Raw genomic sequence first — 57,671 nt, 5'->3', positions numbered from 1 at the left:
TGAGCACCATCAGTCATGCGACTTTGATCCGGGTTGGCTGAGGCGGTGGCGGGCATTCAACCCAGATTTAGCGCAGATGCAGCGGATTAATCCGGTGTATATTGCCCGGAATCATCTGGTGGAAAACGCCTTGTCGGATATGGCGGAGTTTCACAAGCTGTGGCAGGTATTGCGTAATCCCACTGTCCGGCGCCCCGGCTGTGAGCGGTTTGAACAGCCCACCCCGGAGGGGTTTGGGGATTACGTGACGTATTGCGGCACTTAGGCCTTAAGTTGCGCAGGCGGCGACAAAGCGTTGTATTGCGTCCGGGTGGGCCGCCGGGTGAGTGTGCAGGTAGGAGGCGTGAATCGTGCCGCCGACGAATCCTTCGGTGGTTGGGGTGCCGTCCCAGGTCCGCCAGCCCCAGGCGGGCAGGAAGCCGTCGGCTTCGGTGTTGGTAAGGGCTGTGTGGTGGAATTCGTGTCCAGTAATCCGTTGGCCAGCGGCATAGAGGACGGAGTCGGTTAGTGCGACTGCTTCGCGGTATCCCAGGGTCAGCCGTCGCCCCATGGCAGCGTGGGTGGGAATGATCCCGAGCATGGGGTGGGCATCAAGGCTAGAGAGAAGCCACAGTAGTCCGGCGCATTCGGCGTGGATGGGTTTGGCTTCGGCCACGTGTTGTTGGATTGCGCGGCGCAGATCAGTGCGGCTGGCTAAGGCTTCGACGTGTTCTTCTGGGAAACCGCCTGGGATGATAAGTCCATCGCAGTCCGGGAAGGGGTCGGTCAGCGGATCGAAGTGAACGACGGTGGCTCCGGCTGCACTCAGAAGTTCTTGGTGTTCTGCATATGCGAAGGTAAAGGCTTTGCCACCGGCGATGGCGATCGTGGGATGGTGGGTTGGTGTCACGTAGTTTTCTGGCTGCCATACAGGCCCGGTGTATGTGGTGCGCGCCAGGGATACGATGTGGTCGATGTCGCAGTGGGTTTCGACCAGTGCCGCCATCTGGTCAATGGCTTGGCTGGCTGCCCCGCCGTGTTCTTTGGCGGTAACCAGGCCAAGGTGCCTCGACGGTACGGCCACGTTGTCTTGACGCGGGATCGCCCCAACAACGGGGATTCCCTCGGCTTCGATGGCGTCGCGGCAGACGGCTGCGTGCCGCTCAGTGCCGATTTTATTGAGGATCACTCCGGCGATTCTCACCCCGGGACGTGCGGTGGCGAAGCCGCGCACTAACGGGCCTGCGGATTGACTCATTCCGCGCACATCGACAACAAGAAGCACTGGTAGACCCAGGATCTGGGCGATATCGGCGGTTGAGCCGTTGCCGTCGGGTATCCGGCCGTCGAAAAGCCCCATGACGCCTTCGACAACACCAATGTCGCAGCCGCGTGTCCCGTGGGCGTATAGCGGCCCGATCAGCTGCTCGCCGCACATGACAGCATCGAGGTTGCGTCCGGTTCTGCCTGCCGCAAGGCCATGGTAGCCGGGGTCGATGTAGTCGGGCCCTACTTTGAATGGTGCAACCGTCATGCGCCGCGCCAGTGCCGCGATCAGACCCGTGGTAATCGTTGTTTTTCCGGTGCCGGAAGCGGTGGCGGCGATCACAATTCCGGGGGATGCGGTTGGAGTGCGGGTGCTCATCGAATCTGTCATAGTGGTTTAAGCATAATCTTTTTGCCGAAGGGAACAGACATGGGTGTACGTGAGTTATCAGAGATTGTGGGCGATACGTCCATGCACAGGTGGCGCGGCCCGAACGTCTCCCGCGCGGTGCGGCAATCGCTTTTCGACGCCCTAGGCGCGGCGGCCGCTTCGGCGTTGTGTGATTTAGACGGTCTGGAATTAAGCGGTGATGCCCGCATTGACATTCCTGCCTGGGATCAATGGGATATTTACTGCTTTTCGGAGGAGATTGGTTCTCCAGCGCCGTTTCGGATTTTTGCCCACGCTGGCGGCGGCGACAGCTGGGCTTTCCATATCGACACGCAAACAGTGTTTTTTCTCGATCACGATGGCGCTGAAACCACAGTGGACATGGGTGTTGATGTTATAACCTTCATCCGGATTGCCGATCTTTGGGAGCGCTTAATAGAACGAGCAGATTGCGATGGCACCGAATTTGATGCCTTGGAATTTCACCGTGGCATTGAGCAACTCACTTACAGATCGGCCGAAGATTTTCCATGGCCCTATGGGTGATGATCACTCTGCGGGATTACGAATCTGTGTATGGTTCGGGGCGTGCCAGTCAACGTTGACGTTGTCTTTGGTTTCAATCCCCTGATCCGTTGGCATATGTGGAACCTTTGCGAAAATATTACGGCGCGCACGACCGGCGCGTAATTGTTGCTCAACCCGGTGCGCAATTAGCCCCAGCGCGTAATTAATCGCGATCATGATCGCCGCAACCACAATCAGCGACGCCAAATAGTTCCGATTGGTGGCAGACGACTGGATGCCTTGCCGCACAATTTCCACGAAACCAATCTGGTAACCCAACGCGGAATCCTTCAACGCGATGACGGCCTGGGCAATCAATGCAGGCAGCATCGCCGCAACCGCCTGCGGCAGCAGCACTTTCCACATCGTTTGATTATGGCTGAGCCCTAACGCCATAGCGGCTTCATTCTGGCCCTTCGGTAAATTCTTAATCCCGGACCGTACCACCTCAGCTATCACCGAGCCGTTATACAACGTAAGTGAAACGACCACCGCAGCAAAAGCCAGCTGTCTCGGCGGCACCACAGCGTAAACGGCAAACAGTTGGTAGCAGAAAATAATCAACAGCAATACCGGAATAGCCCGGAAAAACTCCACCACTACCCCACATCCCCAGCGAATAGCGCGGGTCTTGGCTAATCTGCCTAATCCAAGAGCGACACCGACGATAACAGCCAAAACGATGGACACGAACGCCGACTTTAACGTTCCTACTAGGCCAGGTATGAGGTAGGTTTTCCAAGTGTTTGCGGAAATAAACGGCTGCCATTTATCTGGTGCCAATTGCCCAGCCTCGTATAGCGTTCGCGCCACCCAGGCTACCAGCAGGATTCCGCACATAATGACGGTGATCGACAGTATCGCGTTTCGACGCCTCCCTTTCGGCCCGGGCGTGTCATATAAAACCGTGGCTCGAGTCTGACTCATTAGTGTTTCACCGCCAACCGTTCGGAAATCCGACCCAAGCCGAGCCCCATCGGCAGAGTCAGAACCATGAAGCCGACCGCAAAACAGCCGAAAATAATCCACAATTGCGCCGCATGGTTCTCGATGACTTCTTTCATCAACAACGACGCCTCCGCGACCCCGATCACTGAGGCCACCGTCGTATTCTTCGTCAACGCAATCAACGTATTACCTAACGGCACAATCGCAGCACGCAGCGCCTGTGGAAAAACAATGGTGCGAAACGACTGGAAAAACGTCAAGCCCAACGACCGGGCCGCCTCCGCCTGCCCAAAACTGACGGTATTAATCCCCGACCGCAACGACTCCGCGACGAACGCTGAGGTGTATAACACGAACCCCAGCGCAGCGAGACGGAAATTATTATCAGCCAAAAACGTCGGCGACTGTCGATCCGCCAATTGCAAACCTAAACTTTGGTACAGCCCAAAGGAACAAAACAAGATGACCAAAGTCAACGGGGTATTGCGAACCGTCGTGATATAACCAGACGCAACCCGGCGTAACACCCCAATTGGAGACACCCGCATCGCAACCAGCACCGTGCCCAGCACTAACGATCCCACTGCAGCGATAACCGTCAGTTTCACCGTAACTAGAAATGCTGGACCAATCGCAGGCCCAAGCTGCGACCACATAGCCTCCATTGCCTGCTCCTTTTATTTGATAAACGACAAATCACCAGGTGTTGCTTGAGTAACCCCGGCAGCTGAGTCGCCCAGATTTTTCGCCACAATCGCATCAAATTCCCCGGAGTCATACATCTCGGTCAGCGCCGCATTAATTGCAGTCGTAGCCTCCGCATCCCCCTTGGCCACTCCGATACCATAATGCTCATTGGTAAACGGTTGCCCGTCCTTTTCCATCTCTACAACTTTAAACGCGCCAGGGTCCTGTTGCGAATACCCGTTGAGGATCGTGGCGTCAGTGGTCAAAGCATCCACGTTCTTTTGCCGCAATGCTTCCACACAGGAAGAATATGTATCGTATTCCTGGAGCTGAACGTCCGGCAACGCCTCTTTAACCTTTTGCGCTGGGGTGGAACCCGAAACCGAACACAAGATCTTACCGCCAGAAAGGTCCTCTAATTTCGTGATATTAGAGTCATCGGACCGCACCAAAAGCGCTTGATGTGTCAGAAGATACGGCCCACCGAAATCCACCGACTCGGCCCGCGACTTGTTAATGGAATAGGTGGCCACGATCATGTCCACCTCGCCGTTATTAATCAGCGTTTCGCGCTGCGCTGATGGGGTTTCCCGCCAAGTAATGGCAGGTTCTGCCCACCCCTTTTCCTTCGCAATATGATTAACCACATAGGTTGCTACGTCGACGTCAAGACCCGACATTGACCCGTCCGCCTCTTTCAAACCCAAACCTGGCTGATCATATTTAGTACCCAAGGTCACCGTGCCGGATTCAATCCCGGCCAAGAGCCCCTGCCCAGCGCCGCCGCCACCGCAAGCAACCATCGCTGCAGAACACGCCACGACGCTGAAACCTAAGGCGATAACTTTTCCAAGACCTGTTTTCATTTCCTACTCCGTTATCTTCATAGCTAATGTGCAAGAATTTTCGATAAAAAGTCGCGGGCACGGTCGGTGCGCGGCTGCCGAAAAAACTCTTGCGGCAGGCTGTCCTCGACAATTGCCCCCTCGTCCATAAACAACACCCGGTCGGCCGCGCGCCGGGCGAAACCCATTTCGTGGGTGACGCACACCATCGTCATTCCAGCACCTGCGAGATCGGACATGACGTCGAGGACTTCATTGACCATTTCCGGGTCGAGTGCAGAGGTGGGCTCGTCGAAAAGCATCACCTTTGGTTGCATCGCCAATGCCCGCGCGATCGCCACGCGCTGTTGCTGACCGCCGGAAAGCTGCGCCGGGTATTTTTCTGCCTGATCGGCAATCCCCACCCGTTCTAGCAGCTCCATGGCGAGCGACACCGCGGCGGATTTTTCCAGCTTCCGTACCTTTATCGGCCCCAGGGTGACGTTGTCCCGGATGCTCATGTGCGGAAACAAATTGAATTGTTGAAACACCATTCCCACATCGGACCGCAAGCTCGCCAACGCTTTTCCTTCTTCGGGCAGCGCTTCGCCGTCGATGAATATCGTGCCGCTATCTATCGTTTCCAGCCGGTTGATGGTGCGGCACAGGGTGGATTTGCCGGAACCGGACGGACCTAGAATTACTACAACCTGACCGCGCGGAATGGAAAGGTTGATGTTTTTCAACGCGTGAAAGTCACCGAAGTACTTGTCTACTTCGGTGAAAACGATCATCGGCTGCCCCGCACCAGATTGTGGTACAGCACCCACCATGCCATTAAATGTGTCCTGCGTCATATTTTCGACTATACCGAAAAACACGCAACCCCAACAGGACTTATTTATGGATATAGATTTAAAAATAGGTGGCGTGCAGAAGAAAAATACACGCCACCTATCGATTTAGGGTGAATTAGCCCCTACCATTCAATCCCTTTTTGCCCCTTGCGTCCCACATCCATCGGGTGCTTAATCTTGGTCATCTCGGTGACCAAGTCAGCAACCTCAATGAGTTTTGGATCCGCGTCTCGACCAGTCATCACGACGTGTTGAACACCCGGACGATTTCGAAGCGTTTCCACAACATCGTCGACATCAATCCACCCCCACTTGATCGGGTACGTGAATTCATCAAGAACGTAGAAATCATGCGCTTGATCCGCTAGCCGACGCTTGATCTCCTGCCATCCCTCGTGGGCATCGCGGGCGTGGTCTTCCTCCGAACCCGCTTTCTTTGACCAAGACCACCCCTCGCCCATCTTGTGCCATTCGACGGCGCCGCCCTCGCCGGTTTCGTCATGCACCTGCCCCAGGCGCTTGAACACGGTTTCCTCCCCCACTTTCCACTTCGCGGATTTCACGAATTGGAACACGCCAATATTCATCCCCTGGTTCCATGCGCGCAGCGCCATACCAAATGCTGCGGTTGATTTCCCCTTCCCCGGGCCCGTGTGCACAGCGGTAATCGGCAATAACCGACGCTGCCGGGTGGTTAGCCCATCATCTGGGATATTTGCTGGATCTACTTTTCCCTTAGGCAACTTGTTCTCCTTTTAATTACATTTATAAGCTAAAACGCATCGATGACGCCGGTGACTGACTCGGCATCAAGCTCGGCTAGCTGCAAACACACCGCGCCCATATTATTCGCTAATTCACGCGCCAACCCCAATCTAACCCGCCCGGCAGTCTCGCAATCGATCACGATGCAACCCGCCAACCCGCGTTGGGCGATCACACCCGCAACAGAATGCAGTCTCGCGAGACCGCCTGCCCCGGTTGCCCGACCATCAGATAACACGACCAAAAGCGCGCGTCTACCTGGTTCACGGCGGTGCTCCCGCTCGATCACGTCTTGCGCCAGCTGAAGCCCTTCCGCCAGTGGCGTGCGACCACCAGTGTGTACCGTGGCCAACCGCCGGTGGGCGACGTCAATGCTGCCGGTCGGCGGTAGGATAAGTTCCGGCTGCGCACCTCTGACACTGATCACCGCAACCCGATCGCGGCGCTGGTAGGCGTCGCCAAGCAGCGAATGGACCGCTCCGGTAACCGCCGCCAGCCGGTCTTTTCCCGCCATGGAGCCGGAAGCATCGACCACGAAAACAATGAGATTGGATTCTTTTCCACGTAGCACCGCGCCCCGTAAGTCCGCAGGCTGAAACTGAATGATGCCGTCTTCCACCCGGGCACCGCGTTCAGCAGCCGCCCGAACCGTGCCAACCACATGAACGCCACGCCCGTCAGACACCGCCCGGACCGGAGTCCCGGTTCTCGTCACCGCTGGTGCCCTGCGCCCCGGCGCGGCTTCGCCTGCGGAGTTCCTCCCGCTACGGCGCAGTTGCCGGACGGCGAAAGGGTGCGCCTTGTTCGGCGTTACCTACCTCTCCATCGGTTGTAGGTTGGGTTTCTGTTGGGTCGTCGTTCTCGGATGGTGGCGTAGTGGAAGTTTCTTCGACTTCAGCCTCGTTGTCGGGGTGTTCGTTTCGGGCTTGGTCGAGTGCATCGTCGAGCTCTTGCTGATCAATCCCTGGCTCATCGAATGGGTTGCGTCGCTTTCGGTGCGGCAATGCCAATTCGGCTGCTACTTTGATGTCTTCGTCGGTGACCTCAGTGCGGTGTTGCCATGCCGCGTGTGCGCAGGCGGTGCGGGCAATGACGAGGTCCGCCCGCATGCCGTCGACGTCGAAGCTAGCGCACACATGGGCAATCCGACCGAGGTTCACATCAGATAATTCGACCTGCGGTAGTAGTTCTTTCGCCTGCCTAATGCGTTCTGCTACTTCGTTGTCTTTGTCTGCCCACTGCGCGACGAATGCTGCGGGATCGTGTTCGAATGCCAGCCGCCGCCGGATAATGTCGGCGCGAATGTCAACATCGCGGGAACCACTGACTTCGACGGATAGCCCGAAGCGATCCAGAAGCTGAGGCCGCAGTTCCCCTTCTTCCGGGTTCATTGTTCCCACCAAGACGAAACTTGCTTCGGCAGAGTGTGAGATGCCGTCTCGTTCGATGGTGACAACGCCGGTTGCCGCCGCATCCAATAGTGCGTCGATGAGGTGGTCGGCCAGGAGGTTGACTTCGTCAACGTAAAGCACTCCGTTATTGGCCTGGGCGAGCAATCCAGGTTTGTAGGTGGCACGCCCTGTGGTGAGTACGGTTTCTAGATCTAATGCCCCTACTACCCGGTCTTCGGTTGCGCCGATTGGCAGATTGACCAGCGGGGCGCCGTCGAGAAGCTTTGCGAAAGCCCGTACGGTTGTTGTTTTCGCGGTGCCTTTTTCGCCGCGGATAACGACACCGCCAATCCGAGGCGAGACGGCCGTTAAGATTAAAGCAAGGCGTAATTGGTCTTGTCCCACCACTGCTGAAAATGGAAATGATTGTGGCACTATCGACGTCATGACTTTCACTCTTTTCTCATAACTGCGGCTTAACAGGCCAAAGGCCAATCCAGCTGAGGTCTGGCGCGTAATGCACCAGGATCAACCTTAGCGGATTGGCCGTGCCTTATTGAAAACGTTGGTGACACCTGTTGTCAATAGGGGTGTTACTTATCAAGCTGCAGGGTGCTTTGGGTGTAGTCCCACATCTCGTTGAACAATGCCTTATTGGTTGCCAGCTTCACACCGTAGGATGGCATCATTTCTTTGATCTTGTCGCCCCATTCGATCATCCGATCACCGAAGCACCGCTCTAGTACTTCCAACATGGCGGCAGGTGCGATCGATGCGCCGGGCGACGCACCCAGAAGACCCGCGATGGAGCCGTCGAGATGGCTGATCAAGGTGGTACCGAATTCCAGGGAACCGAAGGACGGGCCGACGACTGGCTTAATAACCTGCACGCGCTGACCTGCGGTAACCAACTCCCAATCTTCATCTTTGGCATTTGGCATGTATTCCCGCAGAGATTCCATCTTCGCGTTCTTGTCTTTCATCAATTCGGTAATCAGGTACTTGGTCAGACCTAATTCCTTCACGCCGACGCTGAGCATGGATGCCAGGTTGGTCACCTTCAGCGACTTCGGCAGGTCGAACCAGGAACCCTGCTTCAAGAACTTCGGAGTCCAACCTGCGTATGGGCCGAACAACAGGCCTTTTTCGCCCTCGATGACGCGTGTGTCCAAGTGCGGCACGGACATCGGCGGCGCGCCGACGCTTGCTTTGCCGTACACCTTAGCGGCGTGACGCTCAACGATTTCTGGGTTTGTACAACGCAACCATTCACCGGAGACCGGGAAGCCGCCGAAACCACGGATTTCTGGGATACGTGCTTTTTGCAGCAGCGGCAATGCCATGCCACCTGCGCCGACGAACACGAAATTGGCGCGGAATACCGATACATCACCGGTGTGGCGGTTCTTGACGGTCAGTTTCCATTTCGAACCATCCCGGTGGAGTTTGGTTACTTCATGTCCGTATCGGATCTCGGTGCCTTTATTCTGGGCATCGGCCAGGAATTGCTTGGTCAAAGCACCATAGTTGATATCGGTGCCGCCTTCCGTCCAAGAAATGGCGACCTTATCCGTCTTGGGCCGACCATCGGCCATCAGCGGAAGCAGCTCGTCGAATTTGGCACGATCCTCGGTGTATTCCATGTTGGGGAAAAGCGGGTGATTGACCAGACGGTCGTAGCGCTTACGCAGATAAGCAATTTGAGCGTCGCCTTGACCGAAAGAAACGTGTGGGACTGGGTTGATCCATTCCCGCGGGGTCGGCAGCACTCCTTCGTTCACTTGGTAAGCCCAGAACTGCCGGGACAGTTGGAATTTTTCGTTGACCCCGATGGCCTTGGAGATTTCGATCTTGCCATTGACTTCCGGGGTGTAATTGAGTTCGCATAACGCCGAGTGGCCGGTACCCGCGTTATTCCATGGGGAGGAAGATTCCTCGGCTGGCGCATCGAGGCGCTCAAAAACCACCTGGGACCAACCTGGTTCGAGTGTCCTGAGCATCGCGCCCAGGGTGGCACTCATGACGCCGCCGCCGATGAGCGCGACATCTACTTCGTCCGAAATGGTAGTTGCGTTGTTCGTGGAATCTGACATTTCAATTTCCCTTAGTATTTCCGCTTCTTCATGGTCGGCCACAATGTCTGTTAAGCCAATGAAGCACCGCACCGATGACTACCATTGTGGTCGTGTACCGGATTGGCCCTCCTAATGACAGTGCGAGGTGAAATTCGCGCCTATCGGCTTTACAGTCTACGCCCGAATCATTCGGGGGTACTGAAATTGTCATGTTCTCTTAATATTCTCACATTGGATTCGACGTCGCCGCAGGTAACACAACCCACACGATCACCCCCATCAGGGAAAACCCCGGCATATTTTGACGCTTTTCTTAGCAAAACCAAGCATTTCCCGCCCCCACGTAATACCCCCGCACACGAAACTGAACCCATCGGGTGCGTGGTCACGGGTTTCCCATTTCCCACGCATCAGCAAAACGCTACTGATCGCCGAGTTGGCCGAAGTCGGCCTGAACTCCCACCCACCAGAAGTTATTTCCCCTCCAAAACCACCAGTGGAGTGCGTCGGAGCCGGTTTTAGCGAACGGATATTTCGGAATAAAGTGGGTGGCATGAATCAATCCGTCGAGTCGCCTCGCTTCGCAACCGCCCACTGGGAACCTGATATTTTAGGAGAAAACTTCAAGAATATTGAGTTCAATCTCGGAGCCGATCCGGATGGGGAATCCGATATCGTCACGACACTCGTACGGTTCCACCCAACTGTCAACGATTCGGATGCGTCTCGCCCAGCCATCGTCTATGTCCATGGCATGACCGACTATTTCTTCCAAACCCACGTTGCCGAATTTTTCCACGAGCATGGTTTCGACTTTTACGGCGTCGATCTTCGCAAATGCGGCCGTTCGCATCGTGACGGCCACACCTGGCATTATTCGACGGACCTGTCGCAGTACCACGAAGACCTCTCTACGGTGTGTTCCTTCCTCGCGCAGCACTACTCGTCGATCATTGTTATTGGCCATTCCACCGGCGGACTTATTGCGCCGGTGTGGTTGGATGAGCTTCGGCGAACAAATCCTGCCCTGCATGATCGGATTAAGGCCTTGGTTTTAAACAGCCCGTGGCTGGACATGATGGCACCCAAGGTGCTGGTAAAAACGTTAACCCCGTGGGTGAAGTTGAATGGCAAACGCAATCCGAAGCGTCCGGTTCGCGGCGGAAATTTGGGGACCTACGGGGAGGCGCTGCATGTGTCGCGGCACGGCGAGTGGGATTTTGATACCACATTCAAACCCATCGGTGGACATACGAAATACATGGGCTGGCTGCGTGCTGTTTTATTTGCGCAACGTGCCATTCATACCGGGTCGGTGGATGCGGGTGTACCGACGCTTTCGATGTGTTCCCACCAATCCCGACTGGGTCGACCATATTCGCAACAATCGCATACGGCCGATACCGTCTTGGACGTGAAACAGATCAAGCAATGGTCACCGTTTGTTGCACGCAATGTAACGACGGTGCAGATCTCCAATGGCATGCACGATCTGTTCCTCTCCGAACCTACCGCCCGCGCTCAAGCCCTCGAACAATGTGTCTCCTGGCTCAAGAACACCTGCGGCTTACCCAAAGAAAACTAACCCAGGAATACCCCGACGTAGAGTGTCGTTACTACTATTAGTTGCATGCCACTGATGAAGCTATTCGGGTGTCATCATGGCTATTGCTACATTAGTGATATTTCGTTAGTAGATAAGGGTTACGTAAAACATGTCTGAACTCAAGGCAGAAAAGCACTACGATCTGATCGTCATCGGCGCTGGCTCTGGAAATTCCATTCCGGGGCCAGAATTCCACGATAAATCCGTCGCAATTATCGAAAAGGGTGCCTTCGGCGGAACCTGCTTGAACGTGGGTTGTATTCCCACAAAAATGTTCGTTTACGCCGCCGAAGTCGCGCAGACAGTAAAGGAAGCAGGACGTTACGGAGTCGACGCTTCCTTCAACGGAGTCCAGTGGCCCAGCATCGTCGAGCGGGTGTTTAAAAACCGAATCGACCCGATTGCCGAAAGCGGCGAAGCTTATCGACGCGGGCCGAAAACCCCAAACATCGATGTGTACGATCAGCCAGCCCAGTTCGTCGGCGAAAAACTAATCAGCACTGGTCAAGGCGATCAAGCTACGGTTATCTCTGGCGACACCATTGTCATTGCCGCAGGTGCCCGCCCACAGATCCCGGAACAGGTAGCCGAATCCGGAGTGGACTACCACACCAACGAAACGATCATGCGGCTCGAAAAGCTGCCACAATCCATGATCGTCATGGGTGGCGGGTTCATCGCCTTAGAATTCGCCCACATCTTCAAGTCTTTCGGAGTTGACGTCACCTTAGTCAATCGTTCGCCAAAAGTCCTTCGGCATCTTGATGCCGATGTTTCGGCCCGAATCACCGAATTGACCGAAAAAGCAATGACCACCAAACTCGGCGTAACTTTTGAGTCCTTCACGCAGGATGACTCGGGAATCACCGCAACGCTTTCCGACGGCTCGACGATCCACGGTGAAATCCTGCTAGTCGCCACCGGCCGTATCCCCAACGGCGACCAGCTCAACCTCCCCGCTACCGGGGTGGAGATGGAAGGTGCATCAATCAAGGTCGATGAATTTGGCCGTACCACCGCGCCGGGGATCTGGGCGCTTGGCGACGTCTCCTCGCCGTACCAGCTCAAGCACGTCGCGAACGCGGAAACCCGCGCGGTGCGCCACAATATTTTGCACCCGGACGACATGATTCCTATGCCCCATAAGAACGTTCCAGCCGGGGTTTTCACACAACCGCAAATCGCAACGGTTGGCTTAACCGAGCAGCAAGCCCGCGATGCTGGCCACAACATCACGGTAAAAATCCAAAACTATGGCGATGTTGCCTACGGTTGGGCGATGGAAGACACCGAACACTTTGCCAAGCTCATTGCAGATAAGGACACCGGCCGGTTACTGGGCGCCCATATCATTGGCCCCCAGGCCCCAACCCTTATCCAACAATTAATCACGGTCATGGCCTTCGATCTGGATGTTCGCGAGGTCGCCCGCGACCAATACTGGATTCACCCTGCTCTGCCGGAGCTCATCGAAAACGCTCTGCTCGGCCTGGAGTTCTAAGCTCTAAAGCCGACATCGTCAAGAAGCTTGTCAAGATCCCAACAGCTTTCAATGGTGTCGGCTATCAGGTCAATTTGCCGCAGCCGCTCTGCGGCAAAACTCATGGTCTCGTCGACACGGAACCCAGTCTTCCCAATCGCGGCGGCGATCGTTATCAGTAGTTCTTTTCGGAATGCGTCGTTTTCCAATTGTCCGTGCCGATGAGTACCCAACAGATGGCCCTTTTGGCAGCCTTCGTCACCAATCCACGGTTGCTCTTGGCTGCGCACCACCTGACCATGGTGTACCTCGTAGGCACCATCAGAATGACTGATGAGGGTTTTTTCCGGGGAGAAGGCGATGTCGGCGTCGAAAAGCTGCAACCCGGGCACGGGTTCCGGATTCCCGGACTCCACCGGGTCGGTTATCTGCGAACACATCATTTGGAACCCACCACAGATCCCAATAACGAACTTTCCGGCGGCCGCGCGTTGCTCGATCGCCGCCGCGATTCCGGTGTCCCGCAACCACGCGAGATCGCTCACCGTCGATTTGGAGCCAGGCACCACCACGACGTCAGCCTCGGCGATGTAATCCGGGTCCACCGACCAGCTCACCGTAACCCCTGGTTCGCACGCGAGGGCTTCGATGTCTGTCGCGTTGGAGACCCGCGGCAATCGAACGGCTGCCACCCGCAGCCGCTGGCTGCCCACGGCCGGGGTGTGCGGCCCGATTGTGGTGCCGACCGTCGATTGCAGCGAATCCTCCGCATCCACCCAGAGCCCCGGAATAAACGGCAATACCGCGCACGTCGGCACCCCCGTCATCTCCTCCAGTCTTGTTAACCCTGGGTGCAGAATCGACTCATCCCCGCGAAATTTGTTTACGACAAATCCGCGGATCAGCTCCCGATCCGACTCGTCAACGATGTGATAGGTGCCGTAGAAATGCGCGAGCACCCCACCCCGATCAATATCACCCACCAGGTACACCGGTAACTGTGCCGCTTGCGCCAGACCGAAATTCGCAACGTCGGTTTCCCGCAAATTTATCTCCGCTGGCGAACCCGCGCCCTCGCAGACCACTAGGTCGAATTCGTCTTCCAATTCCGCAAGCGTGTGGCGGGCGATCTCGCGGAGATACCCCCGATGTTCGATGTAGCTTTTCGCGCTGACGTTCCCGGTGGCCTGGCCGTTAACCACCAATTGGGAAGTTCGATCAGAACCCGGTTTTAACAGGATCGGATTGAATCGGGTGTCTGGTTTCAGACCACAGGCGACTGCTTGCAGCGCTTGCGCACGCCCAATTTCGCCACCGGAAGGGGTCACTGCCGAATTATTGGACATATTTTGCGCCTTGAACGGCGCAACACGTATCCCCCGGCGCGCGAAGGCCCGGCATAACCCCGCAACCACCACTGACTTTCCGGCATCGGACGTGCAGCCAGCTACCATGAACGCGACCATTTCTCTTACCGCTTTCGTTCTTAAGAATCTGGCAATGTAAGGATCTCGTTGCCGGTTTCCGTAATCACGATGGTGTGCTCGAACTGTGCGGTGAATTTGTAGTCGTCGTTTTGCACGGTCCAACCGTTGTCCCAAATCGTGTAATCCAATTCGCCGAGGTTAATCATCGGCTCGATGGTCAAGGTCATGCCGGGTTCAAGGACATCTGTGTACATGTCGGAATCGTAGTGCAGCACCACCAAGCCGTTGTGGAAGGTGGGACCAACGCCGTGCCCAGTGAAGTCGCGCACAACGTTGTATCCGAAGCGTTTGGCGTACGCTTCGATTACTCGACCGATGACGTTGATTTGTCGCCCTGGTTTCGCGGCTTTGATTCCCCGCATTAATGCTTCTTCGGTGCGGGTGACAAGAAGTTTGTGTTCTTCGCTGACGTTGCCTGCCAGGAAGGTTGCATTGGTATCGCCGTGTACCCCATTTTTGAATGCGGTGACGTCGATATTGACGATATCGCCGTCTTCAATGACGGTGGTGTCCGGAATTCCGTGGCAAATAATTTCGTTCAAGGACACGCAACAGGACTTCGGGAAACCCAAGTATCCCAGCGTGGAGGGATAAGCGCCGTGGTCAAGCATGTATTCGTGGGCGATCCGGTCCAATTCGTCGGTCGTTACTCCGGGGGCTACTGCCTTACCGGCTTCTTGAAGGGCGTTTGCCGCGATCTTCGAGGCTTCCCGCATCGCCTCAATGACTTCTGGGGTTTGAATCCACGGCTCGCCGCAGTTTTCGCGCACCTTCTTTTTCCATACGTATTCTGGCCGTTCGATATGGGCGGGAACGTCCCGAATGGGTGTGGGTTTTTCTGGAACTAACGGTTTGCGAATTGTCATGGGTGTAATCGTAGTCCAGCTGGTGCGTAACTCCCTATTGGCTTAACCAGCAGGGGCATTTAGTTCGTCGTACCGCTGGAAGAACTTATCGGTGATGGCTACCGCTGATTCCGAACCACCGCCCAGCACGATCAACGTCGCAAATGCGATATCGTCGCGGTATCCGGTGAACCATGCGTGGGAACCGCCGTTAATTTCGGCTTCACCGGTCTTGCCGAAGATTTTTCCACCCGCGTTGATTCCGGCGGCGGTACCACCCGGTTCCGTCACCGCCCCCATGAGGAGGCGTAACTGTTCGATGGTTTCCGGCGACGGCGGCGGGACGGTTTCTTTTTGGGTTGTGCTAAACCCACTGACGAGTTGCGGCGTCGGGGTGGACCCATGCGCGGCGGTGGCGGATACCAATGCCATGCCAAACGGGCTGACCAATGTCAAACCCTGACCGTACCCGGCTTCGGTTTTGTCTAATGGGGTATCACCATTGGGAATTGAACCGGTGATCGTCGATAGCCCCGGGATATCGTAATCGATACCGATGCCAAATTCCTTACCTACTCGCTTGAGTTCCCCTGCTTCAAGGCGGGTGGATATATCGGCGAAGGTGGTGTTACAGGACCTGGCGAATGCGGTTTGCAGCGGCACGTTTCCTAACGCAAAGCCGTTGTAGTTAGTTACCGTGCGGCCGTAAATATTCATTGTGCCGGGGCACGGAACGACGGAATCGGAACGTAGGCCGGACTGCCCGATGCCTGCCGATGCGGTGATGATCTTGAAGGTCGAACCTGGTGGGAATTGCCCGGTTAACGCGAGATCGCCTTCTTCGTCGGCTTTATCAGTCTGCGCGACGGCCAGGATCTCGCCGTTGCTTGGCCGGATCGCCACGATCATTGCCTTCATTTCCGAGCGTAGATTCACCGCGTCTTCGGCCGCTACCTGCACCTTATGATCCAGGCTTACCCGCACGGCGGGTGCTAGCTTTGGTTCGTGGTACTCGATGTCGTCGATAAGTGCACCGTCGTGGGTGACCACCGCCACCCGCCACCCATTAGCACCTTCTAATTCTTCGTTGACGAGCTTCGTCACCCGGGAGACGATATCTGGGGCAAATCCGGGGGTTTTGCTCACCATGGCGGCTTCGTCGTTGAATATGATCCCCGGTTTTTCAGCCAATAGTTCCCTGATCCGGGCACCGGCTTGTTGGTTCACCGTTGTTACCGAATAGGTACCGGTTGCTGCTTGCAGCGATTCCGCCAATTCGGCGGCTTCTATCTGCGGAACCGATTCGTCCTCCGCATGGGCTACGTCGAGGGCGTGGGCGATCGCATTGGCGGTGGCTTTACGATCGGAGATTTTGCCGGTATCAACCAGGATCCGATCGACCGTTCCGGGCGCTAGGATTTCCGTGCCATCGGAAGACACGATGCTGGCCCGTTGGGCATTGACCGCACGCAATTCGAGGTGTTGATTTGCCCCCAATTTCGGATGCAATGCTGTCGGCTGCCACCGGATTTTCCACTCGTTATTTATCTTGTTTAAGGTCATGGTGGCGTCGTAGCGTAGCTCCCGATCTTTCGGGAGATCCCACGTAAGAGTGTATGTCGCGGTTGCCAGGGAATCGCGGATATCAATATCGGTGATGTCGGTGTGCAGCCCTTCCGCCTGCAGCCCAGTCCAGGTCGCGTCCCAAACGTCGGCAACGTTGTGGGCTTTGTCGGTAAGCTCAGCCGCTGCCGGAATCTGTCGCGCCGCCATCTGGCTGAGAAATTCCTCAACAACTGGCTCTGCGGATAATGGCTTTGGGGTGCATCCGCAAAGCACCGCACCCGCGATACATGCAGCCACGGCAAATCGGAACGCTGGTACGGCGGAGTGTTTCATGCTGGCCAGATTAGCACCAAATCTACAGACGTCCTGCTCACCACACCGGAATTTCGGGCCAAAAGACCAACAGGTGTTGCCAGGAACTGTTTTCTGCAGGGCGCAGCAACACACCCTCTCTACGGCGGCGCGCACGGTAGACCGCCGCCGAAAAACTTAAGAGAATCTAAGCCTACTTAGTGATGGACACCTTGGCCTGGCCGCCTTCTTTGATCTCAATCCCCTGCTCTTCGGCAAGCTTCAACGCTTCTTCGATGAGGGTTTCAACGATCTGCGATTCCGGAACCGTCTTAATCACTTCGCCCTTGACGAAGATCTGGCCTTTGCCGTTTCCGGAAGCCACGCCTAGGTCGGCGTCACGGGCCTCGCCGGGGCCGTTAACAACACAGCCCATAACGGCAACGCGGAATGGAATGTCCATGCCGTCCAAAGCGGCGGTTACTTCCTCGGCAAGGGTGTAAACGTCAACCTGCGCCCGACCACAGGAAGGACAGGACACAATCTCCAACCCGCGTTCGCGCAGGTTCAAGGATTGCAGGATTTGATCGCCGACCTTTACTTCCTCTTTCGGGTCCGCAGAGAGGGAAACGCGAATGGTGTCACCAATGCCTTCGGATAGCAATGCGCCGAAAGCCACCGATGATTTGATGGTGCCTTGGAAAGCCGGACCCGCTTCGGTTACACCCAGGTGAAGTGGGTAATCGCACTGCGCGGCCAGCTGCCGGTAAGCCTCCACCATGATGACTGGATCGTTGTGTTTGACGGAGATTTTGATATCGCCAAATCCGTGTTCTTCGAAAAGCGACGCCTCCCACAGGGCCGATTCCACCAACGCCTCGGGGGTTGCCTTCCCGTACTTTTCCAACAGGCGTTTATCCAACGAACCAGCATTAACACCGATGCGGATCGGGATACCAGCGGCTCCTGCGGCTTTCGCTACTTCCTTGACCCGCCCGTCGAATTCTTTAATGTTTCCGGGGTTGACCCGCACCGCGGCGCAACCAGCATCGATGGCGGCGAAGATATATTTCGGCTGGAAATGAATATCCGCGATAACCGGAATGGGTGACTTCTTCGCGATAATCGGCAACGCCTCGGCATCAACCGTTTTCGGGCAGGCCACCCGCACGATATCGCAGCCGGAGGCTGTCAGCTGGGCGATTTGCTGCAACGTAGCATTGACGTCGTGGGTTTTGGTGGTGGTCATCGACTGCACCGAGACCGGGTAATCGGAACCAACCCCAACATTGCCTACCATCAATTGCCGGGTTTTCCGACGCGGCGCCAGCACCGGGGGTTGCTCAGAAGTGCTGGGGAAACCGAGGTTGAGTGGGGTAGACACGTGGGCTGCTCCTAAAGGATAAAAAGTCAGTGTAAAACTTCCCAAATTCTATCACTGCTTATCCCACCAACCGTTATTAGCACTGGCACTGCACAATGCTCATAAGCTCCCGTCGTTTCAGACAATGCACTGCTTGCCCACCTCCAAACGCTCGTCGGTGGGTGTCTGCGTTACAGCATGCCCGCTTTCGCTTTTCGACGCGACCCGGGACGCGTCGAAAAGCAACCGTCATATTCCTCCGGAAAATCCTCCGCTGAGATAAGCCCCCACGCGGCATATCTGCCTAGACGTGCCGGCGCACCTTGGCATAGATTTCTGGATAGTGGTTGTGCAAGCGTTTTATAGCCACCCGCAGCATCACTACGTAAAACACGAGCCCTAGGCCAATTCCTAGTATCACACCGGACAATTGTGCCCACAGAAGATTCTGGACGAAGCCATAAATCGCCAGTCCAATTCCCGGAAGTAGCGGAATCCAGGACAGGAAAATCCCCGCAAAAGAAGAAATAAACGCACCTGCGGAAAACCCGGAACGGTCTTGCCACGGGTTGGTACCCGGCCGCGCCGTTGGGAACGGATTGTAGACGGCTAAAAACACGGCGATCCCCAAGCTGGTCGCCTGTAGACCCAACGCTAATCCGATGATCAGAAAGGTCTCCGGCATTGGCTTTACAATCGCGACGAGCAAGAAAAAACACCAGCTCGCTACCACCGATGGCAGAACCGCACCCCAGTGCCGCCCCAAGAGCAAATCCTTGGCGCTGATAGTAGAAGTCAAATGCAGCCAGTTCGCGGGGCCGTCGAAACCAAAATCGTTAGCGGCGTTAATCGAACTTAAAATAGCCATGAGCACTATGCCTAGCAGTACGGTGCTGCCGCCGAATTGCCAGTCCATGAAAAGGAAATACACCGACATCATCGGCACCATCGCCAAAGCAATAATCTGGCGGGTGTCGCGTTTGATGTATCGGACAACCCGCGACAGCACCATGTTACGAGGGGTAAAAGCCAACCCAGGCAGCAGTAAGCTGCGCCCCACACCGTTATCCGGTTTGGTGGTGAAGCCCCGGCGCGGTGAACTTGCAGAGGTTTGGCCGCCGAGTGGGTTTGCCAACCGATGCTCGGTGCTGCGCCACCAAATAGTTAACGACACCGCCAACGTAAGAAGCGTGATCGCGAAACAAGCCGCAGCATTGCCCCACTTTCCCTCCGCCGCGAACCTGGCTATGCCCGCACTAGAGGCGAGCGGGGACCACTGGAGATACTCCCCGTAGGTGTTGAGCGAACCTTGGTTCTGTGCGTTATTCATCACCGCCATGTATGCGATCCACATGACGAAAAACGCACCGAAGCCCAAAATTGCTTTACGGTCCTTTCGCTTCGCGCTACTTGCGTTTGATAGCAATACTGCGATCGATTCGGCTAGCGCAAATACGATGGCGAGGCTCATCAGCATCGACACAACGACAATCGTCATTTGCAGCACGCCGAACCCCAACGCGCCCCATACGATACACGTAGCAATCGTCGTAATGATGGTGCAGAACACTGCCAAAAAGCCACGGGTTTGCAGCACCTGAATAATGATCAGGCTTGGCATTATCTGTTTAGCAGACACTGGAAAGGTGGCGAATGATTCCGGCATTATCTGCCCCTCGCCTGCTGGCATCATCACTGCGAGAAACACATAACAGGTAATGCCTAGCCCCACGGACCCAGCCAGTGCGCCCAGCTTCCCATCGAGCATTTCAAACGACATCATCGCGGTGATGGCTAGCAATCCGAATACCCCATAAATGAGGATCAAGATATTCATCATGATGGAGCTCGCGTTCGATTTAAATGAGCGCCACCACAACGTTCGATTTAGCCGGATAAGCGTGCGGGTGAAACCCGGTACCGCAGCACCTGCACCGGATCCCATGGGGTCGGGGTGTGCGGTGATAGCTGGTGAATACGTGCTTTCAGCGGGGTGGAAATCACCAGCTGGTTGGGAAACGTTATTGGGCATAGCCGTTGCCTTTCTGTTCCGGGGCATCAGCTGTCTGCCGCAGCCACGCCAGCTGCCCTTCGGCCAGTTCGCCGCCGCCAACGATGGCTACGAACAAGTCAGTCAGGGATTGCTCGGCCGCGAGCTTTTCGACGGTTCCTGCCACGCGCACGTTTCCTTGGTGGATGACTGCCACATGGTCGCACAGTCCCTCCACCAATTCCATAACGTGGGAACTCATGACCACTGTTCCCCCAGCAGCGGCGTATGCTTTGAGGATTTGTTGAATGATTCGGCCCGATACCGGATCCACCGCTTCCAGAGGTTCGTCAAGCACTAAAACCCGGGGGTTATGAAGCAGCGCCCCCGCCAGCAGGATTTTCTTAGTCATACCAGCCGAATAGTCGACGATTTGTTGATCGCGGGCTTCTGTTAACCCCAGGGCAGACAGCAATTCAACGCTGCGGGTTGAAATGTCGGTCGGATCCATGCCGCGCAGCGCCCCGAGATACTCTAAGTATTCGCAACCGGTCAACCGATCAAAAACTGGCACTCCGTCCGCCAATAGCCCCATGGCGGCCTTTGCAGCGATTGGATCCGTCCACATGTCGTGACCGCAGATTACGGCGCGGCCGGAATCGGGCCGTAGTAACCCGGTTGCCATGTTGAGCATCGTTGTTTTACCAGCACCATTAGGGCCGACCACACCGAAAATACTGCCGCGCGGCACTGCAAGGGACAGGTTATTCACCGCGATTTTGGTGCCAAATCGCTTGCAAAGATTCACCACTTCGAAGGCAATTGGTGCCGGATGAGGCGGTGCCGGATAACCGCTTTCGGTGGAGTTGTGTTCTGCTCCTGACATCTTCTCGAAGTCATTTGGTATCGCATTGTCCATAGAATGCCCCTTGCTATTAATCGCGGTTACGGTACAAAACTGCGCTGTTGGTAGACGGGAAACAAGCTTGATTCCGTAACAACACAGTTAGCAGAAGTTTGTCGTGCCTCTGTCCACTCTAGTGACAGTACCTCCTGCCAACCAGGGTTCTGCTGTCCTACGCCACCGAGAGTGTTGAGCAAAATTGGAATTACTCTCGGCTTTCCCGTCGTGGCTGGTGCGAAATAAACCCATTGTTTGAGATTGGGCACACTTATTGAAAATAGATGCTGTTACTATTACCATTATTGAACATCGCAGTCAGTTTCCGCCTAACCATCACCCCGGTTATCAACCGAAGCGGTATGTCCTGAAACCACGATGATGTGGTCTATAAGTTGAGGAGAACAACCATTTCTAAGGCCACAGCAGCCCGGTGCCAGGCGGAGCTGGAATTATGCGTTATGGAAGACGTGACCTTAAGCTACGGCACATTACCTGCGGTTTACGTCCCACACCTTAAAATCCTGCCGGGCACATTAACTGCGGTAGTCGGCGCGTCCGGTTCCGGCAAAACCACCCTCGCCAAGGCCATCGGCGGGTTCGATACTCACCAGTTACAGATTTCCGGTTCGATTCGGCGAGCGGGAACCATTGGATTTGTCGCACAAGATAGCTTCGGGGCGTTAAACCCACTGCAGCGCGTCGACAAGCAAATTGCACTGACGGCAGGTAGCGTCGCTTACGCCCACGAACTGCTTTCCGCAGTCAAGCTTGACCCACAGCTTCATTCCCGTTACCCGCTTCAGCTTTCCGGTGGTCAACGGCAACGCGCAGCGATCGCCTTTGCGTTAGGGGTAAGCCCCAATCTTTTGCTCGCGGACGAAATTACCTCCGCGCTCGACCCGATCGCCACTTCCGAGATCGTTTATACCCTGCGCGATGTGGTGGCGGCTTCGCAGAAAACAACTAACCCCATGTCGGTGCTGTTTATCACCCATGACTTGGCGGCCGCCCGCGCCCTCTGCCCGTCCGTGATCACCATGCATCCTGCCGAATCTGGAACCGGCTACGTGGCGCAGTTTGAAAGCGAGTGGCAATGATCGATATACAAAACGCCGCCATTTTCCCCTATCTGCAACCAACCTCGTTGCACATCTCCCAGGGGGAAAAGGTTGCTCTGTTAGGGGCGTCGGGTGCTGGAAAAACCACCCTGCTTCGTCTGTTATGCGGGTGGCTGCGACCGGATTCCGGCGATGTCATCGCTCCCAATATCGGCGACTTTTCCTATATCCCCCAAGACCTTGATGGCAGCCTCAATCCCAAACTTCGGATCATCGACGTGGTAACTGAACCGATCGCTATAGCCGGTGGCGACGTTTCCGCCGCGCAGCGTGAAGTCCCGGAATTACTGCAATCCTTAGCGCTCAACCCGGACATCGCCGACAGATACCCGCATGAGATTTCTGGCGGCCAGCGGCAACGCGTCGGAATCGCACGTGCTCTCATCGGCAATCCCAAGGTTATCTACGCCGACGAGGCGCTCAGCGCACTGGATAGCACCGCTAAGAATTTAGTGATCGGCCTGCTCAAATCGCCGGATCTCACCACAGTGTTGGTCTCCCATGATCTCGTGGCCGCAACGACGTTATGCACTCGCTGCGTCATCGTCTCCGACGGCAGAATCGTCGAGGACATAGCTGCCGCAGAGTTTTGGGATACATCCTCGGCAAGCCCCATTCGGCGCATGCTTATCGACGCCCACAACTTGCTTAATTCCGAGACAGCCATTTACCAACAATAAGGATCAGAACCATTACTACATCACCGAGTCGCGCCGTCGAAGCCAGACGTTCTCGCTGGGCAGTATTCGCGCGATTACCGCTTGCGGTTCAGCTGCTACTGGTCACCCAGATGCTGTTTAACGTAGGCTTTTACCTGGTAGTTCCGTTTTTGGCGACGTACATGAGCCAATCTTTAGCCGCGAGTGGCACGATGATCGGTTTGGTGCTGGGGTTAAGAACGTTCAGTCAGCAAGGCTTATTTTTTGTCGGCGGAGCGTTAACGGATCGGTTTGGAGTCAAACCTATTTTGTTGATCGGCATTACCATCCGGATCACTGGGTTTATCGCGGCGGGGCTTTCCACCACCACCCCGCAGCTTTTGATCGCGGTTGTCCTGATCGGTTTCGCCGCCGCCCTTTTTTCACCCGCCGCGGAGGCGTCGTTTTCCGTGGCTGGACGCAGCACAGAGGATTCGGGAATCATCACACGCGCCGAGCTTTTCGCCCTCGATACGGTATTTTCGCGGGTTGGTGCGCTCATCGGGCCAATCCTAGGGGCGGTTCTCCTGCCGATCGGTTTCCCGTTGATGTGCTTCATCGCTGCGGCGATCTTCGGTGTTCTCCTGATAAGCCACGCATTGATCGTCCCCGCTGTCTCCACCCCACCAAGCGCATCGGTGTGGAACAGCCTGACCACGGTGCTACGCAACAAACTCTTTATCGCGTTTGCCGTGGCCTATAGCACCGGTTTGGTGGCCTATAACCAACAGTATCTTTCTCTACCCGTGGAATTGGAACGCGCAACGGGCAGCCAGGACGCGATTGGCTGGATGTTCGTCTTCGCCAGCGTCTTCGTTTTGCTATTGCAAATGCCGCTGGCGCGCTGGGCACAACGCCGCACGGCAACCGTCGCATTGGCAGTGGGATTTATCAGCACGGCTGCATCATTCGCACTCATAGCGATCCTCGCACCATTCGCCCCCGCCGCTGGGTGGCTAGGGATAGCGCCCATCCTTGTCATGTTGATGCTCCTGCATATCGGCCAGATGGTTGCCGTCCCGATCGCGCGTGATCTAGTAGGCATCATCGCCCACGAAGAGCACGTCGGCACCTATTTCGGATTCCTCAATTCCTTCGGCGGCTTGGCGGTTTTGATCAGTTCCCTGGTTCTTGGCCGCCTCCTCGATTTCGCCCACACCCCGCAACCTGCAGCTACACTTCCGTGGCTGGTACTCACGGCCATCATGGCGGCCTCGGCGATTGCCTTGCCAAAGATCGCCACCATAGCTCGGTCCAGAAAGGCACAGGTGTAATACATGCAGACACTGTCGTTTCTTCTTCTCGGTGCCACCGGGCCGCCCGAGGCGTACGCACAGCACTACCTGCAGCTCTACTACTGAGCTGGTTTCTGCGGTTCCACGGGAATCCGCAGTATAGCCGGATGGAAAATACTCCTTCCGCAACTACCCACATGAACGAAAAACACCTCTATTGTAAGGAGAATCCCACATGTCATTTCCACGACGACGCGGCACCATGATGCGTATCGCCGCAGCCGCAACCTGTTCGTTATTCGTCCTTAGTGCCTGCACCGTTGAAGACGCCGCCACCGGCGATAATGCAGTTAAGATTGCGCTTCCGTTCCAACCGGTAGCCTCACTATCGCCTTATTCCGACGACGCGCTTCTCAACACCCGAATGGGCATCGGTGAGGCACTACTCCAGCTCGATGCCAATGGCGAACCTCAGCCGGAGCTGGCCAAATCTTGGGAGGTGATCGACGACAAAACCGTCGAATTCACTCTTCGTGACAACGTGAAATTCCACGACGGAACCGATCTCACCCCAGAAGCGGTTGTAGGGGCTCTTGAACATGCTGTTAAGGCCGATTCCCGGCCCAAAGGTCTTGGCAAATCGGAGTTGACCTTCACCGCGGAAGGTGACAACAAAGTAAAGGTGGTATCGGCTGATCCAGATCCGATTTTGGCCCAGCGTTTCGCCGACTCGGGTGCGATTATCCTCGCCGAAAAGGCCTACGAAGGTGCTACTCCTCCCCTGGTGGGCACCGGTACTGGTCCGTTTAAGTTGGTGGAACTGACCGATAGCGAAGCAAAGACCGAAGGTTTTGCTGACTATTGGGACGGCAAACCAGCATTGGACGCAGTGACAACGGTGTTCATTGAGGACGGCGCTGGTCGCGCAAACGCTGTCCGTGCGGGCGAGGTGTCACTGGCGCAGGCGGTGCCAATCGCGCAGCTGGCGGAGTTGGGCGATTTGACGGTGGAATCTACCCCTATTCCGCGGGCGGTATTGCTGCACTTGAATACGAAGACCGGCGCTTTTGCTGATGCTGGGCTTCGTGCAAAAGCCGCCGAGGCGGTAAAGCCTGAATCGGTAGTCGATAACATTTATGAGGGCCACGCCTCCCTGGCTGGCGGCAGCTTGTTCAGCGAATCCGCCGATTGGGCTAAATCCGTAGAGTCGAAGAATTCCTTAGCTGGAACGAAGGACGCCGCTGGCACCAAGATTCGATTGGCTACCTGGACAGAACGTCCGGAGCTACCGGAAGCAGCGTCTGTATTGGCTGAGCAGCTGCGTGGCGTTGGTTTCGACGTCGAAGTCGTGGCCCAGGATTACGATTCCCTCGAACCTGCATTGCTTAATGGCGAGTTCGATGCAGTATTGGCATCCCGAAACTACCAGACCGGTGCTGCCGACCCGGTTTCTTACCTCAGCTCCGACTTCAGCTGCGAGGGTTCCTACAACTTGTCGCTGTACTGCAATCCGGAGATTGACGCAGCAATCGAGGAAACCAGCAAGATTTCCGAGACGACCAAGCGCTACACCTCTGCTGCCGAAATCGGTGCCAAGGTCGTTGCCGACAATGCGGTCATTCCAGTAGCCCACGAGTATTCGCTCATTACCTACAACAAATTAGACGGTGTTAGCTTCGACCCATTTGAGCGCAAGCTGATTACCAAAGACACCAAGATCAGCAAGTAATCAGGTGAGCCTTGAGTAAGGCACTGCTTTGACATGATCTCATTCAGCGCGGCCACTGAGGTAACCACTGTGGCCGCGGCACAACCACCACCGCAGTCCGATTACCGTTTAAAAGGAACCCCATGTCCGCTACCACTAGCCCACCGTCACACCCGACAAAGGTGAAACCGTCGGCTCTTCGCCGCTGCTTTTCGACGGTCGCTTTCCCCCTCGGCTTATTGGTTTCCGGAATCATCGTCACCGCAATCTTGCCGTTCATTGGGCAGCGGGATCTTGCATTTGCCGTTTTCCGCGCTCGCGAAAAAGAACGGGAACCTGATCCGGAGGTACTGGCAGCGATCCGTGAGGAATTGAATCTCCCGGATACTCCACTCGCTGGGGTGATCCAGTGGCTTTCGGGGGCAATCCGCGGGGATTTCGGTGTGAGCTGGGTCAACCCGGCCCGCTCAGCCACCTCTGTGGCGCTGAGTGGGTTTGGGGTTTCAGCAACCATCGCGTTTTTATCGACCACTGTTGCGGTGTTGTTTGCTGTAGCCCTCGTTTTCCCCCGCATCACCAGCGTCGTTCGCGGCAAACCCGCGCGGACTTCTCATATCTTGGGAATGGCCATGCTGGGTTCCATCCCGGAATTCGTGCTCGCCGTGGTGTTATTGGTTGTCTTTGGCTTGCAATGGGGTTGGTTCCCGGTCAGCGGCTTTTCCTCAGCCAAGCACATGGTCCTTCCCGTGTTGTCGCTGGCATTACCGGCGGCTGGCATGTTGGGGCGTATTTTGCTCATCACTATTGATGGTATTTCCCACGAAGAGTGGGTTCGATCGTGGCGGCTAAACGGTGTTAAAAAGAGCATAATCATATCTGCGTTGTTGCAACGCAGCATGGCGGTGTTGCTGCCGCAAATTGTCCTGTTCTTCGCCGGTAATTTGGCGGCGACTGTCCTGATTGAAACAACATTCAGCATTCCCGGAATGGGGAACACTGCGGTGAAAGCCGCGATTAGCAGGGATATCCCTGTTTTACAGGTGATTGTGATTACTGCATTGGTGGTGGGATTGGCCTCTGGTGGTCTTGCCCAGTTGTTACGGCACCGATTGCTTGCGCCGCTTGTGCAAGCCGAAACTGCCTATTCGTCGCAATCGGCCGATGCCCGGCTTAAGCCTCGGGGTGGTTGGGCGCTTATGATCGTTTCGCTGCCGTTTCTGGCGTTGTTGGTGTTGTGGGTTATTCTGCCTGCCCCGACGGTTATGCCGGAGCAACGGCTTCGCCCGCCCTCTGCGCTCCATTCGCTGGGAACGGATCATCTTGGCCGGGATTTAGCAGCCCGGATTGCCCACGGCGCGGTTTTCAGCTTAGGTGCCGCCGTTGCGGTCACCGCCGCTTGTGCCGTTTTGGGATTAATTCTTGGTTTGGCCGGGCCGTGGGTATCCAAGCTGGGCAATGCACTTAATGCCCTTCCTGCGGTGTTTATCGGCGTGATCTTCGCCGGTGTTTTCGGCGCTTCGCAATTAACTGCGTGTATTGCGGTTTTAAGTGTCGGCTGGATTCCGCTTGCCGCACACGCCGCTAGCGTCGTCGATGAAGCCCGCACCACCGGGTATTACCGCTGGGCGCAGGTGCAAGGCGCATCCCGGTTTCGGCTGTTGCGGGTTCACACGCTACCCACGTTAATTCCAGCTATCGTGCGCCACGCTGCCAGCCGAATCGCCCATAACGCATTGGCGCTGGTTAGCTTGGGGTTCCTCGGGCTGGGTGCGCCGCTTGAGTCGCCCAACTGGGGCATTATTTTATCCGAATCGATCCGCTATATTGAGCGGGCTCCGTGGATAATGTTGGCTCCGACAGTGTTGTTAATCCTGCTGGGGATCGCTTCGGCGTTGGCAACGGATACCGACGTCTCGTTGCGCAAGTCCCGGTAGTGGCAGTTAGCTTTTCGACGAACGCAGGTGGCGGTTTGCTAGCCGAATATATCCACCGGGTTCACGACGTCGGCAATAATAACGATGGCACCAACCCCGATCAAAACCGCCGCGACCGCCATTGTCACCGGAACCAGTTTCTCGTAATCTGCTGGCCCCATTGGGTCTAAACCGCGTAGTCTCCGCAGCAGATCCCGCAGTTTTTCGTAAATCACCACAGCAATGTGTCCGCCGTCTAACGGTGGCAATGGAATCAGGTTGAAAAACGCCAGGAAGAAATTGAGGCTGGCTAGCATTAAGAGGAACATCGGCCAGGCTGAACGTTCCGCCAACACGCCACCGACGTGGGACGCACCGACAACGCTGATCGGACCATCTACTTCGCGTTCGGCGCCAAAGATCGAGGCCGCAACACCTGGGATTTTTTGGGGGAAGGAGGCCAAGCCACTCAGGGTGGCCGACGTCAAGGAACCAGCAAACCCGAAGGTAGCCCCGATGGCGTCAACAGGCCCGTAGGAGACGAATAGCTCAAGGGGCGCGCTCGCCACGCCTATGGCACCGACCGTTATTTCTTCACCGGCGGGGTTGAGCCGACTCGCGGATTCCACGTGAATAGGCACGTCGAGTTTCTTTCCGGCCCGTTCAACGTGAAGCACGACTTCTTCATTCGGCTTGGTCATCACATAATCGCGTAGCTCCACAAAGCTTGCGACTTTTACGTCGTCGACAGCCACAACCCGGTCACCGACCTGCAACCCAGCCTTGGCGGCCGGTCCGGTTCCGGAGCACGGCGCTAGCGTTTGCGCGTCGAGCTGTTTAGGAGCAACACAATTGATTTCCCCGATGGTTGCCGTCGTATCGACGTTGTTGTTTGGCAATCCGGACGTAACGGCTAGTCCATACAAAATAACCAACGCCACGATGATATTGACGATAATGCCGCCTAGCAACACGATGATTCGTTGCCACCAAGGTTTAAAAATCATCGCGTGCGGCCGTTCCGTGGACGATAATTCGTCTTGATTGGTCATTCCCGCGATGTCGCAGAACCCGCCCAGCGGAATCGCTTTGAACCCGTAGACGGTTTCTCCTCGTTTCACCGACCACACGGTAGGGCCAAAACCGACGAAGAATCGCCGGACTTTCATGCCAAACAACCGAGCCGTGGCAAAATGCCCCCATTCATGAAGCGCAATGGTTGCGGCGATACCGATGGCAAAGATAAAAACACCAAGTAAATACGACATAGTTTGTTGTGTCAGTTTCCTTAACCGCTATCGTTCAATGCGTTCGATAGCCTCATCGGCATAAGCCCGGGCAATCTGCTCGCATTCTATAACGTCCGCGATTGTATTCGCCGTTCCGGCGAACTGCGAACTTGCAGACACAATGTCACTCACGACATCAACGATGGAGGGGAATTGTATCCGCCCAGCAAGGAACGCTGCCGCCGCTTGCTCATTCGCTGCGTTATACACTGCCGGGAACGTCCCGCCGCGCAGCGCAACGTCGCGAGCTAATTGAACCGCCGGGAAAGCCTCGTCATCCACAGGGAAGAACTCCCAGGTGGCTGCGGCGCTGAAATCCAGCGCAGGTTGTGCGTCTGGCACCCGGTGCGGCCAATGCAATGCTAAGGAAATGGGAAGCTTCATCGACGGTGGCGATGCTTGCGCGATAGTGGCGCCATCGCTAAAGGTGACCATGGAGTGCACGATGGATTGGGGGTGCACCGTGACATCGATTCGGTCAGCAGGAATATCAAAAAGCAGCGAAGCTTCGATCAATTCCAATCCCTTGTTGATTAAAGTCGCGGAATTTAGGGTATTCATTTGCCCCATCGACCATGTAGGGTGCGCTGCCGCCTGCTGCGGCGTGACCTCCCGCATCATCTCCCTAGTCCAACCACGAAACGGTCCGCCGGAAGCAGTAAGAACAAACCGATCAACCTCGTGGCGTTCCCCGGAACGCAAGCACTGCGCCATGGCCGAGTGCTCCGAGTCCACCGGGACGATCTGGCCTGGTGCAAGTGCCTTCATTACCAGTTCTCCGCCCGCCACTAGCGATTCCTTATTCGCTAGCGCCAACGTGCTTCCCGTTTCGATGACCGCCATTGTCGCAGCAAGCCCCTGGGAACCAACCAAAGCGTTCAGTACTGTATCAGCCGGGGTTTCTCGGACCAAATTTTCAGCGGCGTTCTGTCCGGAGCGTACTTGAGAGCCCAGCGCTTCTGACACCTGCTGTGCCGCCTGGGCGTCGGCTACTGCCACTTGGTTGGCCGACAATTTAAGGTTGATCGCCTGATCGATAATGAGCTGCGGATTGCGCCCACCTGCCGCAATCCCCACGACCTGAAACTTATCGGGATTTTCCGCGATGACCTCAAGAGCTTGCGTGCCTATAGAACCGGTACTGCCAAGAATTACTACCGCTGTCTTCATAAGTTCCATTGTTTCATTATCTACTGGTATTTCCCGCACCGCAGATGTGATTGATCGAAGACCGGAAGTCGGCACACTGCTTGATCACGATCGAAGTCGAAGGTTTTCACCTCGTTTTCACCCCCTAACGTGTACCAACTTAAGATTGAGAATGCGACACAGTCGCCCAAATTTTTACGTTTCCGCAGGTTAAAGCAAATGTGTCATATGCCACACTAAGGGCTTTCCGTTGGTTAATGTCGCCTGAAACGTGCAGTTATGCCAAAATGGTTGGGAAATCTATTTCTGTTTCAAACTCCCCTACTAACGCATGGTTATGTGCAACTACCAACCACAAGCCTGGCGTGACATCAAGTTTTAAGGAGAAGAGCGTGGCCGGTTCTCACGAGATCGCCCCTGAGGTACACAATGGTGTATCCACCCTGGATGAACCATCAGCAGCATGGGGTTGGCACCACATCGGACGCAATGCAACCCAGATTTCGGGATGGATCTGCGTTTTCATCCTGTTGGGCTACAACTTCGGTAACCACAAGGGTCATGTCGAAACCATCTTCCTTTTTGTCTTCGCAGCATTGATCGCGGTCGGCCTGCTCTGGCAGCTGTTTGAACCACAAGGCAAGCAAGCTCGGACTTTGACCGCTCACAATAAGCCAGTAGGACATAAAGAGCTTGACTGGAATTACCTCCAGGCAACCTGCACTGGCCCATACGCTGAATTGACCGACTCCCAATTACGCGCTCTGAATATCGAGCCGTCTCGGGTTTCCCACCTTCGCAAGTTGGAAAACTAAGAATATTCCTTAAAATTCCGCCTACTTGATAGTAGGCGGAATTTTTTATTGCCATAACCGAACCGGCCACCTTTTCGCACTACAATCCGGAAAATTTTCTACCCCAGATCCACCCCCGAACCCCGCCAGATATATACGTTTATCATTTTTTATTTAATTCAATCTTTTGACTTTTCTATCTATTTATCATTTTAAACAGTTGACAGTTAAACTAAATTTCAGTTCTGATTCTTTCATCTTCATCTGCCAAGGAGATACCGTCTCATGCCTCGTAACTGGCGTCGAAAAGCGCTGGCGTGTGCACTTGTCGCATCGCTTAGCTTCAGCAACCTACATTCCGCACAAACACCAGCCACCGCGCAGGTCCCCAACCCGCATCACGCTTTCAGCCTTCCCGCTGGCTCTTCGGAGTTCAATACCGATTTCTTCTATAAAATCCTTGGCGGCGCTTTGCCACTATTCGCAGCCATTCTTGGCATCGTCGCTTTTGTCACCAAGACAACCGCACAAAATTCTGCAGACACAAAGCAGACTCACCCAGCCAAGCCTGAAGGCGAATTGACGCCTCATGTAACCACCGCGCCGCCAACCACGGAATCCTCGACCTTCTGGTTCCCGGATGCACCGAATAACCCAACCCAACCCGCACCGGAAACCATTCCACCTGCTTCCGGGAATCCTTCGGCGGAACCTACCGATTCCGCACAGCCAGGTATCAATAACACGGCAGGCAAGCAAACTGACCTGTCGAGCCTGTCCAGCTCGTCAAGTTCTACCCCGCCGCGGAAGCAAAATCCGTCGACGCCTGATACCGGCTCCGACTCTTCGGTTGCCCGCCAAGTTCAACGTGTCCTGGACGAGATCAATAGCCAGCGTCGTAGCCAAGGCTTGAACCCGGTTACGCTCGATGCGGAATTGAGCAAGGCGGAGCAAAAGGATGCTGAAGACTTCATTAAGTCCGGCAGTTTCCAGACCGATTATTCTATGCGGGTAGTCCCAATCTCTGGTGAAGACCCAGTGGTCGGTTACCGCGAATCGATCGCCAAATATGATTTCCTGGCGCAATTGGTTCGCCGCCCTGATCTTAAGAAGGTCGCTATTGGTCTTGCCACAAACGGTTTTTGGTGGGGCGGTTCCGCACGATTCGTCACCGAGGGCGATGCGCTGACATCCGACGACGACCGCGTGAGCAAGCTGGTTGACCGGATAAACGAGGCACGCAAGAAAAACGGGGTGAATCCGTTTCAGCTTGCGCCTTCGTTTAACGCCGAAGAGGTGGCGTGGGCCAAGCACATGAAGGATATCAACCGACTCTATTTCTCCGGAATTAAGCGTGCCGTGTGGCGTGCTCACGATCCGCTAGAAGCTGTTGCAGTTTGGGCACAGCAATCTGGTTTTAATTTCATCCTCACTGACGCTCGGTACAGCCACGTCGCCGTCGGATTGTACCAAGACGGCGACGAATTCTGGATCTCCGTTCGTCCCATCACCCAAGGAGTCGCGCTGCAAGAACGCGCGAAGCAGATCGAATCCGTCATCGCCGCAATCAACGAAAAACGTACCGCAGCAGGTCTGGGCGTACTCACCGTCGATGATCAGCACCAATCCCATCTGCAAAAGCAAGCTGAGCTTTTCGTCAACGGCAAAGTCGTGCAACAACAGCTTCCGTTGACGGAAGTGTATGCGCTTGCCGACGACCCACTCGCAGCCACCGACAAACTATTCAGCCAGAAGAAGAACAGCGACGTTCTGCTGCGCTCCAATGCATCAAAAATCACCGTTGCCATCGCCGAAAAGGACGGATTCTATGCCGTCGCGGTGAAGGTACCGCATAAGCGTTAAGGCGACAAAAGCCTTCAATAAAAATCGCCGCAACGAGCCTCATGTTTTTCCAAAAAACATGAGGCTTAAAATCTGGGACCGCTAGGTATTAACCTAACGGTTTATCGTTCTTCGGCGGCAAGCTGACCGCAGGCGGCCGCGATTTCCTGGCCCTTGGTATCTCGAACCGTACACGTAACCCCCTGCGCGATGACCCGCCGAACAAATTCATCCTGCTGGGTTTTATCAGATGCATCCCACTTGGAACCTGGCGTTGGATTGAGTGGAATCACATTGACATGTGCTTTGGAGCCTAAGGCGCGATGGAGCTTCTTGCCTAACATGTCGGCCCGCCACCCGTGGTCATTGATGTCCCGAATCAGGGCGTATTCGATGGACACCCGCCGCCCCGACCGATCAGCATAATATGCAGCCGCATCCAGTACCTCCTCAACCGACCAGCGGTTATTCACCGGCACTAACGTGTCCCGCAGTTCATCGTCTGGGGTATGCAACGAAACGGCGAGTGTGACGGAGAGATCCTCGTCGGCAAGCTTGCGGATCGCAGGAGCCAAACCAACCGTGGACACCGTGACGTTGCGCTGCGAGATGCCGAAACCGTTCGGCACCGGCTCCGTGATTTGGCGCACCGCATGAACCACGCGTTTGTAATTGGCGAGTGGCTCCCCCATGCCCATAAAAACGATGTTGGATAACCGGCCGCCTTCAGCTTCCATTGTCGCTGCAGCCGCACGCACCTGGTCAACAATTTCCGCGGTGGAGAGATTACGATCCAACCCGCCCTGTCCAGTAGCGCAGAACGGACAGGCCATGCCACAACCCGCCTGGGAGGAAATGCAAAGGGTCGCGCGATTGGGATACCGCATCAACACGGATTCCAAAAGCGTACCGTCGTGAAGTTTCCACAACGTCTTTTGGGTTTCACCGTCATCAGCTGAGACTTCCCGTACCGGGGTCATCAACGTGGGAAACAACGCTTCGGCTACTTTTTCCCGCGCGGCTGCTGGCAGGTCCGTCATGGTGCGCGGGTCGGCCTGCATTCGGCCGTAGTAGTGTTTAGCCAGTTGGTTTGCCCGGAATTTGGGCAGCCCAAGTTCAGCTAAAGCGGCAATGCGTTCGTCGTTGGTTAAATCCGCGAAATGTTTCGGGGGCATTGCCCGTCGTGGCGTAGCAAAGTTAAGGGGGATGGGTGTAGCCATAATCAAACTATTTTCGCACGAACCAGGGCAAAAGGTCGATTCGGCGGCGGTGCACCAGCGTGGAACTGCTATTTTTCATAACAATCTCGCACTTTTTAGCTGTCACGATTGTATTGAGCTACTAAACACAGTTGAATAGTAACCATGTCTAAAAATAACGACGATTTTCATTCTGACGCATTAGCCAAAGATATGGTTGAACAACCAGATTCGTTTTCGGACACCTCAGTTCATGAATACGAACCTGCCGTTGACAATCTTCCTGCCGAGGTTCCCGCAACCACTCCGGCCCCCGCTTCGAAGCCTGCGGTTAAGAGCTCGTTCGCGGGCGGAACCTGGGTGGCACTCATCGCGGGCGCGCTTTTGCTCATTGTGCTTTTGGTATTTATTCTGCAGAATCAACAGCCGGTGGATCTCACGCTATTCGCCTGGAAATTCACGTTCCCGGCCGGTGTTGGTTTCTTACTTGCCGCCATCGCTGGCGCATTGATTATGGCCCTCGTCGGTGGGGTTCGCATGTTACAGCTACGCCGCCAGATCAAAAAGAATTAAAGCCGCTAGCTCCAACGCTAAAACCCTGCGCTAGTCCAAGGCGGACAGCACAGGGTTTTTCGTTATGCGCAACCTACCACGTTGATTGGGAAACCCTGGTGGCGTCGAAAAGCTAAAGGGAGATTACCGACAGCACTAACCAGGTCACCATAGCGGCGGGCAGCATGCCATCGAGTCGGTCCATAACCCCGCCGTGCCCCGGTATCATCTGCGACATGTCTTTAATCCCCAATTCCCGTTTGAACTGGGATTCCACTAGATCACCCAGTGTCGCACAGATGACCAATAAGATTCCCAGCAAGACACCCCACCACCAGTCGGAATGAAGCAGGTAATGCATGCTCAATGCGCCGACCAAGGCACCCGACAGAATGGAGCCAGCGAAACCTTCCCAAGACTTCTTCGGGCTCACCGCAGGCGCCATCGGGTGGCAACCGAACATCACCCCGGCGATATAACCACCGGTATCGGATGCGATCACGCACATCATAAACGTGATAATGAACATGGAACCAGCAACTTCATGCCCCCTAAGCAGCGACATCATCGCCGCGAAGCTGCCGAAAAGCGGAATCCAGGTGAGCACAAAAATCCCCACGGCGGTATCCCGCAGGTAGTTCTTGGGCGCGGAGTTTTTGCCGTGATGAAAAAGCCGGGAATACATCACCAGCAAAACAGCGGCGACAAATCCCGATACCAGCCCCTTCGGGCCAAACGGCCACGATAACCACAGCATCAGCTGCCCGCCGAATAACAGCCACCAGCGCTGCACGATATAGCCTTTTTCCGAGAGCCGGGAGATCACCTCCCACTGTGCGAAGAAAATCGCGATGGCGACTAACGGATACCACCCAAATGGTATGACGAAGATTGCCAATAGAACAACGGCGAATAGGCCAAGCCCCACCGGAATGGCCACTTTCAAATCGCGGCCAGCGGAATTTTTCGGTTTAGGCAAATGGCGGGCTGTGGTATTCATCGGCAGAATGTCAACTTTCGTCAGGCTATGCATTAAACCCCTAGGGATTTTTGTCCTCTTCCCTAGGGGGGTCGATCGCCACGCACGGTTTCTCGTGATTCCCCACGGGACGCGGCGACCAGAAGCACGAAATCGGAACCTACAGGCGGGGGCTAAACCTCCATCAATTCCGCTTCTTTCTTCGTAACAAGCTCGTCGATAGAAGCAACGTACTTCTGGGTTACCTTATCCAGTTCCTTTTCTGCTGCTTGGACTTCGTCCTCACCTGCGTCGCCGTCCTTCTGAATCTTCTTTAATTGATCCATGCCCTTACGACGAACGTTGCGGATGGCGATTTTGCCGTCTTCGCCCTTAGCTTTAGCCAGCTTCGCCATTTCCTTACGACGCTCCTCGGTGAGCTGCGGAATGGTCACCCGCAGCACCTGGCCGTCGTTGGTTGGGTTAACACCCAGATCGGAATTGCGAATTGCGTTTTCGATCTCACCCATCGTCGACATCTCATAAGGCTTGATCAGCAGCATGCGCGCTTCCGGAACCGAAATGGTTGCCATTTGGGTGATCGGGGTAGGAACACCGTAGTAATCAGCGATGACGCCGTTGAACATGGATGGGTTCGCACGGCCAGTTCGAATATGGGTGAGTTCTTCCCGGGTGCGCTCCACGGAAGTGGTCATATGCTCTTCGCATTCCAACAGCACGTCATCAATCATGAGAGTCTTCCTTTTGATTTTTGTGATGTGGCTTGCCGCAAAACACTGGTGGGTTTCACGCAAGCCAGAGTACAGATATCTACCTTAACAGGACTTTTAGTCCAAAGGCCATTAAAGCGAACTATTGCTGAACCAAGGTACCGATTTTCTCACCGGCGCATGCCCGAGCGATATTGCCTTCAACTAATAAGTTGAACACCAGAATCGGCATGTTGTTGTCCATGCACAGAGAAAACGCGGTGGCGTCAGCAACTTTGAGTTCCTGTTCGATAACTTCCCGTGGCGTAATGTCGTGGAAGAGCTTCGCGTCTGGATTGACCCGTGGGTCGTCGGAATAGACGCCATCCACACCCTTTGCCATGAGCAGGACTTCGCAGTCGATTTCCAATGCGCGCTGCGCCGCAGTGGTATCGGTGGAGAAATACGGCATGCCCATGCCTGCACCGAAGATAACGACCCGCCCCTTTTCCAGGTGCCGTTTTGCCCGAAGCGGGAGGTATGGTTCCGCAACCTGCGCCATATTGATTGCGGTCTGCACCCGGCAATCGATTCCCTCTTGTTCTAAGAAGTCCTGCAGCGCCAGGCAATTCATCACCGTTCCGAGCATACCCATGTAATCCGAACGGTTGCGATCAAGCCCTCGTTGCTGCAATTGCGCCCCGCGGAAGAAGTTACCGCCGCCGATAACGACTGCGACCTGAACGCCGTCGCGGGCTACCTGGGCGATCTGACGGGCGACGTTGGAGACCACGTCCGGGTCGATGCCTACCGATCCCCCGCCGAACATTTCACCTCCAAGCTTTAACATCACTCGCTTATAGCCGGAACGCTTGGTGGAATCGGTCATGGTTTCTAAGGCGCCTTTCCCTGGTGCTTGGAGCGGTTCGCTTGTCGACGATCCAAGCTAGTCATCAGTTATACATCCCGCGGGCAACAATGTTGTGCTGCGGAAAAGATCCAAAGAATCTCAAGCACTAGATTCTACCCCTTCAACCCCGCTAACACCTATTAGTGGCGAACCGACGGCACTTACTGCAGCAGGAGCTAAAAGCACCCCTGGCAGGTGACTGCTTATCCGACAGTCCCTTCCAGGGGTGCTTTCTTCAGCGCTAGCAGATTACTGCTGGCCAACCTCGAAACGAGCGAAGGAGGTGATGGTTACACCAGCTTCCTCCATGAGCTGCTTCACGGTCTTCTTGGAGTCAGCTACGGAAGCCTGCTCCAGCAAGCAAACGTCCTTGTAGAAACCACCGAGACGGCCTTCGACGATTTTCGGAATCGCAGCTTCTGGCTTGCCTTCGGAACGAGTGATTTCTTCCGCGACATGGCGCTCTTTCTCCACAACCTCAGCAGGAATGTCTTCCCGGCTCAAGTATGCAGCCTTCAGCGCAGCAACCTGCATTGCAGCCTGGTGTGCGGCGGCAGCGGCCTCGTCGCCGGAGCCGGTGTAAGCAACCAAAACGCCCACTGCAGGTGGCAGGCCAGCTGCGCGGTGGTGCAGGTACACGGAAACGTTTTCGCCCTCAACGGTGGTAGCGCGACGCAGCTCCAGCTTCTCGCCGATCTTGGCAGACAGCTCCAAGATAGCTTCGCTTGCTGGCTTGCCGTCGACAACAACAGCAGCGAGCTCTTCAGGGGTGTTTGCCTTTGCAGCTGCGGCAGCGTCGGCAACCTTCTGGGCAAATTCGATGAAGTCAGCGTTCTTAGCAACGAAGTCGGTTTCGGCGTTAACCTCAACCATGGTGTTGCCGGACACTGCGATCAGGCCTTCGGAAGCGTTACGCTCGGCACGCTTGCCGACGTCCTTTGCGCCCTTGATGCGCAGGATCTCGACAGCCTTGTCGAAATCGCCATCGGTTTCTGCAAGAGCCTTCTTGCAGTCGATCATGCCGGAACCGGTGACCTCGCGAAGCTTCTTAACATCAGCAGCGGTGAAATTCGCCATGTGGGGGCGACCCTCCTTGAGTTATAGGAATATGTCAATGAAATTAAAAGTAGTACAGCGACACCAGTGGTGACCAGAGCAAAATCCAACTGGCAAAACTAAGGTGCTCGTTGCACAAGCACCCCCAGCCGAAACCATTCAATAGTGCAGCGGTACGGTGGGGGCGAAAGCTTTACGCTGTGCCGAGCTTAAAAAAGATAACCCGGCGGCGATTTTTACTCAGCAGCTGGTGCTTCTTCGGCAACCTCTGCTGGAGCCTCAACCTTAGCCGCAACCTCTGCTGGGGCTTCGACCTTGGCGGCAACCTCTACGGTTTCCTCACGGTTTGCATCACCGGCAGCTTCCTTAGCTGCAGCCAGTGCGCGCTCTTCGCGGGCCTTCTTACCTTCGATGACTGCGGAAGAAATTACCCGAGTCAGTACCGCGATGGAACGGATTGCATCGTCGTTGCCTGGTACCGGGAAGTTCACGGTGTCTGGATCGCAGTTGGTATCGAGGATAGCAACCACTGGGATCTTCAACTTGTGAGCTTCGTTCACTGCGATGTGCTCTTTATTGGTGTCAACCACCCACAATGCGGAAGGAACCTTGTTCATGTCAGCGATACCGCCGAGAACCCGCTCCAACTTGGTGCGTTCGCGGGTGAGCATGAGGATTTCCTTCTTGGTGCGGCCGTCGTAGCCGTTTTCAGCAGCATCCATTGCCTGCAGTTCCTTCATGCGGTGCAGACGCTTGGAAACAGTCTGGAAGTTGGTGAGCATACCGCCCAACCAACGGTGGTTCACGTAAGGCATGCCAACGCGCTCAGCTTCAACCTTGATTGGTTCCTGAGCCTGCTTCTTGGTGCCAACGTAGAGGATGGTGCCACCGTGTGCAACGGTTTCCTTCACAAACTCGTATGCCTCATCGATGAAGGTCAGGGTCTGCTGAAGGTCGATGATGTAGATGCCGTTACGCTCGGTGAAGATGAAACGACGCATCTTCGGATTCCACCGGCGGGTCTGGTGGCCGAAGTGCACACCAGAATCAAGAAGCTCACGCATGGTTACTACAGCCATGTTTTGCTCCCTTTCTAAAATCTAATAGTTTCGGTTTTCTTACATGACAGGTTTTCCCTGCCGCCTAGCAACCAATCCACCCCGTTCACCATATCCACTTTCAAGCAAGAGGAATGGACCTTGAACAAGATGGTTCTGCACCTAAAGTGGGAAATCACATTTGCAGATCATGATTGCGCGTAGTCAATGTAGAACTGGAAAAATCCCAATTGCTACACTGCCGACGTAACATCTTAGTCATTTCCGCTGGATACCACCAAATTGGGCGCTATTAATTGACACTTATCCACAAGCGCTATCACTTCAATCACTTCCGCCACATAGCTAACGTTTTCCACAGGCAATTTCGCCGGTTTCCCCACCTATCGCCATGTGCAGCTAGATCTAAAACTATGGCTACTCATGTTTCTACCGTCGCTGCTTGTCGACGTTTCATACAGTTACTGTTTCCAGTTTTCATTGTCGTTTCTGCCTGGCAGTTCTTCGAAGCACCCACAACCATGGCGCAATCACCTGGTGTGTTGGCCTCACGCCCGACAATCGATAGGACCTTCGTCAATCCCATCTCAGGCACCGATCAACCACCACGCGTTCTGCGCGGCTTCGATAAGCCCGAACACGATTGGCTGCCGGGACATCGAGGGGTGGATCTTGAAGCCCCGGTGGGACACCCCATATATGCCGCTGGCGCTGGAACGGTCTTATACGCAGGCTTACTGGCAGGAAGACCCACAATCAGTATTGAACATGCCGGTGGGTTGCGCACCACCTATCAACCGGTATTCCCGATAGTCACAGTCGGCGATACAATCCAGCGAGGCCAAAAAATTGGGCAACGTGCCCCGAGCACCGATGGCGATGACGGGTTACATTGGGGTGCCAAGTACGGGCAACGCGACTACATTAACCCATTGTCACTACTAGCCGCACCGATAATCCGCCTTAAGCCCGTGGATGCGCCTGCTTAAACGCCTGGCTCAGCCGCTCAGTGCTGACATGGGTGTAAATCTGGGTTGTTTGCAACGACGAATGCCCCAAAAGTTCTTGCACCACCCTAAGGTCCGCTCCCCCGTCCAACATGTGCGTTGCTGCTGTGTGCCGCAGCGCATGTGGGCCTAAAGAATCAATGCCAGAGTTTCGTGCCGCCGCAGCGACAATATCGCGGACCACCCGTGGATTGATTCGGCCGCCGCGTGAACCCACAAACATCGCGTCGGTGGCGGGCTTTCCGGTAGCCAATAATGCCGGACGCCCAAGGCTCATCCAATTCTCGATTGCGGAATGCGCGGCCGTCCCAAATGGAACCACACGTTGCTTATCCCCCTTACCGGTGACGGTGACCACTCGACGCGACAGATCAAGGTCATTGAGATTAATTCCGCATAATTCCGACACGCGGATCCCGGTGGCGTATAACAATTCCAGCATCGCGACATCCCGCAGGTATTCGGGCTCTTTCTTAGCAACGGGTGCTGACATCAATTCATCTGCCGCTGTTTTCGACACGACGACGGGCAGCTTCCGACCAATCTTCGGAGTAGCTAAGCGGGCAGCAACGTCTTCCGATAAATAACCATTCCGGACGCTCCATTTACTAAAAGCGCGTGCCGCAGCTGTACGACGAGCAAGGGTGCTGCGCGATTTCCCATCCGCGACTGCCCCTACAAGCCAAGTACGCAGATTGGCCAAGGTGAAACCGTCGAAGCTGTCCGCGACAGTCGCAAAATCCGATAGGTCGCTTCGGTAACCCCGCACGGTTGCTGGCGATCGCCCGACCACCAGCTCTAGGTATTCAACGAAGTCTTCTATAGCTTCAGATAATTGAGATGAGGGTGACGCGGAACTTCGATTCCGCGTCACCCTCAGTTCTGACTCACCCATAGTGCATAACCTTAATGCCTTAATAGATCGTCTCTAAAGACCACCACGGCTAGTCTTTCAAGGGAACCAGCCCAGAACCCTTTGCGAAAGACTTAATTAGGCTTGCCTACCCAATATTAACGAGCATACATCCAATCCGCAAGGAGACTTATGTCACATCCTTTTTGGAGGTTTAGTTCGTCTCGTACCGCACTCGCAATCCAAGATGCTGCCGGAAACAAGCTTTCAATGGCTAGTCATTCGTCAGCCTTCCTCCGACGCCACCCGTTTCCTACCCGCTCAATCAATCCTTGGCGGGATAGATCCATCAGTAAGAATACGGTCAGCTTCACCGGCAACCCAGCGCCCTGAGCAATTTCCGATGAATCCATGGAATCGGGGCCAGTGACGTCAAAAACCCGCATTTCGTTGCGCGATAGCTTTTGAACAGGAGAAGCCGCAAAATCTATTTCATATTGGCCACCGACATCCACTTCTCCGATTTTCGACACCATCTCCCGCACTTCCTCCGCGGAACACACCATCTCAGCATCGCCTCTACGGATGCGCTCGTGACAGCCCAGCGAACCAGTAGTTGTGATCGGCCCCGGAACCGCCATGGCTACTCGGCCGAATGCTGCCGCCCAGCTTAATGTATTCAATGCTCCCGAACGCCACGCCGCCTCGGTCACCACCGTACCTTGGCTCAGCGCGGCTACCAGTCTGTTTCGGGTGAGAAACCGGTGCCGTTGTGGGCTTAATCCGGGCGGGTATTCCGAAACTATGGCGCAGTTAGGCCGTGATGCCACGGTTTGAAACAACCCCGAGTTCTTAGCCGGGTAGTGTTTATCCAGACCGCACGCCTGCACGACAATCGTGCTGCCGCCCCGGGTTAAGGCTTCCGAGTGAACGACGGTATCAACTCCCAATGCTCCGCCGGAGACCATGGTGTATTGGTGCTCCAATAACCCAGCCGCGATCATCCGAGTTGCCTGAACGCCGTAGTTACTCACGGCTCGGGTACCAACAATCGCTACCGAATGACTGCTCAGTTGCCGCAGATTACCGCCCCGCACCCATAACGCATGGGGTGCCACAGCGTCTGACTGATAACTTCGCGTGTGCTCACTACATCCGCTTGCCGCAAAACCGAAAGCGGAATCAAAAGCCTCGACTGGCCATTCGTCATCGTCTGGACAGATCAATCGTCCACCGACGCTTTGGGCTATCGCCAAGTCCTCATCTGCCCGATCCCAGGTGTATCTGGTTTCAGTTTCCGCCAAGAGCGAACCAATCCACCCCTCCCGACGTCGCACCGCCTGCGCTATCGCTTCGGGCTGACGTCCGGCGTCGAAAAGCTGCTGGAGGTTTCTACTCGGCCCTTCGATCACCCGCGAAAGGTACGCCCATGCGCGCCGCCGCTCATGCGTCATAGTGCCACGTCCTCTCGTAACTCAAGAGCACGAGCAACATGATCCAGCGTCGGCGCTGCCACGCAGTCAAGATCAGCCAAAGTCCAAGCCAGTTTCAGCGCCCGGTCCACGCCGCGCTGAGTAACATCGCCGTGAGCGAGATAGCTCTCCAGCATGGCCATGCCAGCATCATCTGCTGGGAAATGACGCCGGATGATCGCCGATTCCATAGCGGCGTTCGTGATCGCGCCAAAACCTGCAGTTTCCCATCGCTGACGTGCGCGGTTTCGGGCTTCGGCTACGCGCTCGGCAATCGCGGCCGAACATTCCGAATCGGCATCGCCACGCAGCGGGCCCTTCGAATAGGTACGGACGAAAATATCGATACGATCGCGCAATGGCCCCGACAGATTATCCAGGTATTTCACCCGTACCGCACCGGAGCAGGTGCATTCCGTTGGGGTTTCAGCCCCGCATCGGCAGGGGTTGGCAGCCAGAACTAATTGAAACCGCGCTGGGAAAACAAAAGTTCGGTGCGATCGTTGCAATCGCACGACACCATCTTCCATTGGCATCCGCAACTGGTCGAGCACCCGGGCGGGGATTTCCGAAACTTCATCAAGAAACAGCACCCCATTATGTGCCAAACTCACCGCACCTGGCAGCGGATTTCCCGCCCCACCACCCAGCAACCCCGCGGTGGTTACGCTATGGTGCGGTGCGATAAACGGCGCGGTTGACACCACGTTGTTGGCTAATCTGCCCGCTATAGAATGCACAACGGTGGATTCAATCGTTTCCTCGGTGGTCAGCCGGGGTAGCAACGTTGGAATCCGCTCAGCGATCATCGACTTTCCCGAGCCACCCGGCCCAATAAAGAACACATTATGTCCGCCGGCGGCAGCAACCTCCGCAGCAAACTTCGCCTCTGGTTGCCCAGCTATTTGGTTCATGTCCTTTGCTGGGGTCGGCGCGTCGTGCACAGCGGATTGCTGCTGGTGTTGTGCGCACCATTGCTGCGGAGTAGCGAGATTCGCGTCGTTACTCAACCACTCCATGATCTCCGTTATCGATTCGGCAACAAAGACCGTGATACCGGTGGCGATGATTGCTTCGGGGCTATTCGCAGCAGGAATAATCACTGTCTCCACTTGGCTACGTGCGGCGGCCAACAATGCGGGTAACACCCCGGGGACTGCCCGAAGCGCCCCATCAAGGGCGACTTCGCCAAGAATCATGGTGCGCTCAAGCACATGGTAATTCCAAGTGCACGACCGAGTGGTGCTGAGAATTGCCACGGCGATTGCCGCATCGAAATGAGTTCCGGTTTTTGCAAGATTTCCGGGCAATAAGCTCACGATAACCTTGGTTTTCGGCCAGCTCAATCCGGAATTTACCGCAGCGGTCCTGATCCGATCACGCGCTTCTAGCACCCCGGTAGCGGCTTTTCCCACGATATGTGTACCGGGTAATCCCGCGCCCACATTGGCTTCCACTTCCACAATGTCGGCGTTCACACCATTGAGCGTCATGGACAGTGTTTTAGCAAGCACCACTATCAACTCCCTGGTACCAGTCGATTTCATGAGTGGTGGTGCGGTTTAAGGTGATGGCTATGACGTCGAAACGCACATCTGTCCACGGCTTGTCCCGCAACCACAAAGCGGCGGAGCGCCGCATCTTCCGCAGTTTGCTGGGGCTGACTGCCTCGGCATTTCCATAATTGCTGCTTGTCCGGGCTTTTACTTCGACGAATACGATTGCGCCCGTCGGGCTTTGCGCAATCAGATCCAATTCACCAGCCACGTACCGGACGTTGCGGGCTAAGATTGTGTAATTGCGACTTAACAGAAACTGGGCTGCGATATTTTCACCGGTCTCCCCTATGTCACGGTTGTGGCTATTACGTACTACGCCAATGGGTGCATGCACCATGGTTTTCACGTCCTTCTACTTGTGCTTGTACTGCGGCGCTGTTAGGCGTCGACAAGCGAATGGTTTGTGTACTTCCACGGTGCGATAGTTATGAAGTTTTCTCTAGCGATTTCATGCAATAAAACACCAGGTGTGGAATTCGCATCGTGCTACGGTTTCCACACCTGGTGTTTTAAGAATCTGCGCGATTTTTACGGCCGATATATTCTACTCCGGAATGACCAAATCTGGCTTGTCCAATTCTTCGATATTCACATCCTTGTAGGTAATGACCCGAACGTAACGAACAAAGCGCACAGATCGGTACATGTCCCATACCCACGCATCCGACATACGGACTTCGTAATAAACATCGTTTCCTTGGGTATGCGGAATCAGCTCAACCGCGTTTGCCAGGTAGAAACGGCGTTCCGTTTCCACTACATAAGAAAATTGGCTCACCACGTCACGGTACTCGCGGTATAAACTCAGCTCGACTTCGGCCTCGTAGTTTTCGAGTTCCTCTGCACTCATCGAAGGCACCCTCCATGGTTTATGGTTGCGTCAATTCTTGCTCAAGCCACAGGTTATGCGCGGTGGCTACATTTGCATAACTATAACGATGAACCGGGCTGGCACCATAACGGCGCACCGCATCCATGTGTATTTTTGTGCCATATCCTTTGTGTTTGGCAAAGCCGTAGCCCGGAAATTCGACGTCTAAATCGTGCATGAGTTCATCCCGCGAGTGTTTCGCCAGCACAGATGCAGCTGCGATACACCGGGCAGCTGCATCCCCACCAATCATGGGCAAATATGGCACGGGAAAGCCGTCGATCGGCAACGCATCGGTTAAAACGTACCCCGGTTGAATCCCGAGACGGGCCACCACCCGGCGCATTCCGGAAACATTGGCATGTTGAATACCAAATGTGTCTATGTCGGCGGCGGAAATATGCAGAATGGAACAGGATACGGCGTGTTTTTGTATCAATGGAAACAACCTAGCGCGTTGTGCGGCTGATAGTTTCTTGGAATCGGTCAGCTCCGCTAGTTCGTCGATAGGCTTCGACGGCAGAATACATGCAGCTATGGTGATCGGCCCGGCGCAGGAACCCCGTCCGGCTTCATCAACACCAGCGACGGGGCCGAGCCCTGCTTTCTCCAGCGCCACCTCGTATGTGCGCTGTTGTTTGAGCCTGCGCACTGTCCGCCACCCTTACTGTTTTCTTCTTCCGCTGTGCTTTTCGACGCCACCTCCTGCAGCCGGTGGCATGACCCTACTGCTGAATGTCCGGATCTGCGACGGTTCCGAGGCGGCTTAGTGGGAAGAAAATAGCCTGAACTTTACCTTTCACGTTGTCAACCGGAATGGTGCCCTGAAATTCGTCGCCCAGATGGTACCGGGAATCAGCGGAATTGGTGCGGTTATCGCCCATCATGAACAGGTTGCCTTCGGGAACCGTGACTGGTCCGAAGTACATGCCACCGCAGGCTTCGGAACCAGTAGCCGTATCGATCGTGTACTGCGTCGGCTGCAGAGTGAAGGAATCGTCAACTTTTTTGCCGTTGACCATAATCCCTGGGTCGTTTTCCAAACACTGAACGGTTTGCCCACCAGTGGCGATCACGCGTTTAACAAGGATGTTTTCATCGGGCGCGACAAACCCCACATAGGAGCCGAGGTTTTGCAGGCCCCGAATTACTGGGTTTTCGGAACGCTGCGAACTAAAGCCCATGTTCCAGGAATCAGTTCCGGAGAACACCACCACATCGCCCGGTTTCGGATCGTTAAACGCATAGGTGATTTTCTCCACTACGATGCGATCGCCCACGCACCCTGCGCACCCATGCAGGGTCGGCTCCATGGACTGGCTCGGAATCATATACACCCGGGCGATCAGTGCTTGAAAAATACCAACAAAAATGATCGTAACCAGCACCACCGCGGGGATTTCGATGTACCACGGCATGGGCTTTTTCTCATCGTCACCTTTGGTTGGAGTCTCGTGCACTTCGGACTCAGTGTCGCTGGGATCGTTGTTAATTTCGTAATTCTCCTGCTGATTCACAACCAACGAGCTTAGCAGCAAGCATCAAGAAAACCACCAGCGAAGGTGATATGGGGTTTCGTAAAATTCGGCGCATTCGGGAGCGCAATTAAAACTAAACGGTTGCACCCAACCAGTGCCGCACTGGCCCACTGGCTTACGAAGAAACCTATCGGGCAAAAGCAAAACCGGCCGTCGGGTTGTATTCAACGCCCACGGCCGGTGGTAAGTGGTGATACACCACTTAGTTTTGGCAAAGCGGAAAAAATTAGCGCTTTTCCTTGATCTTGGCAGCCTTACCGCGCAGGTTACGCAGGTAGTACAGCTTCGCACGGCGAACTTTACCGCGGCTTACAACCTCGATCTTTTCGATGTTTGGGCTGTGAACTGGGAAAGTACGCTCAACACCGATGCCAAACGACATCTTGCGAACGGTGAAGGTCTCCCGAACGCCAGCGCCCTGACGGCGGATAACAACGCCCTTGAACACCTGGATACGAGACTTAGCGCCTTCGATAACCTTTACGTGCACGTCAAGGGTGTCACCCGGCTGAAAATCGGGAATGTCGTCACGCATGGAAGCTGCATCGACTTTGTCAAGAATGTTCATTGAACAAATTCCTTTTCTGATTTTAAGGAAAGAGGACCCTAGCGGCACTTCCCAATTGTGGGCGCTCGGCTGGTTCATATCCACTGCAAAATTCATGAAGGCTGGCAAAACCAGACAACCGCGAAATTATCCCACACACTATCGCCCCGTTTCAACTCCAAGCCCGATACAGTCACGAGCAATCCACGTCAGGGAGTAACAAGTTTTCTTGCTTGAGAGAACTCCGCAGCTTGTAGCACCTTATTAGTGAGCAACTCGACTGATTCAAAGAAAGCATGAGATTTTCCGCCCGTAAGCAATGAAAAGGTCGAGCAGGCATTGATGCACCGTCGTGTGATACAGCTCCAGAAAAGAGGGGTACCAGGCGGAACTCGACCCATGCGGGCTTAGGCGAGTGCTTTCTTGCTCATGATGGTGAATAGGTCGAGTACGCGGGTTTCACTTACCAAGACACTGGTTCCGGCGAAACCCTATAAGAATTTGCCGCAACTTGTAACTCCTTATTGGTGGGCAACTCGACTGATTCAAAGAAAGCATGAGATTTTCCGCCCATAAGCAATGAAAAGGTCGAGCAGGCATAGTGACGGGGAGGTTTTAAGCGGAGTCAGAGAACAATGCACAACCTCACAAGCGCCAGCTCGAACCAATCCAGTCATAAAAAATGTGTGCGTTACACCTCACCGGTGTCGAAAATTCTGGTGATTTCCTTCATCACAGTGGCCCTTTTAGGGCTACACTTAGACTCGTTTGTAACTTTTCTCCACGGGTGCCCCGAACACACGGGGCTGAGATTGCGCTGACGTTGCGCAAGACCGTCCGAACCTGTCCGGTTAGTACCGGCGAAGGAAGTGAGCAAGATTGCCCGACGTCGATCTTTCGTGTTATTTGGTCACTGGTGCCAATCCGTTGGAGACGGTTCGCCAAGCAAAACACGCAACCTGTATCCAAGTTCGATCCAAGCCCATTTCGGCCCGGGAACTATACGAATTATCAAAAGCGGTGTCCTTAGCAGCCCTCCCCCATCAAACAGTGCTTATCGACGACCGCGTCGATGTCGCAGTGGCACTGCGCGCTGAAGGTTACCCGATCGCCGGAGTGCACCTTGGCCAAGATGATCTCCCCGTTGCAGCTGCCCGCCGCATGTTAGGAGCCGACGCGATCATTGGTTTGACCACTGGCACGGCTGAGCTGGTACGTAATGCCAATGAGGTTGCTGATGTTATTGATTACATCGGTGCTGGACCGTTTCGCCCATCCCCCACAAAAAAATCCGGCAGGCCACCACTTGGGGTGGCCGGACTTGAAGAATTAGCAGCGCTTTCGCGCGTACCGGTGGTGGCAATCGGCGATATTTGGCCCGCCGATGTGCCCGCCATCATGCGCACCGGCGTGGCGGGTGTGGCTATGGTCCGGGCCTTCGAGCTGGAACCGGGGTTGGCATTATGATCACCGTGGTTGGTGCCGGAATCATTGGTTTATGCACCGCTTTTGAATTGGCGGATAGGGGCGAAAAAGTGCAAATTTTCGACCCCCATCCGACCAGCGGCGCCACAAGGTTTGCTGGCGGCATGTTGGCGCCGATCGCCGAAGTGCAGTTTCAACAAGACTTACTTTTTCCCCTCATGCTGCAGTCGGCTCAGCTGTATCCCGACTTAATCGCGCGGGTTCGTAAGTTTAGCGACCTTGACACCGGTTATGACACCAACGGAACGCTCGTAGTCGCAGCCGATCGCGCAGATGCCCAGCATCTTTCTGATCTCGCGCACTACCGTCCAGCGGGGTTTAATGCCGATGACATTGAAAGATTAACGGTCCGCGCCGCCCGCCGGTGCGAGCCACGCTTAAGTCCTGACCTTGCCGGGGTGGTGAGTATCCCCGGGGACCATCAGGTTTATCCTCGGCTTTTGGCCGCCGCATTACTGGATGCCTTGCGCAATCGCGGCGTTACGGTCGTCGAAAAGCAAGCGCCAGAAACCGACAATGCGATTATTTGCACTGGGCTTGGTGCCGCAAACCACGTACCGTTGCGCCCGGTATACGGTGATATTTTGCGGTTGGCGTGCCCCACCCCGCTCGTGTCCAAGGTCATCCGAGGCTGGGTCAACGATCGCGCGGTGTATATCATTCCGCGCCCGGACGGCGAATTGTGCATCGGCGCAACCTCGCGGGAGGATTCCCGCACCCGCCCTGCGGTCGACGGGGTTTATCAGCTGCTAAAAGATGCCATTCGCATCGTTCCCGGTATTGAGGAATGTGAACTCATAGAGGCAAGCGTCGGGGCGCGGCCCGGCAGCCCTGACGATCTGCCGTTTTTCGGCTGGCTGAGCGGCACCCACCAATTGTTGTCGAGCGGGTATTTCCGGCACGGAATTTTACTTGCAGCCTTGGCCGGAAAAACAGCCGCTGAGGTTTATCTCGGTGCAGAGATCCCCGCTCACTTCAGGGCTTGCGACCCGTACCGGTTTTCGCAGGATCCGTAAAACCCCTCGCCCCGTCACCTTATATGTAAGGAATTTCGACAGATGATAACAATAACCTTTAACGACTCCGCTGTGGAGACTAACGCAGCTACCATCGAACAATTAATTCAATCGGAAATCGGTTATAGCCACGGCGTTGCGGTTGCGTGCAATGGTGAGGTAATCCCGGTTTCGCAATGGGACGTAACCGAGGTCAAATCCGGCGACCGTATCGACGTTCTCACGGCGTTTCAAGGCGGCTAACCACATGAAAATCGCGGATAAAGAATTCACTTCAGCCCTGATTATGGGCTCCGGCGGCGCATCAAGCATGGATATGTTGGAAAAGTCTCTGGTCGCTTCGGGGACGGAAATGACTACCGTTGCCATGCGGCGTTTCGGCGCGGGCACCCCTATTTTTCCCATGCTGGAGCGGCTCGGAATCGCACCGTTGCCCAATACTGCCGGGTGCCGCACCGCCAGCGACGCCGTGCTCACCGCCAAACTTGCCCGGGAGGCGTTGCACACGAATTGGGTAAAAGTCGAGGTTATCGCCGACGAGGACACGTTACTGCCCGATGTCACGGAGCTTATCGACGCCTGCGAGCTGCTCGTCGCCGATGGGTTTACGGTTCTCGCCTACACCAGCGACGACCCCGTCACCGCAAAACGGTTAGAGGATGTCGGCGTTGCCGCGGTCATGCCGCTCGGGGCACCTATTGGCACCGGCTTGGGCATCTTGAATCCGCACAATATTGAACTGATCTGTTCCCGCGCGGAGGTTCCTATTCTTTTGGATGCCGGAATTGGCACCGCGTCTGATACAGCCTGGGCTATGGAATTAGGATGTGATGGGGTGCTGCTGGCTTCTGCTATCAATCGTGCACAAGACCCAGTAGCCATGGCGACCGCCATGAAGCACGCGGTTCACGCTGGGCTTTTAGCGCGCGATGCGGGTCGAATTCCGAAACGAGAACACGCCCACGCCTCCTCCCCTACGGAAGGATTGGTGTCATGGATGTGACGGCGGAGTTTGAACGCACCCGACGTCAGCGGCAATTGCCTAACTTCGATCAAGATGCTGTCGCCGGTGGCACTGTTATGGTCATCGGCGCAGGTGGCTTGGGGTGCCCCGCGTTACAAGCCCTTGCAGCTGCGGGTGTGGGAAAAATAACGATCGTTGATGATGACCTGGTTTCCCTCAGCAACCTTCACCGGCAGATTCTGTTCGGCGTATCCGACATCGGGCAACCTAAAGTAGACGTTGCGGCCCGTCAGCTCCGCCAGCTGCAGCCCGGGATCGTTGTTTCTACCTGTGATCGCCGAATCACAGCCGACAACGCGTTGTCGCTTATCGACGGCCACGACCTGGTGCTTGATTGCACGGACACCTTCGCCGCCAAGTATCTGATCGCCGACGCCTGCGAAATCTTGGAAATCCCACTCGTCTGGGGCACAGTGTTGGGCTTCAGCGCAAGCATGAGTGTCTTTCGCACTGGTGTTGTCCACCTTCGGGACGTGTTCCCAACCATTCCGGAAACGACCCAAACCTGTGCCACGGCTGGTGTTCTGGGCGCCACCACCGCAGTCGTCGGTTCGCTCATGGCAACGGAAGCATTGAAACTTCTCAGTTCGCTGCCCACCTGCATCGGAACCATAGTCACCTATGATGCCCGCACCACCACGATGAAGAACTTTAAGGTACGTCGTGACCCGGCGCGCACGATTCCAACGAGGCTTCCACACCACAACGAGATTGATATATTTGTTGATATTCGCGAACGAACCGAGCGGGAGTTGGACGTGAAAATTCCCGATTCTGTCCATGTTCCATCTTCGGCAGCCACCCAAGATTCTCTTGCATGTTTCTTTTCGCAACATCACGGAAAAATGTTGGGTGTTTTCTGCGCTTCAGGTACCCGCGCATTGCAGTTTATTCAGCAGTGGCAGGGACTTGCCGCTGAATGTGGTGTCACGTTAGTGGCCTTATAGTGATTGTTGTTATTAGCGATCAGACCATAATCCGATATTGTCTCGAGATTTCGACGAACTCTAGGATTTTTCAGTTTTCACTTAATTCAGCGTCAAACTTGCAAAGCCCCAGAGTTCGTCATGCAAATCTTCTTGTACATCACTGGTATCGCGCAGAAATATTGCTATCGTCAACCGTCATTGCGGTTTAGCGCTGGAATAGTTTCGCAATGTGCTGTGGGGTTATACCAAGATGTTGCATTGCTGCCACTATTATGGCACCGACTCCGCCTAGCACAGCGAAAATGATGCCAATAATTTCACCAGTACCTAACTTTGAGGAGTTCATCCCAGGGGTTGTAGTTGGCGGCATGGGTTTCGGTTGCGTTGACGTGGTTGTAGATTGTGTAGAAGTCGCCTGAGTCGATGTCCGTGGTACATCCTTGACAGTTAATACCGCAAACCCAGAGTACATCTTCTTCACGGCATTTTGTACAACGGCACGATATTGTGCCCCATCGACTGCGGTACCTTCACCTGCGGTGACCGTCAAAGTGGCATCTGTTGCACCTGGAATATCAACCCACTTGCCCGCATTAAGACGTTGCCATTGAATTAACGGTTTCGGTGTACCTTCAACCACTACGATGAACTCTGCTGTCTTACCAACCTCTACACTTTGATCTTTTGGCTGAGTAGTGATGGTAGGTGCTACTTTCGGCGCTGGCTTTTCCGCAGTATTTTGTGGAATTGGTTGTCCTTCGGGCAGATCTTTGAGTCGATTACCGAAGACCGCAAGGGGTTCGCGAGATTCAAACTTATTATGAGAAATGCGCAGGCTAGTTAGGTTATCAAATGCTGCCAATGGCGCCAGGGATTCTGGGTTAGTGATGAAATTGTGCGAAGCATCGAGCTTTTCTAGGCCCCTAATCTTGCCTAGCGGAGAAATATCGGCGATTGCATTATGGCTAACATTTAGCTCCTTGAGATATAAATAGTCCTTTAAGGTCGCCACACTTTCAATTTCATTATGGTCAACCTTCAAAATTCGAAGGTTCTCTTTATTAAGTGGAAGCCCATTGAGGTGAAATAGTTTATTGTTACTTAGTTCCAAACGGGTCAACGCAGGCAGATAAAGAATCTGATCAATATCAATGAGCTTATTGTTGTTAGCCTTGAGGTTGAGGAGTTCCGGTTGGTGTCCGATATCGCTGATGCTGGTCAAACCGTTTCCGGAAACATCAAGTTCTTTAATCTTCGTAAGGTCGCGAAGTGGACTTAAGTCGGTGACGCGCTGTTCAGCAAGAATCACGCGGCTTAGACGATGTGCATGTTGAAGGCCGTCAAGTGATCGGACTTTCTTATCCTCTTGTGTATTTCGCCCGTGACAGGGGAGGGTAAACAGTCGCTGAAGTGTTTTAGTTGTGATTGGCTCTTCAGTTTCTAACTCGAATCGAATGCATTTTTCCAATGCTGGGTCCAACGTTACTGGTTTATCTTCCAATTCCCCGTCGTCTGGCACGATATTGCGAGGGCGCAAATGATCGAACTTCTCTGGAAACAGCTTCCACAAGATCGGGTCTGGCCGCTCCCCTTCACTGCCAGAAATTTTGATTGTAGCCACGAAAGGCTCGCGATATTCACCTTGATAGAATCCGACAAGGTCATTTGCAAACGACGTGATCTTGGGTCGGAATGATGTCACCTGCAAGTACCCATCTTTCACCTCGGCTTTGAGGTCGGTCAATTCAAGCAACACTTCTTGAGTTTCATTGACAGCCTGACCTGGATTTGCCAAGGTTCCTGCAGATTTTCCGTCGACAAGCAACTGCTTCTTCTCAAAGTCGATGGTGGGGTTTGCCAAGGTCACATCAAGAATACCTCCATGATGTGTCCAATGAACTGAACCTGCGAAATGCAGTTTCTTTAGATTATTGAGATCCACTTGTTGGTTTTGTTTCAACGGCCACAGTAGATATTCGTTAAAAGGGTCAAGTTCTACTTGGTCGCGGGTTTCTTGATGGCGTCCAACATATTGCCGGAACGAACGCACCCAATCCCAGTTTGCTTTTCCTTCAGACAAAGTCACTTGTGGATGCGCTAGACGATCCACCCCCTCAGCAACAAATCCAAAACCTGGATTTTGCATGGAAGCGGCTACAGCCTCGTTTTGCAGCTCGATAGTGGTGTTTCCATTACCTGACGCTGACTCTCCTTGTAGTGGCTCTTGCGCGTTTTCGGCCGTAGTCTCGTCTAGGTGTGTTGTAGCAGGCTCTTCGGTAAGTGACGGACCGAGATCCGTCATTTCTCGGGTTGCAATCTCGGGCTCTGGCGTAGCGGTGATATTTTGGGCATTAACCGATGGATTCACCAGCGTTGAAATGATCGCTGTACAGAAAACGACAGACGCTTTTCGACGAATATTGAGTTTCACGAAATCTTCTTCCTCAAAACTTCAAAGTTTTCAAATTAGGCAGTTCCGCTGTTGAGGTACCATTTGTGATTGTGCCCCCATGCGGAAGTGCGACTAAAAAATATCATAAACTGAGACTAACCTAATTAAGATTAGGACCCCGCTACCCCCGCGGCAAATATTCGTTAAGGCTCATATTCAAAAAATATAGCCTAAAGTTGTTCTTAAAATTAGACTCAAGCTTTATAAAAAGACAGGGTTCCGCAGTACAATACTTCCCAAATCTTTAGGCTTTCGTCCATTTAGGAAACCCATATATGTCAGAAAAAAATACCACCCCCACACCTGGTTATCTAGTTCCCACAAAGCAAGTCCGGGTAACCGATCTACAAGGGCTAAAAGGCCAACGCCCGTGGGCGATGCTCACCGCCTATGATTACGCTACGGCCAGCGCCTTTGCCGCCGCTGGTATCGAGTGTTTATTGGTGGGCGATTCCGCCGCCAATGTGGTTTATGGTTACGATTCGACTACGCGCATCAGCTTCGATGAACTTGCCGTGCTTGCTGCCGCCGTGGTGCGGGGTGCCGGAAATGCTCTGGTTGTCGTCGATTTGCCGTTCGGTACCTATGAGGCAAGTGATGAGCAAGCTGTGCGTTCCGCGACGGAGATGCTGCACCGCACCGGTGGGCACGTGATCAAGATTGAGGGCGGCGTGCGGATGGCGTCGCGCATTAAGGCGCTCAAAGATGCGGGTCTCGCGGTGTGTGCGCATGTGGGGTTCACGCCGCAATCGGTGAGCGGTTTGGGTGGTTTCAAAGTACAAGGCCGGGGTGCGGCTGCCGATGCGGTTCGTGCCGATGTTGCCGCTGTTGTTGCTGCGGGTGCCGACATGGTGGTCTTTGAGATGGTTCCGGCCGAGCTTGCCGCGGAGATCACCGCAACCTGTCCGATTCCAACGATCGGCATTGGTGCTGGTGCGGAAACCGATGCCCAGGTTTTGGTGTGGCACGACATGGCGGGAATGTTCCCCGGCGCGCGCATTCCAAAGTTCGTTGAGGTGTTCGCCGAGGTTGGTCAGCAGTTACGTGATGCGGCAGCGAATTATAAGGAAGCTGTAAACAATAAGACTTTTCCTACCGCTGACCATACCTTTAGTTAGGTAACGGCTGCCCCTTTAGTCGTCGAAAAGCTCTCAGCGATTGCTTTTCGACGATTCCCGGCCCCGCACTATCTAACAGCTATTGGTGCTGCCTCGGCAGGAAAAGCAGAACCAGCACCAAAGCGCCCAAGCAGGCGGCAATCCAAACCGGCAACCCCAGTTGTTGGGATACAAGCATCATTACGATCAGGATGGTGCCAAGGATTTTTCTTGAAGTGCTCATCTGCCTCTCATTTCTTCCCGTGTCAGTGCCTCAAGCGGCAAGCTACGACAATCCCGCAATTTCCACCCATCATAGCAATTCGACTACCGCTAATCCCTGCGTTTAAAAAACAAGCACTTTCGGTTTTAAGTTGGGGCTTTACTTCTCTTCCCAGAACTCGCCATCTTCGTAAACAATGTAGCGCGCACCGAAACCATAAATAAGGTTGTATAGCCCCTCGTAAAACTGGCCATCCACAAAATACACATCACCATTGTCCGGAACAATAAAAATCCGACCCGAATGATCAATCAGCAGTTGGCGCTGATCCTGATTGCCGAACATACGAAGCGGCTGGTCCAACGGATTTTCCCATTCGTGGTCATGCCACAACTGGTTACTTGGCTCCCCGAATTCAAAAACACTGGTGAAATACGATGGGGCGTAACTCGGGCCGGAAAGAGGACTTATCGTCTCGCGCACAACATGTAACCCCCAAATTTCCCGCAAGAAATCTGTCACCTCATCAGGAAATGTTTCAAGGTCGTTGCTTAAATCTTCCTTCGCCACTTTTCGTTCCGGGTACCACCCCGATCGAAGGAGCAACTGATAAAAGTCCGAACTAATCCGATTCGGTTTTTCCATCACACGCGCACCTCTTTACTCACAACCCGACAAGCTCATGGTGGCCGCGTATCACATTGAACAATCCTTCATAGAAAGTTCCCGGAATGCGGTGTTCGGCGCCATCAAGCGACCTGAGGGTGAAAGCGCCGTGCTCGTCGATAAGCATGGTGTGTTTATCTGCAACCCCCAGCACAAACTTATCCCCAGCACGCTCCGCCGCCGTATCTATGGCACCAAACTCGAACCGGCGATGTACCATCACCTCACGCCCCGAAGACCTGTACCCAAGTATCTCATTCACAATGGTTAAACCCCACAAATTTTGCACAAACCAGCGAACGGATTCTGCTAAAGAATCACACCAAGTTCCGCTGATTTGGCGATGGGATCTCCACCCAGATTGTCTCAGCAATCGGTGAAAATGGGGATCAATATTGTCAGGCAAAAGTTCGAACCGCAACGTATGTGGATTGAGATGAATGAGCTGATCGCTAAGCATCTCCACCACACCACAATCAAGGTGGTAGCCAATCACCTCACCCGCGGCATCAAAGCTCGCCCACAGAGAATGCTTTGAATTGGTGGAATCTAGGAGACTAAACGCAATCGACGTGTCTACCACCCCACACCCGTCAAGGGATTCCGTCAGCATATCCCCACGCCACCTAGCATCAACAAACCCTAAAACACCCGTCTTTGGGTAAACCGCAGCGTCGCGAAAACCGACACACTGCGGGTCAAAATACTCAATGATTCCGAAACGGGCAATGGGTGCGGAAGAAAAGACGACGCTTAAGTAGGCAACCTGAGACGACTGAGGATTTTCAAGTTCGTGGGCGAAGGTGGCCACCACGCGGTGGGAACCATTCGGTGCAGGCAACTCCACGCCGCTGCCCTGACTCTCGTCCCCACTACCCAGATCGCACGCGAGGACGCCACCACTGGACACATCAAGCGAGCCGATTTCACGGGGCCCAAGCGCATACCCTGTTCGCTGTTCTTCGTTTCGCTTCACACACCACTGCGGTGGCACCACATGATTGTTTAACGGGTAAAAGTCGAAAAGATAATTGAGGTTTATGGGTGCGGCCACCACAATGCCATTCCTTCGTCCTTATGTACAAACACTCCCGTCTTTGGGGAGTGTTGAAGGCTCCAACACATTTTGGTTTCGGAATTTTTCCTATCGTCCATGATAGAAAAACAACTGGTCTATGGGTGCAAAAATAGGAAAAACAATAATTGTCAGACTACTTGTGAATGGTTTCTAGGAAGGATTCATGAGTATGGAAGTTCATGTTGTGGCTTCGTCGTTTACCCCCGCGCAGCAGCGTGAGATTGCGTTGTGTTATGTGAAGCTGGGGCGGGGTGAGAAGACTCCTTATGCTGAAAGTTTAGGGCTGCAGCCACATGTGATTCGGAAGTGGATTTCCGCTTTAGCTGATGCAATAATTGTCAGACTACTTGTGAATGGTTTCTAGGAAGGATTCATGAGTATGG

At 54.7% G+C, this 57,671-nt stretch carries 55 protein-coding genes and 1 riboswitch (1 of these 56 running past the window's edge); of the genes, 20 read left to right on the top strand and 35 right to left on the bottom strand.

Annotated elements, in window-relative coordinates; translation table 11 throughout:
• Positions 1–265, top strand: the final stretch of a protein-coding gene (locus Q4D85_RS04525) for a YdiU family protein (RefSeq protein ID WP_303198514.1). 1,064 nt of this gene lie to the left of the window's left edge; the window shows 265 of its 1,329 coding nt (coding positions 1,065–1,329); its start codon lies beyond the left edge, outside the window; the stop codon is at positions 263–265.
• A gap of 3 nt (positions 266–268) precedes the next feature.
• On the opposite strand, the gene Q4D85_RS04520 is transcribed toward Q4D85_RS04525, so the two are convergent.
• Positions 269–1,624 (bottom strand): cobyrinate a,c-diamide synthase, encoded by a 1,356-nt coding sequence (locus Q4D85_RS04520; protein WP_303198513.1) that lies wholly within the window; start codon positions 1,622–1,624, stop codon positions 269–271.
• 51 nt (positions 1,625–1,675) lie between these two features.
• Here Q4D85_RS04520 and Q4D85_RS04515 point away from each other — a divergent pair, with 51 nt between their 5' ends.
• Positions 1,676–2,182: a hypothetical protein gene (locus tag Q4D85_RS04515; RefSeq protein ID WP_303198512.1), complete on the top strand. Its 507-nt coding sequence runs from the start codon at positions 1,676–1,678 to the stop codon at positions 2,180–2,182.
• A gap of 3 nt (positions 2,183–2,185) precedes the next feature.
• Here Q4D85_RS04515 and Q4D85_RS04510 read toward each other — a convergent pair whose 3' ends face one another.
• From Q4D85_RS04510 to mqo, 8 genes are all read right to left on the bottom strand, one after another.
• Positions 2,186–3,130, bottom strand: coding sequence for an amino acid ABC transporter permease (locus Q4D85_RS04510; protein WP_303198511.1), 945 nt, complete (start codon positions 3,128–3,130; stop codon positions 2,186–2,188).
• A complete protein-coding gene (locus Q4D85_RS04505) occupies positions 3,130–3,816 on the bottom strand; it encodes an amino acid ABC transporter permease (protein ID WP_303198509.1) in 687 nt (228 codons plus the stop codon). The genes Q4D85_RS04510 and Q4D85_RS04505 overlap by 1 nt, the downstream gene beginning before the upstream one ends.
• Positions 3,817–3,828: 12 nt before the next feature.
• Positions 3,829–4,704 carry a glutamate ABC transporter substrate-binding protein gene (locus Q4D85_RS04500; RefSeq protein WP_303198507.1) on the bottom strand — a complete coding sequence of 292 codons (876 nt, stop codon included), beginning with the start codon at positions 4,702–4,704 and terminating at the stop codon, positions 3,829–3,831.
• Positions 4,705–4,727: 23 nt separating this feature from the next.
• The gene (locus Q4D85_RS04495) at positions 4,728–5,456 is read right to left on the bottom strand and encodes an amino acid ABC transporter ATP-binding protein (RefSeq protein ID WP_303198604.1); all 729 of its coding nucleotides are present in this window, start codon (positions 5,454–5,456) and stop codon (positions 4,728–4,730) included.
• Between the two features lie 185 nt (positions 5,457–5,641).
• Complete coding sequence (cobO, locus tag Q4D85_RS04490; RefSeq protein ID WP_303198506.1) at positions 5,642–6,262, bottom strand: cob(I)yrinic acid a,c-diamide adenosyltransferase; 621 nt, start codon at positions 6,260–6,262, stop codon at positions 5,642–5,644.
• 29 nt (positions 6,263–6,291) lie between these two features.
• Positions 6,292–7,059: a VWA domain-containing protein gene (locus tag Q4D85_RS04485; protein ID WP_303198602.1), complete on the bottom strand. Its 768-nt coding sequence runs from the start codon at positions 7,057–7,059 to the stop codon at positions 6,292–6,294.
• Entirely contained in the window at positions 7,049–8,122 is a 1,074-nt protein-coding gene (locus Q4D85_RS04480; RefSeq protein WP_303198504.1) for an ATP-binding protein, read from the bottom strand. The genes Q4D85_RS04485 and Q4D85_RS04480 overlap by 11 nt, the downstream gene beginning before the upstream one ends.
• Before the next feature lie 146 nt (positions 8,123–8,268).
• The gene (gene mqo, locus Q4D85_RS04475) at positions 8,269–9,768 is read right to left on the bottom strand and encodes a malate dehydrogenase (quinone) (RefSeq protein ID WP_303198502.1); all 1,500 of its coding nucleotides are present in this window, start codon (positions 9,766–9,768) and stop codon (positions 8,269–8,271) included.
• A 535-nt stretch (positions 9,769–10,303) separates the two neighbouring features.
• Between mqo and Q4D85_RS04470 the strand changes: the two genes are divergently transcribed.
• Positions 10,304–11,335, top strand: coding sequence for an alpha/beta hydrolase (locus Q4D85_RS04470; RefSeq protein WP_303198501.1), 1,032 nt, complete (start codon positions 10,304–10,306; stop codon positions 11,333–11,335).
• 130 nt (positions 11,336–11,465) lie between these two features.
• The gene (gene mtr / locus Q4D85_RS04465) at positions 11,466–12,857 is read left to right on the top strand and encodes a mycothione reductase (protein WP_303198500.1); all 1,392 of its coding nucleotides are present in this window, start codon (positions 11,466–11,468) and stop codon (positions 12,855–12,857) included.
• Here mtr and Q4D85_RS04460 read toward each other — a convergent pair.
• The 6 genes from Q4D85_RS04460 to Q4D85_RS04435 form a co-directional block, all read right to left on the bottom strand.
• On the bottom strand, positions 12,854–14,302 hold the full coding sequence (locus Q4D85_RS04460) for a cobyric acid synthase (RefSeq protein WP_303198498.1): 1,449 nt from the start codon (positions 14,300–14,302) through the stop codon (positions 12,854–12,856). The two genes, mtr and Q4D85_RS04460, sit on opposite strands and share 4 nt — an antisense overlap.
• 20 nt (positions 14,303–14,322) lie before the next feature.
• Complete coding sequence (gene map, locus Q4D85_RS04455; protein WP_303198497.1) at positions 14,323–15,189, bottom strand: type I methionyl aminopeptidase; 867 nt, start codon at positions 15,187–15,189, stop codon at positions 14,323–14,325.
• Between the two features lie 42 nt (positions 15,190–15,231).
• Positions 15,232–17,067 carry a penicillin-binding transpeptidase domain-containing protein gene (locus tag Q4D85_RS04450; protein ID WP_303198496.1) on the bottom strand — a complete coding sequence of 612 codons (1,836 nt, stop codon included), beginning with the start codon at positions 17,065–17,067 and terminating at the stop codon, positions 15,232–15,234.
• A 172-nt stretch (positions 17,068–17,239) separates the two neighbouring features.
• On the bottom strand, positions 17,240–18,409 hold the full coding sequence (ispG, locus tag Q4D85_RS04445) for a flavodoxin-dependent (E)-4-hydroxy-3-methylbut-2-enyl-diphosphate synthase (protein ID WP_303198495.1): 1,170 nt from the start codon (positions 18,407–18,409) through the stop codon (positions 17,240–17,242).
• Positions 18,410–18,692: 283 nt separating this feature from the next.
• Complete coding sequence (locus Q4D85_RS04440) at positions 18,693–20,420, bottom strand: hypothetical protein (protein WP_303198494.1); 1,728 nt, start codon at positions 20,418–20,420, stop codon at positions 18,693–18,695.
• Positions 20,410–21,297, bottom strand: coding sequence for an ABC transporter ATP-binding protein (locus tag Q4D85_RS04435; protein WP_303198493.1), 888 nt, complete (start codon positions 21,295–21,297; stop codon positions 20,410–20,412). The genes Q4D85_RS04440 and Q4D85_RS04435 overlap by 11 nt, the downstream gene beginning before the upstream one ends.
• Positions 21,298–21,674: 377 nt before the next feature.
• Here Q4D85_RS04435 and Q4D85_RS04430 point away from each other — a divergent pair, with 377 nt between their 5' ends.
• The 5 genes from Q4D85_RS04430 to Q4D85_RS04410 all read left to right on the top strand — a co-directional run bounded on the left by Q4D85_RS04430 (position 21,675) and on the right by Q4D85_RS04410 (position 27,975).
• The gene (locus Q4D85_RS04430) at positions 21,675–22,379 is read left to right on the top strand and encodes an ATP-binding cassette domain-containing protein (protein ID WP_303198492.1); all 705 of its coding nucleotides are present in this window, start codon (positions 21,675–21,677) and stop codon (positions 22,377–22,379) included.
• Positions 22,376–23,080, top strand: a complete 705-nt coding sequence (locus Q4D85_RS04425; RefSeq protein ID WP_303198491.1) for an ABC transporter ATP-binding protein — start codon at positions 22,376–22,378, stop codon at positions 23,078–23,080. The genes Q4D85_RS04430 and Q4D85_RS04425 overlap by 4 nt, the downstream gene beginning before the upstream one ends.
• Positions 23,081–23,091: 11 nt before the next feature.
• Positions 23,092–24,372: an MFS transporter gene (locus tag Q4D85_RS04420; protein ID WP_368502262.1), complete on the top strand. Its 1,281-nt coding sequence runs from the start codon at positions 23,092–23,094 to the stop codon at positions 24,370–24,372.
• Between the two features lie 196 nt (positions 24,373–24,568).
• Entirely contained in the window at positions 24,569–26,062 is a 1,494-nt protein-coding gene (locus tag Q4D85_RS04415; RefSeq protein ID WP_303198490.1) for an ABC transporter substrate-binding protein, read from the top strand.
• A 122-nt stretch (positions 26,063–26,184) separates the two neighbouring features.
• Entirely contained in the window at positions 26,185–27,975 is a 1,791-nt protein-coding gene (locus Q4D85_RS04410) for an ABC transporter permease subunit (RefSeq protein WP_303198489.1), read from the top strand.
• Between the two features lie 38 nt (positions 27,976–28,013).
• Here Q4D85_RS04410 and Q4D85_RS04405 read toward each other — a convergent pair whose 3' ends face one another.
• Both Q4D85_RS04405 and dxr read right to left on the bottom strand, forming a co-directional pair.
• Positions 28,014–29,222 carry an RIP metalloprotease gene (locus Q4D85_RS04405; RefSeq protein WP_303198488.1) on the bottom strand — a complete coding sequence of 403 codons (1,209 nt, stop codon included), beginning with the start codon at positions 29,220–29,222 and terminating at the stop codon, positions 28,014–28,016.
• Positions 29,223–29,249: 27 nt separating this feature from the next.
• Positions 29,250–30,413, bottom strand: coding sequence for a 1-deoxy-D-xylulose-5-phosphate reductoisomerase (dxr, locus tag Q4D85_RS04400; protein ID WP_303198487.1), 1,164 nt, complete (start codon positions 30,411–30,413; stop codon positions 29,250–29,252).
• Between the two features lie 371 nt (positions 30,414–30,784).
• Here dxr and Q4D85_RS04395 point away from each other — a divergent pair, with 371 nt between their 5' ends.
• The gene (locus Q4D85_RS04395; RefSeq protein WP_303198486.1) at positions 30,785–31,207 is read left to right on the top strand and encodes a DUF2631 domain-containing protein; all 423 of its coding nucleotides are present in this window, start codon (positions 30,785–30,787) and stop codon (positions 31,205–31,207) included.
• Between the two features lie 264 nt (positions 31,208–31,471).
• The gene (locus tag Q4D85_RS04390; protein ID WP_303198485.1) at positions 31,472–33,049 is read left to right on the top strand and encodes a hypothetical protein; all 1,578 of its coding nucleotides are present in this window, start codon (positions 31,472–31,474) and stop codon (positions 33,047–33,049) included.
• Positions 33,050–33,150: 101 nt separating this feature from the next.
• Here Q4D85_RS04390 and rlmN read toward each other — a convergent pair whose 3' ends face one another.
• Positions 33,151–34,248: a 23S rRNA (adenine(2503)-C(2))-methyltransferase RlmN gene (gene rlmN, locus Q4D85_RS04385; RefSeq protein ID WP_303198484.1), complete on the bottom strand. Its 1,098-nt coding sequence runs from the start codon at positions 34,246–34,248 to the stop codon at positions 33,151–33,153.
• 144 nt (positions 34,249–34,392) lie between these two features.
• On the opposite strand from rlmN, the gene Q4D85_RS04380 reads away from it, so the two are divergent.
• The gene (locus Q4D85_RS04380; RefSeq protein ID WP_303198483.1) at positions 34,393–34,800 is read left to right on the top strand and encodes a lipopolysaccharide assembly LapA domain-containing protein; all 408 of its coding nucleotides are present in this window, start codon (positions 34,393–34,395) and stop codon (positions 34,798–34,800) included.
• 112 nt (positions 34,801–34,912) lie between these two features.
• Here the strand turns inward: Q4D85_RS04380 and Q4D85_RS04375 are convergent, their stop codons facing one another.
• From Q4D85_RS04375 to rpsB, 5 genes are all read right to left on the bottom strand, one after another.
• Entirely contained in the window at positions 34,913–35,779 is an 867-nt protein-coding gene (locus tag Q4D85_RS04375; protein WP_303198481.1) for a phosphatidate cytidylyltransferase, read from the bottom strand.
• A 152-nt stretch (positions 35,780–35,931) separates the two neighbouring features.
• Complete coding sequence (frr, locus tag Q4D85_RS04370) at positions 35,932–36,489, bottom strand: ribosome recycling factor (RefSeq protein WP_047262286.1); 558 nt, start codon at positions 36,487–36,489, stop codon at positions 35,932–35,934.
• 121 nt (positions 36,490–36,610) lie between these two features.
• Positions 36,611–37,336: a UMP kinase gene (gene pyrH, locus Q4D85_RS04365; RefSeq protein WP_303198476.1), complete on the bottom strand. Its 726-nt coding sequence runs from the start codon at positions 37,334–37,336 to the stop codon at positions 36,611–36,613.
• A 270-nt stretch (positions 37,337–37,606) separates the two neighbouring features.
• Complete coding sequence (gene tsf / locus Q4D85_RS04360) at positions 37,607–38,434, bottom strand: translation elongation factor Ts (protein WP_303198475.1); 828 nt, start codon at positions 38,432–38,434, stop codon at positions 37,607–37,609.
• Between the two features lie 215 nt (positions 38,435–38,649).
• Positions 38,650–39,492, bottom strand: a complete 843-nt coding sequence (gene rpsB, locus Q4D85_RS04355) for a 30S ribosomal protein S2 (RefSeq protein ID WP_303198474.1) — start codon at positions 39,490–39,492, stop codon at positions 38,650–38,652.
• Positions 39,493–39,884: 392 nt separating this feature from the next.
• On the opposite strand from rpsB, the gene Q4D85_RS04350 reads away from it, so the two are divergent.
• Entirely contained in the window at positions 39,885–40,460 is a 576-nt protein-coding gene (locus tag Q4D85_RS04350; RefSeq protein WP_303198472.1) for a M23 family metallopeptidase, read from the top strand.
• Here the strand turns inward: Q4D85_RS04350 and Q4D85_RS04345 are convergent.
• From Q4D85_RS04345 to rplS, 8 genes are all read right to left on the bottom strand, one after another.
• Positions 40,435–41,373 (bottom strand): tyrosine recombinase XerC, encoded by a 939-nt coding sequence (locus Q4D85_RS04345; protein WP_303198470.1) that lies wholly within the window; start codon positions 41,371–41,373, stop codon positions 40,435–40,437. The genes Q4D85_RS04350 and Q4D85_RS04345 overlap by 26 nt on opposite strands.
• A 236-nt stretch (positions 41,374–41,609) precedes the next feature.
• On the bottom strand, positions 41,610–42,785 hold the full coding sequence (gene dprA / locus Q4D85_RS04340) for a DNA-processing protein DprA (RefSeq protein ID WP_303198469.1): 1,176 nt from the start codon (positions 42,783–42,785) through the stop codon (positions 41,610–41,612).
• Positions 42,782–44,320: a YifB family Mg chelatase-like AAA ATPase gene (locus tag Q4D85_RS04335; RefSeq protein WP_303198467.1), complete on the bottom strand. Its 1,539-nt coding sequence runs from the start codon at positions 44,318–44,320 to the stop codon at positions 42,782–42,784. The genes dprA and Q4D85_RS04335 overlap by 4 nt, the downstream gene beginning before the upstream one ends.
• Positions 44,307–44,699 carry a YraN family protein gene (locus Q4D85_RS04330; RefSeq protein WP_303198465.1) on the bottom strand — a complete coding sequence of 131 codons (393 nt, stop codon included), beginning with the start codon at positions 44,697–44,699 and terminating at the stop codon, positions 44,307–44,309. The genes Q4D85_RS04335 and Q4D85_RS04330 overlap by 14 nt, the downstream gene beginning before the upstream one ends.
• 207 nt (positions 44,700–44,906) lie before the next feature.
• Complete coding sequence (locus Q4D85_RS04325; protein ID WP_047262293.1) at positions 44,907–45,212, bottom strand: DUF2469 domain-containing protein; 306 nt, start codon at positions 45,210–45,212, stop codon at positions 44,907–44,909.
• Positions 45,213–45,231: 19 nt separating this feature from the next.
• Entirely contained in the window at positions 45,232–45,885 is a 654-nt protein-coding gene (locus tag Q4D85_RS04320) for a ribonuclease HII (protein WP_303198463.1), read from the bottom strand.
• Positions 45,886–45,958: 73 nt separating this feature from the next.
• Complete coding sequence (gene lepB, locus Q4D85_RS04315) at positions 45,959–46,693, bottom strand: signal peptidase I (protein WP_303198598.1); 735 nt, start codon at positions 46,691–46,693, stop codon at positions 45,959–45,961.
• A 304-nt stretch (positions 46,694–46,997) separates the two neighbouring features.
• Positions 46,998–47,339 carry a 50S ribosomal protein L19 gene (gene rplS / locus Q4D85_RS04310; protein ID WP_303198461.1) on the bottom strand — a complete coding sequence of 114 codons (342 nt, stop codon included), beginning with the start codon at positions 47,337–47,339 and terminating at the stop codon, positions 46,998–47,000.
• A gap of 752 nt (positions 47,340–48,091) precedes the next feature.
• A riboswitch (TPP riboswitch) is annotated at positions 48,092–48,205 on the top strand.
• On the opposite strand from rplS, the gene Q4D85_RS04305 reads away from it, so the two are divergent.
• The 5 genes from Q4D85_RS04305 (at position 48,198) to Q4D85_RS04285 (ending at position 51,790) form a co-directional block, all read left to right on the top strand.
• Positions 48,198–48,785, top strand: coding sequence for a thiamine phosphate synthase (locus Q4D85_RS04305; protein ID WP_303198459.1), 588 nt, complete (start codon positions 48,198–48,200; stop codon positions 48,783–48,785). Its footprint overlaps the riboswitch before it by 8 nt.
• On the top strand, positions 48,782–49,819 hold the full coding sequence (gene thiO, locus Q4D85_RS04300; protein WP_303198458.1) for a glycine oxidase ThiO: 1,038 nt from the start codon (positions 48,782–48,784) through the stop codon (positions 49,817–49,819). The genes Q4D85_RS04305 and thiO overlap by 4 nt, the downstream gene beginning before the upstream one ends.
• Before the next feature lie 42 nt (positions 49,820–49,861).
• Positions 49,862–50,062 carry a sulfur carrier protein ThiS gene (gene thiS / locus Q4D85_RS04295; protein WP_303198457.1) on the top strand — a complete coding sequence of 67 codons (201 nt, stop codon included), beginning with the start codon at positions 49,862–49,864 and terminating at the stop codon, positions 50,060–50,062.
• A 4-nt stretch (positions 50,063–50,066) separates the two neighbouring features.
• Entirely contained in the window at positions 50,067–50,822 is a 756-nt protein-coding gene (locus tag Q4D85_RS04290; RefSeq protein WP_303198456.1) for a thiazole synthase, read from the top strand.
• A complete protein-coding gene (locus Q4D85_RS04285; protein ID WP_303198455.1) occupies positions 50,813–51,790 on the top strand; it encodes a ThiF family adenylyltransferase in 978 nt (325 codons plus the stop codon). The genes Q4D85_RS04290 and Q4D85_RS04285 overlap by 10 nt, the downstream gene beginning before the upstream one ends.
• Before the next feature lie 187 nt (positions 51,791–51,977).
• Here the strand turns inward: Q4D85_RS04285 and Q4D85_RS04280 are convergent, their stop codons facing one another.
• On the bottom strand, positions 51,978–54,203 hold the full coding sequence (locus tag Q4D85_RS04280; RefSeq protein WP_303198454.1) for an HtaA domain-containing protein: 2,226 nt from the start codon (positions 54,201–54,203) through the stop codon (positions 51,978–51,980).
• Positions 54,204–54,499: 296 nt separating this feature from the next.
• Here Q4D85_RS04280 and panB point away from each other — a divergent pair, with 296 nt between their 5' ends.
• Positions 54,500–55,342, top strand: a complete 843-nt coding sequence (gene panB, locus Q4D85_RS04275) for a 3-methyl-2-oxobutanoate hydroxymethyltransferase (protein WP_303198452.1) — start codon at positions 54,500–54,502, stop codon at positions 55,340–55,342.
• Between the two features lie 79 nt (positions 55,343–55,421).
• Here the strand turns inward: panB and Q4D85_RS04270 are convergent, their stop codons facing one another.
• The 3 genes from Q4D85_RS04270 to Q4D85_RS04260 form a co-directional block, all read right to left on the bottom strand.
• Entirely contained in the window at positions 55,422–55,565 is a 144-nt protein-coding gene (locus Q4D85_RS04270) for a hypothetical protein (protein ID WP_303198451.1), read from the bottom strand.
• A 138-nt stretch (positions 55,566–55,703) separates the two neighbouring features.
• A complete protein-coding gene (locus tag Q4D85_RS04265; RefSeq protein ID WP_303198450.1) occupies positions 55,704–56,189 on the bottom strand; it encodes an SUKH-3 domain-containing protein in 486 nt (161 codons plus the stop codon).
• Between the two features lie 19 nt (positions 56,190–56,208).
• Positions 56,209–57,264: a hypothetical protein gene (locus Q4D85_RS04260; RefSeq protein ID WP_303198449.1), complete on the bottom strand. Its 1,056-nt coding sequence runs from the start codon at positions 57,262–57,264 to the stop codon at positions 56,209–56,211.
• 187 nt (positions 57,265–57,451) lie between these two features.
• Between Q4D85_RS04260 and Q4D85_RS04255 the strand changes: the two genes are divergently transcribed.
• A complete protein-coding gene (locus tag Q4D85_RS04255; RefSeq protein WP_303198447.1) occupies positions 57,452–57,652 on the top strand; it encodes a hypothetical protein in 201 nt (66 codons plus the stop codon).
• Positions 57,653–57,671 lie beyond the last annotated feature (19 nt).

This window comes from Corynebacterium sp., from assembly GCF_030532965.1.
Taxonomy (GTDB): Bacteria; Actinomycetota; Actinomycetes; order Mycobacteriales; family Mycobacteriaceae; genus Corynebacterium.
This window is presented reverse-complemented; position numbering and strand designations above follow the sequence as displayed.

Bases quoted from the DNA above. Each gene is read 5' to 3' on its own strand.
- Q4D85_RS04520 (WP_303198513.1), bottom strand. From the start codon at position 1,624: ATGAGCACCCGCACTCCAACCGCATCCCCCGGAATTGTGATCGCCGCC.
- Q4D85_RS04515 (WP_303198512.1), top strand. From the start codon at position 1,676: ATGGGTGTACGTGAGTTATCAGAGATTGTGGGCGATACGTCCATGCAC.
- Q4D85_RS04510 (WP_303198511.1), bottom strand. From the start codon at position 3,130: ATGAGTCAGACTCGAGCCACGGTTTTATATGACACGCCCGGGCCGAAA.
- Q4D85_RS04505 (WP_303198509.1), bottom strand. From the start codon at position 3,816: ATGGAGGCTATGTGGTCGCAGCTTGGGCCTGCGATTGGTCCAGCATTT.
- Q4D85_RS04500 (WP_303198507.1), bottom strand. From the start codon at position 4,704: ATGAAAACAGGTCTTGGAAAAGTTATCGCCTTAGGTTTCAGCGTCGTG.
- Q4D85_RS04495 (WP_303198604.1), bottom strand. From the start codon at position 5,456: ATGATCGTTTTCACCGAAGTAGACAAGTACTTCGGTGACTTTCACGCG.
- Q4D85_RS04480 (WP_303198504.1), bottom strand. From the start codon at position 8,122: ATGACGTCGATAGTGCCACAATCATTTCCATTTTCAGCAGTGGTGGGA.
- mqo (WP_303198502.1), bottom strand. From the start codon at position 9,768: ATGTCAGATTCCACGAACAACGCAACTACCATTTCGGACGAAGTAGAT.
- Q4D85_RS04470 (WP_303198501.1), top strand. From the start codon at position 10,304: ATGAATCAATCCGTCGAGTCGCCTCGCTTCGCAACCGCCCACTGGGAA.
- mtr (WP_303198500.1), top strand. From the start codon at position 11,466: ATGTCTGAACTCAAGGCAGAAAAGCACTACGATCTGATCGTCATCGGC.
- Q4D85_RS04460 (WP_303198498.1), bottom strand. From the start codon at position 14,302: ATGGTCGCGTTCATGGTAGCTGGCTGCACGTCCGATGCCGGAAAGTCA.
- map (WP_303198497.1), bottom strand. From the start codon at position 15,189: ATGACAATTCGCAAACCGTTAGTTCCAGAAAAACCCACACCCATTCGG.
- Q4D85_RS04450 (WP_303198496.1), bottom strand. From the start codon at position 17,067: ATGAAACACTCCGCCGTACCAGCGTTCCGATTTGCCGTGGCTGCATGT.
- Q4D85_RS04440 (WP_303198494.1), bottom strand. From the start codon at position 20,420: ATGCCCAATAACGTTTCCCAACCAGCTGGTGATTTCCACCCCGCTGAA.
- Q4D85_RS04435 (WP_303198493.1), bottom strand. From the start codon at position 21,297: ATGGACAATGCGATACCAAATGACTTCGAGAAGATGTCAGGAGCAGAA.
- Q4D85_RS04425 (WP_303198491.1), top strand. From the start codon at position 22,376: ATGATCGATATACAAAACGCCGCCATTTTCCCCTATCTGCAACCAACC.
- Q4D85_RS04415 (WP_303198490.1), top strand. From the start codon at position 24,569: ATGTCATTTCCACGACGACGCGGCACCATGATGCGTATCGCCGCAGCC.
- Q4D85_RS04410 (WP_303198489.1), top strand. From the start codon at position 26,185: ATGTCCGCTACCACTAGCCCACCGTCACACCCGACAAAGGTGAAACCG.
- Q4D85_RS04405 (WP_303198488.1), bottom strand. From the start codon at position 29,222: ATGTCGTATTTACTTGGTGTTTTTATCTTTGCCATCGGTATCGCCGCA.
- dxr (WP_303198487.1), bottom strand. From the start codon at position 30,413: ATGAAGACAGCGGTAGTAATTCTTGGCAGTACCGGTTCTATAGGCACG.
- Q4D85_RS04390 (WP_303198485.1), top strand. From the start codon at position 31,472: ATGCCTCGTAACTGGCGTCGAAAAGCGCTGGCGTGTGCACTTGTCGCA.
- rlmN (WP_303198484.1), bottom strand. From the start codon at position 34,248: ATGGCTACACCCATCCCCCTTAACTTTGCTACGCCACGACGGGCAATG.
- Q4D85_RS04380 (WP_303198483.1), top strand. From the start codon at position 34,393: ATGTCTAAAAATAACGACGATTTTCATTCTGACGCATTAGCCAAAGAT.
- Q4D85_RS04375 (WP_303198481.1), bottom strand. From the start codon at position 35,779: ATGAATACCACAGCCCGCCATTTGCCTAAACCGAAAAATTCCGCTGGC.
- frr (WP_047262286.1), bottom strand. From the start codon at position 36,489: ATGATTGATGACGTGCTGTTGGAATGCGAAGAGCATATGACCACTTCC.
- pyrH (WP_303198476.1), bottom strand. From the start codon at position 37,336: ATGACCGATTCCACCAAGCGTTCCGGCTATAAGCGAGTGATGTTAAAG.
- tsf (WP_303198475.1), bottom strand. From the start codon at position 38,434: ATGGCGAATTTCACCGCTGCTGATGTTAAGAAGCTTCGCGAGGTCACC.
- rpsB (WP_303198474.1), bottom strand. From the start codon at position 39,492: ATGGCTGTAGTAACCATGCGTGAGCTTCTTGATTCTGGTGTGCACTTC.
- Q4D85_RS04350 (WP_303198472.1), top strand. From the start codon at position 39,885: ATGGCTACTCATGTTTCTACCGTCGCTGCTTGTCGACGTTTCATACAG.
- Q4D85_RS04345 (WP_303198470.1), bottom strand. From the start codon at position 41,373: ATGGGTGAGTCAGAACTGAGGGTGACGCGGAATCGAAGTTCCGCGTCA.
- dprA (WP_303198469.1), bottom strand. From the start codon at position 42,785: ATGACGCATGAGCGGCGGCGCGCATGGGCGTACCTTTCGCGGGTGATC.
- Q4D85_RS04330 (WP_303198465.1), bottom strand. From the start codon at position 44,699: ATGGTGCATGCACCCATTGGCGTAGTACGTAATAGCCACAACCGTGAC.
- Q4D85_RS04325 (WP_047262293.1), bottom strand. From the start codon at position 45,212: ATGAGTGCAGAGGAACTCGAAAACTACGAGGCCGAAGTCGAGCTGAGT.
- rplS (WP_303198461.1), bottom strand. From the start codon at position 47,339: ATGAACATTCTTGACAAAGTCGATGCAGCTTCCATGCGTGACGACATT.
- thiO (WP_303198458.1), top strand. From the start codon at position 48,782: ATGATCACCGTGGTTGGTGCCGGAATCATTGGTTTATGCACCGCTTTT.
- thiS (WP_303198457.1), top strand. From the start codon at position 49,862: ATGATAACAATAACCTTTAACGACTCCGCTGTGGAGACTAACGCAGCT.
- Q4D85_RS04290 (WP_303198456.1), top strand. From the start codon at position 50,067: ATGAAAATCGCGGATAAAGAATTCACTTCAGCCCTGATTATGGGCTCC.
- Q4D85_RS04285 (WP_303198455.1), top strand. From the start codon at position 50,813: ATGGATGTGACGGCGGAGTTTGAACGCACCCGACGTCAGCGGCAATTG.
- panB (WP_303198452.1), top strand. From the start codon at position 54,500: ATGTCAGAAAAAAATACCACCCCCACACCTGGTTATCTAGTTCCCACA.
- Q4D85_RS04270 (WP_303198451.1), bottom strand. From the start codon at position 55,565: ATGAGCACTTCAAGAAAAATCCTTGGCACCATCCTGATCGTAATGATG.
- Q4D85_RS04265 (WP_303198450.1), bottom strand. From the start codon at position 56,189: ATGGAAAAACCGAATCGGATTAGTTCGGACTTTTATCAGTTGCTCCTT.
- Q4D85_RS04255 (WP_303198447.1), top strand. From the start codon at position 57,452: ATGAGTATGGAAGTTCATGTTGTGGCTTCGTCGTTTACCCCCGCGCAG.